This is a genomic window from Candidatus Symbiopectobacterium endolongispinus (genome assembly GCF_018777385.1).
Classification (GTDB): domain Bacteria; phylum Pseudomonadota; class Gammaproteobacteria; order Enterobacterales; family Enterobacteriaceae; genus Symbiopectobacterium; species Symbiopectobacterium endolongispinus.
The window spans coordinates 576,716-634,386 of record NZ_JAFJYB010000004.1; the positions used below are offsets into that span (position 1 = coordinate 576,716).

General features: G+C 53.8%; 34 protein-coding genes and 16 pseudogenes. 41 read left to right on the forward strand and 9 right to left on the reverse strand.

Features of this window, described 5'->3' with window-relative positions:
- Positions 1 to 24: 24 nt before the first annotated feature.
- Together JZM30_RS18510 and JZM30_RS18515 are read right to left on the reverse strand one after the other, a co-directional pair.
- A complete protein-coding gene (locus tag JZM30_RS18510) occupies positions 25 to 1,266 on the reverse strand; it encodes a multifunctional CCA addition/repair protein (RefSeq protein WP_252320482.1) in 1,242 nt (413 codons plus the stop codon).
- 205 nt (positions 1,267 to 1,471) lie between these two features.
- A pseudogene (locus JZM30_RS18515) lies at positions 1,472 to 2,079 on the reverse strand (TIGR04211 family SH3 domain-containing protein).
- Positions 2,080 to 2,331: 252 nt separating this feature from the next.
- On the opposite strand from JZM30_RS18515, the pseudogene JZM30_RS18520 reads away from it, so the two are divergent.
- From JZM30_RS18520 to JZM30_RS18540, 6 genes and pseudogenes are all read left to right on the forward strand, one after another.
- Positions 2,332 to 3,479 (forward strand): annotated as a pseudogene (locus tag JZM30_RS18520) (CYTH domain-containing protein).
- A gap of 44 nt (positions 3,480 to 3,523) precedes the next feature.
- Positions 3,524 to 3,730, forward strand: a complete 207-nt coding sequence (locus JZM30_RS24845; RefSeq protein WP_438801521.1) for a hypothetical protein — start codon at positions 3,524 to 3,526, stop codon at positions 3,728 to 3,730.
- Positions 3,731 to 3,781: 51 nt separating this feature from the next.
- Complete coding sequence (glnE, locus tag JZM30_RS18525) at positions 3,782 to 6,391, forward strand: bifunctional [glutamate--ammonia ligase]-adenylyl-L-tyrosine phosphorylase/[glutamate--ammonia-ligase] adenylyltransferase (RefSeq protein ID WP_438801523.1); 2,610 nt, start codon at positions 3,782 to 3,784, stop codon at positions 6,389 to 6,391.
- A gap of 85 nt (positions 6,392 to 6,476) precedes the next feature.
- The gene (gene hldE, locus JZM30_RS18530; RefSeq protein ID WP_252320484.1) at positions 6,477 to 7,910 is read left to right on the forward strand and encodes a bifunctional D-glycero-beta-D-manno-heptose-7-phosphate kinase/D-glycero-beta-D-manno-heptose 1-phosphate adenylyltransferase HldE; all 1,434 of its coding nucleotides are present in this window, start codon (positions 6,477 to 6,479) and stop codon (positions 7,908 to 7,910) included.
- Between the two features lie 25 nt (positions 7,911 to 7,935).
- Positions 7,936 to 9,966, forward strand: coding sequence for an NAD-dependent DNA ligase LigA (ligA, locus tag JZM30_RS18535; RefSeq protein WP_252320486.1), 2,031 nt, complete (start codon positions 7,936 to 7,938; stop codon positions 9,964 to 9,966).
- Positions 9,967 to 9,969: 3 nt separating this feature from the next.
- Positions 9,970 to 10,185 carry a DUF3820 family protein gene (locus tag JZM30_RS18540; RefSeq protein WP_196907779.1) on the forward strand — a complete coding sequence of 72 codons (216 nt, stop codon included), beginning with the start codon at positions 9,970 to 9,972 and terminating at the stop codon, positions 10,183 to 10,185.
- A 42-nt stretch (positions 10,186 to 10,227) separates the two neighbouring features.
- Here the strand turns inward: JZM30_RS18540 and JZM30_RS18545 are convergent, their stop codons facing one another.
- The 3 genes and pseudogenes from JZM30_RS18545 to garD all read right to left on the reverse strand — a co-directional run bounded on the left by JZM30_RS18545 (position 10,228) and on the right by garD (position 14,293).
- Positions 10,228 to 10,575 (reverse strand): FlxA-like family protein, encoded by a 348-nt coding sequence (locus tag JZM30_RS18545; protein ID WP_252320488.1) that lies wholly within the window; start codon positions 10,573 to 10,575, stop codon positions 10,228 to 10,230.
- A gap of 246 nt (positions 10,576 to 10,821) precedes the next feature.
- Positions 10,822 to 12,357: a methyl-accepting chemotaxis protein gene (locus tag JZM30_RS18550; RefSeq protein WP_252320489.1), complete on the reverse strand. Its 1,536-nt coding sequence runs from the start codon at positions 12,355 to 12,357 to the stop codon at positions 10,822 to 10,824.
- Between the two features lie 377 nt (positions 12,358 to 12,734).
- Positions 12,735 to 14,293 (reverse strand): annotated as a pseudogene (gene garD, locus JZM30_RS18555) (galactarate dehydratase).
- A gap of 635 nt (positions 14,294 to 14,928) precedes the next feature.
- Here garD and JZM30_RS18560 point away from each other — a divergent pair.
- From JZM30_RS18560 to JZM30_RS18590, 7 genes and pseudogenes are all read left to right on the forward strand, one after another.
- The gene (locus JZM30_RS18560) at positions 14,929 to 16,218 is read left to right on the forward strand and encodes an MFS transporter (RefSeq protein WP_252320639.1); all 1,290 of its coding nucleotides are present in this window, start codon (positions 14,929 to 14,931) and stop codon (positions 16,216 to 16,218) included.
- Positions 16,219 to 16,724: 506 nt separating this feature from the next.
- A pseudogene (locus JZM30_RS18565) lies at positions 16,725 to 18,066 on the forward strand (enolase C-terminal domain-like protein).
- A 91-nt stretch (positions 18,067 to 18,157) separates the two neighbouring features.
- On the forward strand, positions 18,158 to 19,498 hold the full coding sequence (gudD, locus tag JZM30_RS18570) for a glucarate dehydratase (protein ID WP_252320491.1): 1,341 nt from the start codon (positions 18,158 to 18,160) through the stop codon (positions 19,496 to 19,498).
- Between the two features lie 55 nt (positions 19,499 to 19,553).
- A pseudogene (gene garL, locus JZM30_RS18575) lies at positions 19,554 to 20,334 on the forward strand (2-dehydro-3-deoxyglucarate aldolase).
- A 56-nt stretch (positions 20,335 to 20,390) separates the two neighbouring features.
- Positions 20,391 to 21,263: pseudogene (garR, locus tag JZM30_RS18580) on the forward strand (2-hydroxy-3-oxopropionate reductase).
- Positions 21,264 to 21,370: 107 nt separating this feature from the next.
- Positions 21,371 to 22,363 carry a glycerate kinase gene (locus tag JZM30_RS18585; protein ID WP_252320493.1) on the forward strand — a complete coding sequence of 331 codons (993 nt, stop codon included), beginning with the start codon at positions 21,371 to 21,373 and terminating at the stop codon, positions 22,361 to 22,363.
- 231 nt (positions 22,364 to 22,594) lie between these two features.
- Positions 22,595 to 23,215 (forward strand): RBBP9/YdeN family alpha/beta hydrolase, encoded by a 621-nt coding sequence (locus tag JZM30_RS18590; RefSeq protein WP_252320641.1) that lies wholly within the window; start codon positions 22,595 to 22,597, stop codon positions 23,213 to 23,215.
- A 57-nt stretch (positions 23,216 to 23,272) separates the two neighbouring features.
- Here the strand turns inward: JZM30_RS18590 and barA are convergent.
- Positions 23,273 to 26,023 (reverse strand): annotated as a pseudogene (gene barA / locus JZM30_RS18595) (two-component sensor histidine kinase BarA).
- 60 nt (positions 26,024 to 26,083) lie between these two features.
- Between barA and rlmD the strand changes: the two are divergent.
- The 7 genes and pseudogenes from rlmD to bglB all read left to right on the forward strand — a co-directional run bounded on the left by rlmD (position 26,084) and on the right by bglB (position 37,142).
- On the forward strand, positions 26,084 to 27,358 hold the full coding sequence (rlmD, locus tag JZM30_RS18600) for a 23S rRNA (uracil(1939)-C(5))-methyltransferase RlmD (RefSeq protein ID WP_252320495.1): 1,275 nt from the start codon (positions 26,084 to 26,086) through the stop codon (positions 27,356 to 27,358).
- Positions 27,359 to 27,367: 9 nt separating this feature from the next.
- On the forward strand, positions 27,368 to 29,599 hold the full coding sequence (gene relA, locus JZM30_RS18605) for a GTP diphosphokinase (RefSeq protein WP_252320498.1): 2,232 nt from the start codon (positions 27,368 to 27,370) through the stop codon (positions 29,597 to 29,599).
- A 227-nt stretch (positions 29,600 to 29,826) separates the two neighbouring features.
- Positions 29,827 to 30,624, forward strand: a complete 798-nt coding sequence (gene mazG, locus JZM30_RS18610) for a nucleoside triphosphate pyrophosphohydrolase (protein ID WP_252320500.1) — start codon at positions 29,827 to 29,829, stop codon at positions 30,622 to 30,624.
- A 350-nt stretch (positions 30,625 to 30,974) separates the two neighbouring features.
- Entirely contained in the window at positions 30,975 to 32,612 is a 1,638-nt protein-coding gene (gene pyrG / locus JZM30_RS18615; RefSeq protein ID WP_252320502.1) for a glutamine hydrolyzing CTP synthase, read from the forward strand.
- A 116-nt stretch (positions 32,613 to 32,728) separates the two neighbouring features.
- Positions 32,729 to 34,030 carry a phosphopyruvate hydratase gene (gene eno, locus JZM30_RS18620; protein WP_252320504.1) on the forward strand — a complete coding sequence of 434 codons (1,302 nt, stop codon included), beginning with the start codon at positions 32,729 to 32,731 and terminating at the stop codon, positions 34,028 to 34,030.
- Between the two features lie 369 nt (positions 34,031 to 34,399).
- A pseudogene (locus tag JZM30_RS18625) lies at positions 34,400 to 35,962 on the forward strand (MFS transporter).
- Between the two features lie 39 nt (positions 35,963 to 36,001).
- A pseudogene (gene bglB / locus JZM30_RS18630) lies at positions 36,002 to 37,142 on the forward strand (beta-galactosidase BglB).
- 56 nt (positions 37,143 to 37,198) lie between these two features.
- Here bglB and JZM30_RS18635 read toward each other — a convergent pair.
- Positions 37,199 to 38,095, reverse strand: a pseudogene (locus JZM30_RS18635) (MBL fold metallo-hydrolase); the annotation flags it as partial.
- A gap of 301 nt (positions 38,096 to 38,396) precedes the next feature.
- On the opposite strand from JZM30_RS18635, the gene queE reads away from it, so the two are divergent.
- A complete protein-coding gene (gene queE / locus JZM30_RS18640; RefSeq protein ID WP_252320506.1) occupies positions 38,397 to 39,068 on the forward strand; it encodes a 7-carboxy-7-deazaguanine synthase QueE in 672 nt (223 codons plus the stop codon).
- Positions 39,069 to 39,084: 16 nt separating this feature from the next.
- On the opposite strand, the gene queD is transcribed toward queE, so the two are convergent.
- Positions 39,085 to 39,495, reverse strand: a complete 411-nt coding sequence (queD, locus tag JZM30_RS18645) for a 6-carboxytetrahydropterin synthase QueD (protein ID WP_252320508.1) — start codon at positions 39,493 to 39,495, stop codon at positions 39,085 to 39,087.
- Positions 39,496 to 39,753: 258 nt separating this feature from the next.
- Here queD and JZM30_RS18650 point away from each other — a divergent pair.
- The 3 genes and pseudogenes from JZM30_RS18650 (at position 39,754) to cysH (ending at position 43,961) form a co-directional block, all read left to right on the forward strand.
- Positions 39,754 to 41,474: pseudogene (locus tag JZM30_RS18650) on the forward strand (sulfite reductase flavoprotein subunit alpha).
- Positions 41,475 to 41,506: 32 nt separating this feature from the next.
- Positions 41,507 to 43,214 (forward strand): annotated as a pseudogene (gene cysI, locus JZM30_RS18655) (assimilatory sulfite reductase (NADPH) hemoprotein subunit).
- A gap of 12 nt (positions 43,215 to 43,226) precedes the next feature.
- A complete protein-coding gene (cysH, locus tag JZM30_RS18660) occupies positions 43,227 to 43,961 on the forward strand; it encodes a phosphoadenosine phosphosulfate reductase (protein ID WP_252320643.1) in 735 nt (244 codons plus the stop codon).
- Between the two features lie 207 nt (positions 43,962 to 44,168).
- On the opposite strand, the gene JZM30_RS18665 is transcribed toward cysH, so the two are convergent.
- Entirely contained in the window at positions 44,169 to 44,903 is a 735-nt protein-coding gene (locus tag JZM30_RS18665; RefSeq protein WP_252320510.1) for an XRE family transcriptional regulator, read from the reverse strand.
- Positions 44,904 to 45,159: 256 nt separating this feature from the next.
- Here JZM30_RS18665 and JZM30_RS18670 point away from each other — a divergent pair, with 256 nt between their 5' ends.
- From JZM30_RS18670 to JZM30_RS18750, 17 genes and pseudogenes are all read left to right on the forward strand, one after another.
- On the forward strand, positions 45,160 to 45,603 hold the full coding sequence (locus JZM30_RS18670) for an antiterminator Q family protein (RefSeq protein WP_252320645.1): 444 nt from the start codon (positions 45,160 to 45,162) through the stop codon (positions 45,601 to 45,603).
- A gap of 289 nt (positions 45,604 to 45,892) precedes the next feature.
- Positions 45,893 to 46,297 carry a hypothetical protein gene (locus JZM30_RS18675; RefSeq protein WP_252320512.1) on the forward strand — a complete coding sequence of 135 codons (405 nt, stop codon included), beginning with the start codon at positions 45,893 to 45,895 and terminating at the stop codon, positions 46,295 to 46,297.
- Between the two features lie 452 nt (positions 46,298 to 46,749).
- Positions 46,750 to 46,968 carry a class II holin family protein gene (locus tag JZM30_RS18680; protein ID WP_252320514.1) on the forward strand — a complete coding sequence of 73 codons (219 nt, stop codon included), beginning with the start codon at positions 46,750 to 46,752 and terminating at the stop codon, positions 46,966 to 46,968.
- Entirely contained in the window at positions 46,961 to 47,515 is a 555-nt protein-coding gene (locus JZM30_RS18685) for a lysozyme (RefSeq protein WP_252320516.1), read from the forward strand. The genes JZM30_RS18680 and JZM30_RS18685 overlap by 8 nt, the downstream gene beginning before the upstream one ends.
- A gap of 4 nt (positions 47,516 to 47,519) precedes the next feature.
- Positions 47,520 to 48,047 carry a hypothetical protein gene (locus tag JZM30_RS18690; RefSeq protein ID WP_252320518.1) on the forward strand — a complete coding sequence of 176 codons (528 nt, stop codon included), beginning with the start codon at positions 47,520 to 47,522 and terminating at the stop codon, positions 48,045 to 48,047.
- A gap of 66 nt (positions 48,048 to 48,113) precedes the next feature.
- Positions 48,114 to 48,515 carry a phage tail terminator protein gene (gene gpU, locus JZM30_RS18695; RefSeq protein ID WP_252320520.1) on the forward strand — a complete coding sequence of 134 codons (402 nt, stop codon included), beginning with the start codon at positions 48,114 to 48,116 and terminating at the stop codon, positions 48,513 to 48,515.
- Between the two features lie 7 nt (positions 48,516 to 48,522).
- Positions 48,523 to 48,920, forward strand: a pseudogene (locus JZM30_RS18700) (phage tail tube protein); the annotation flags it as partial.
- A 101-nt stretch (positions 48,921 to 49,021) separates the two neighbouring features.
- The gene (locus JZM30_RS18705; RefSeq protein ID WP_252320521.1) at positions 49,022 to 49,258 is read left to right on the forward strand and encodes a phage minor tail protein domain-containing protein; all 237 of its coding nucleotides are present in this window, start codon (positions 49,022 to 49,024) and stop codon (positions 49,256 to 49,258) included.
- Positions 49,209 to 49,406 (forward strand): phage minor tail protein domain-containing protein, encoded by a 198-nt coding sequence (locus JZM30_RS18710; protein WP_252320523.1) that lies wholly within the window; start codon positions 49,209 to 49,211, stop codon positions 49,404 to 49,406. Before JZM30_RS18705 ends, JZM30_RS18710 begins: the two co-directional genes overlap by 50 nt.
- A 20-nt stretch (positions 49,407 to 49,426) precedes the next feature.
- Positions 49,427 to 49,732 carry a phage tail assembly protein T gene (locus JZM30_RS18715; RefSeq protein ID WP_252320525.1) on the forward strand — a complete coding sequence of 102 codons (306 nt, stop codon included), beginning with the start codon at positions 49,427 to 49,429 and terminating at the stop codon, positions 49,730 to 49,732.
- On the forward strand, positions 49,713 to 51,065 hold the full coding sequence (locus JZM30_RS18720; protein WP_252320527.1) for a phage tail tape measure C-terminal domain-containing protein: 1,353 nt from the start codon (positions 49,713 to 49,715) through the stop codon (positions 51,063 to 51,065). The genes JZM30_RS18715 and JZM30_RS18720 overlap by 20 nt, the downstream gene beginning before the upstream one ends.
- A complete protein-coding gene (locus JZM30_RS18725) occupies positions 51,065 to 51,247 on the forward strand; it encodes a phage tail protein (RefSeq protein WP_252320529.1) in 183 nt (60 codons plus the stop codon). Before JZM30_RS18720 ends, JZM30_RS18725 begins: the two co-directional genes overlap by 1 nt.
- 238 nt (positions 51,248 to 51,485) lie before the next feature.
- Positions 51,486 to 52,222, forward strand: a pseudogene (locus JZM30_RS18730) (phage minor tail protein L).
- A gap of 22 nt (positions 52,223 to 52,244) precedes the next feature.
- Positions 52,245 to 52,973: pseudogene (locus JZM30_RS18735) on the forward strand (C40 family peptidase).
- Entirely contained in the window at positions 52,957 to 53,472 is a 516-nt protein-coding gene (locus JZM30_RS18740; protein ID WP_252320531.1) for a tail assembly protein, read from the forward strand. Before JZM30_RS18735 ends, JZM30_RS18740 begins: the two are co-directional and overlap by 17 nt.
- 408 nt (positions 53,473 to 53,880) lie before the next feature.
- Positions 53,881 to 56,577, forward strand: a pseudogene (locus tag JZM30_RS18745) (TipJ family phage tail tip protein); the annotation flags it as partial.
- Between the two features lie 129 nt (positions 56,578 to 56,706).
- A complete protein-coding gene (locus JZM30_RS18750; RefSeq protein WP_252320647.1) occupies positions 56,707 to 57,471 on the forward strand; it encodes a phage tail tip fiber protein in 765 nt (254 codons plus the stop codon).
- Positions 57,472 to 57,671: the final 200 nt, after the last annotated feature.

Here is a 57,671-nt window from a genome sequence, read left to right on the forward strand (position 1 = left end):
GGTCTGTAGCACGAAATAAGCCACTTACGGGGTCGAAGCGGGAATTTTCTGCACTTTCCACGCGGTAAGCGCTGCAATACGTCGCCGGTGCAGCTCATCACGCACGCCGATACCCTGAAAACCGTCGGCCACGACTGAGCCACTGGTAACGGCGCAGGCAACGGTGAAGGCCTCGCGCAGGTAGTCGCTTTGCGGATAGGGGGATTCTTCAAAACCGGTGCGGCCACGGGCATCCGCTTCACTGGTGAGCACCAACTTCTCCAGCCGTTCCGGCTTGCGCCATACGTCCAGCGCATCAAACAGCTTCATCAGCATTTTGGGCTGCAATACCGTTACGGTGTGCGCCAGGTCATGATATTCCGCTACCAGCTTAGCCAGGTCGCGCAGCGCATTAGGTACACGTAAGCGCTGGCACAGTTGCTCCACCAGTTTCACGCCCGCCGGGCCGTGTCCGTGGTGACGTGGCCAGAGCGCGGGCGGCGTCAGCGCTTTTCCCACATCGTGGCACAGCGTGGCAAAGCGTACATCGATCTCGGGGGTGAGGCGAGCGGCAATCATCAGGGTCATCAGGGTATGAACGCCACTGTCGATTTCCGGGTGCCATTGTGCCGGGGCCGGTACGCCATACAGATTGTCGATTTCGGGAAACAACACTGCCAGCGCAGCGCAGTCGCGCAGCACCTGAAAATAGACCTGAGGCGAGCGGGTTGCCAGCGCCTTTTCTGTCTCTTTCCACACCCGTTCGGGCGTAAGAAAAGCCAACTCGCCCTCGCGCGTCATAAATTGCATCATCGCCAGCGTTTCCTCCGCGATGTGAAAACCGAGATGGGCAAAACGCGCGGCAAAGCGCGCCACGCGTAGTACGCGTAGCGGATCTTCCTGAAAAGCCGGAGAGACATGGCGCAGCAGACGCTGCTGCAGATCGTAACGGCCGTGATAGGGATCAACCAACTCACCCTCTGCGGTTTGGGCGATGGCGTTGATGGTCAGATCGCGCCGCAGCAGATCCGCTTCCAGCGTAACATCGGGTGCGGCATGGCAAATAAAGCCGGTATAGCCGTTACCCGATTTGCGTTCAGTACGCGCCAGCGCATACTCTTCTTTGCTTTCCTGGTGCAAAAAGACGGGAAAATCCCGCCCGACCTGCTGGTAGCCAAGCGCCAACATCTGTCCCGGTGTGGCACCCACCACCACCCAGTCACGTTCTGACACTGGGAGATCGAGTAAGGCGTCCCGCACTGCGCCGCCAACCAGATAACTCTTCAATACAAACTCCTGGCTTTACTCATCCGATCATTCCCGTGTAAGCGGGAATCTCTTACAGGCCAAACGCATTCCTTCTGCAAGAGGTTCCCGGTCTGCGCCGAGGATGATGGGAGCACTACGTTAACATAAGGTTAATAGTTACATACCCATCGGCCTGCCGCAATCTATGCCGCAAGCCAATGTGATTTGTGATGTGGCTTACGTCTCAGCGCATCCAGCGATCGTTTTTCTTTCTGCTGGGGATCAGGTGCGGTAGCAGCAAACCGATGCCCGCTACGCCACCGCCGTACAGGAACCGTTGGAAATGATTTCCCGTTGCTTGTCATCCAGTTGCACATTGGCTGCATCGACCTTCTTTTGCGCGACAATCAGCTGATTTTTTAAATCCTGATTTTCGTTACGCAGAGCGGTGATGATATTGTCGCTGGCAGACACTTTTTGCTGCATATCGGCAGTACGCTGGTTCCATTCCTGATCTATATTGCCTAACCGCGCGGTGATGTCGGAAACCTGCTTTTCCAGTTCCGGCACGCGCAGGTGCAGGCTGGGCGTTTGACTCAGTTGATTGAGTGGCAGCCAACTGGTGCGATCTTTGCTATCGCGAATTTGGGCATAGCCGGCATTTTCATTCACGCTGAGCACGGTGACTTCCTCACCGGCATTGAGCGTGCCAATGATGCGGTACTGGGTGCCAGGGCCGGTATGAATGTAGGTCGACAGCTCATCGGAGATGTAGCGTTTATCTTCTGCGTGACTCGCCCAACTCAGTGTGAGGCTGACAAAGGTGAAACAAACTAGGCCTAATTTCTTCATAATTTCATCACGTTGTGCGAATGGTTGGGTGATAGTAGAGGCATAAGTCTGACGAGGCAATGGGTAAACCGAAAATGAGAACACTCCTATTACCCACGCTGCATTACCTGTCATTGCTGCCCGGTAGGTTTTTTCTGCCGCAGATGTTAGGGGTAAGGTGGTATAATATAGCAAGTATCCGTATTTTCCGTCGCTGATGAATGGTTGTCAGCATCCGACCCGCAGGGTCATGTTTTTTAGATTGAAATGATGATGAGTGAAGAGATCGAACTGAAGTTTATTGTGTATCCGGACATGGCGGCTACGCCGCCGCGCAAACTGACGGCCTGGCAAACTGACTACAGCTACAGCGAGCATCTGGAAGGGCGACTGCTTAGCAACACCTATTATGAAACGGCGGATAACACGCTGCGTCAGTTCGGTATGGGGCTGCGTGTGCGCGGTGAAAACGGCCAGCACGAAATGACGCTGAAAACCGCGGGTACGGTGATCGGCGGGCTGCATCAGCATCCTGAATACAATGTGCCGCTGGTGAATTGAGTGAGCCTATTTTGGAATTGGAGATGGAATTGAAAGCCGGGCAAACCGATGATTTGCTGGCGCTGTCGCAAGAGCTGGCGGAGTGGGGTGGAATGCGCCAGGGCAGCCTGAGCAAAGCGGCCCGCGGTTATCATCTGGCTCAAGGTGCTGTGCCGCGCGAATGTCGGGCGCTACGTATGCTGACGCTGCCTGCAAAGAGCACCATCGATCAGGCGATTGGTGCTGCGCTAGAGCATGCGCTGGCCCACTGGCAATATCATGAAGAGCTGTGGGCTCGCGGTGAACGCAAGGCGCGCGTGCAATTGCTGGAAGCCAGTGCGTTGATGCGTGAAATGCTGGTGCTGGTGGGGGGCGCGGTACCGCGCAAAGTGACCACGCTGTTCCGCGCGGCGCTCACCCATCTGGAAGAGCTGGTCGCACGTGAAACGGATGCCGAGAAGGTGTGTTATGACGCCAACTATCTGAACAGTAAGTTAGTGCTCACCTCATGGTTAGTTAACAACAGCTGGCGTGAACATATGGATAACAAAAGCCGTATGCGCCTAATGGGCTCGTATAAACGCTTTTGTGACGTGATGCTGGATCGCGCCATGGCGGAATTGCGCTCCGTATTTAGTCACCCGCTGGATGCGGAGCACTACCAGCAGCAGTTGGCGCGTTTGCAACGCAACATCAATGCGTTCCTGCTGCTCTCCAGCGCCTATACGGAAACCACCGTAGAATCCTTTATCGCGCAGTGGCGTGCGGTAGAGCACGGTATCAAGCATCTTCCCGCTTCGGGCGTGGACAGCGTGCTGGAAAATACCCGCCGTCAGGCGGTGGAACAAACGCCGTACTGGTTAAGCAGCGCCAGCGTGTAACGTATTATTATTTCCCGGAGTGCCCGGATTATCAGGGAGTTGCCATGTCTAATTCGCCATTCTCCTCTGCGTTGCCGCCGCTGCTGGCGGAGCAGGCGCAGCGTGTGTTATCCCGCCTGCAAGAGAGCATGACGCTCCATGGGTCCATCGCGCCAGAGGATCTGGCGGTGCTGGCATCCAGTGACTTTGTCAGCGAGGCGCTGGCACGCTATCCCGATTGGTGGGAGGCATTGTATCAGCAACCGCCGTAGCCGGAGGAGTGGCAGCATTACGGGCAATGGTTGGCACAAGCGCTGGAGGCGGTGAGCGATGAGGTGACGCTGATGCGCGTGCTGCGTGAGTTTCGTCGCCGGATGCTGGTACGTATTGCCTGGTCGCAATCACTCGCCACCAGTACCACGCCGCAAACGCTGCGCCAACTGAGCGAATTGGCTGAAACATTGATTGTGGCGGCGCGCGGCTGGCTCTATGACGCCTGCTGCCGCGAGTGGGGCACGCCCTGTAATGCGCAAGGGGAGCCGCAGCCGCTGCTGATATTGGGCATGGGCAAGCTGGGGGGAGGTGAACTAAACTTCTCCTCTGATATCGACCTGATATTTGTCTATCCGGAAAACGGTCAAACGCGCGGGGAACGGCGCGAATTGGATAATGCGCAATTCTTTACCCGGCTGGGGCAGCGCCTGATCAAAGCGCTGGATCAGATGACAATGGACGGTTTTGTCTACCGTGTCGATATGCGTTTACGCCCGTTTGGCGACAGCGGTCCGTTGGTGCTCAGCTTTGCTGCGATGGAGGAGTATTATCAGGAGCAGGGGCGCGATTGGGAACGCTACGCGATGGTGAAAGCGCGTTTGATGGGCGGCATGGAAGATGCCTACAGTCAGGAACTGCGCGCGCTGCTGCGTCCGTTTGTGTTCCGCCGCTATATCGATTTCAGTGTGATCCAATCGCTGCGTAACATGAAGAGCATGATTGCCCGCGAAGTACGGCGGCGCGATCTGCGTAACAACATCAAGCTGGGCGCGGGTGGTATTCGCGAAATTGAGTTTATCGCCCAGGTTTTCCAACTGATTCGCGGTGGACGTGAACCGGGGTTGCAAGGCCGGGAACTGCTGCCGACGTTGCAGCACACCGGTAGTCTGGGCCTGCTCTCGCCGCAGCAGGTGGACGAACTGAGCAATGCCTATCTGTTTTTACGGCGGCTGGAAAACCTGTTGCAAGCGATTGCTGATGAGCAGACGCAAACTTTGCCGCAAGAAGCGCTGAATCAGCAGCGTCTGGCGTGGGGCATGGGATTTGATGGCTGGGAAACGTTAAATGATGCCTTACAAAACCATATGCTGGCGGTGCGCCGGGTGTTTAATGACCTGATTGGCGATGATGCACAGGACGGGCAGGATGCGCCGGAGTGCAGCGGTTACAATAGCGTATGGCTGGAGGCGCCCGATGAGGTGGATATGGGGGCGTTAATGCCTCACATCAGCGAAGGGGCACGTAACGAACTACTGCGCGCCATTACCGATTTTCGTCATGATTTGGTTAAACGTACCATTGGCCCACGCGGGCGTGACGTGCTCGATCATCTTATGCCGCTGCTGCTGGCCGAAGTGTGTGCTCACCAGCAGGCTGAGCTTATTTTGCCGCGCCTGACACCGTTGTTGCTCGGTATCGTGACGCGCACCACCTATCTGGAACTGCTGCTGGAGTCGCGCCCTGCGTTGATTCAATTGGTCCGTCTGTGTGCTACCTCACCGATGGTGGCAAGCCAGCTGGCGCGTTATCCGCTGCTGCTGGATGAACTGCTCGATCCGGCGACGCTCTATCACCCGCTGGCGCCGGAAGCCTATCACGATGAATTGCGCCAATACCTGATGCGCGTGCCTGAGGAAGACGAAGAGCAGCAACTGGAAGCCGTACGGCAGTTCAAACAGGCTCAGCATTTGCGCATTGCCGCTGGCGACATCGCGGGCGTGCTGCCAGTGATGAAAGTGAGCGATCACTTAACCTATCTGGCAGAAGCCATCATTGCTGCCGTGGTGCAGCAAGCCTGGACGCAGATGGTGGCGCGTTATGGGCAACCGACACACCTGCACCAGCGCGAAGGGCGCGGTTTTGCGGTTATTGGTTATGGCAAGTTGGGCGGTTGGGAATTGGGCTACAGCTCCGATCTCGATCTGGTGTTCCTGCTGGACTGCCCGGATGAGGTGGTAACCGACGGTGAGCGCAGTATTGATGGCCGCCAGTTCTATCTCCGTCTAGCGCAGCGTGTGATGCACCTGTTCAGCACGCGTACCTCCTCGGGCATTCTGTACGACGTCGATGCTCGCCTGCGCCCGTCTGGGGCGGCGGGAATGCTGGTCAGCACCGTCGGGGCTTTCGGCGATTATCAACAGCATGAAGCCTGGACCTGGGAGCATCAGGCGCTGGTGCGCGCGCGTATGGTCTATGGTGAGCGTGGCGTACAGGCGCAGTTTGAGGCGATACGGCGTCAGATTTTATGTCAGGAACGCGAGCCGGAGACGCTGCGTGCGGAAGTGCGCGAAATGAGTGAGAAGATGCGTCAGCATTTGGCCAATAAAGACCCCGCGCTGTTTGATCTGAAAACCGATGAGGGTGGTATCACCGATATTGAATTTATCGTGCAGTATCTGGTACTGCGTTATGCGGCACAGGAGCCACGCCTGACTCGCTGGTCTGATAACGTGCGCATTCTGGAACTGATGGCCCAGTGCGGCGTGATGGACGAGGAAGAAGCGCGGGATTTGAAGTTGGCGTACATTACCCTGCGCGATGCGTTGCATCATCTGGCGTTGCAGGAACAGTCGGCGCGTGTAAGCGCTGAAAGCTTTTTGAGCGAGCGTCAACAGGTGAAAACCAGCTGGGAGAAATGGCTGGGTGCCTGGGTGCAGTAGGCAACGAATGTTGTTTCGAAGGACTGCGGGGGCTGTGCTATTATCGCGGCCAACTGTATGACAAAAAACATCTTGGAGTAGGTGCATGAAAGTTTCATTACCTGATTTTCGTCAGGCTGGCGTGCTGGTGGTAGGGGATGTGATGCTGGATCGCTACTGGTACGGTCTTACCAGCCGTATTTCGCCAGAAGCGCCTGTACCGGTAGTCAAAGTCGATACCATTGAAGAACGTCCCGGCGGTGCGGCCAACGTGGCCATGAACATTGCGGCGCTGGGTGCCAGCTCCCGTCTGGTCGGGCTGACGGGCATCGATGATGCCGCACGCGCGCTGAGCGCCAAACTGAGCGATGTGAACGTCAAGTGCGATTTTGTTTACGTCCCGACGCACCCTACTATTACCAAACTGCGCGTGCTGTCGCGCAACCAGCAGTTGATTCGCCTGGATTTCGAAGAAGACTTTGACGGTGTTGATCCGCAGCCGATGTTGGAACGCATTGCGCAGGCGCTGCCAAAAATCGGCGCGCTGGTACTGTCAGACTACGCGAAGGGCGCTCTGGCTCATGTGCGGGCGATGATCCAAACCGCCAATGCGGCGGGCGTGCCAGTCCTGATTGACCCGAAAGGGACCGATTTCGCTCGCTATCGCGGTGCCACCTTGCTGACCCCGAACCTCTCCGAGTTCGAAGCGGTTGCCGGACGCAGCAAAACCGAAGAAGAACTGGTAGCGCGCGGCGAGAAAATGATTGCCGATTTTGACCTTTCCGCACTGCTGATCACCCGTTCTGAACAGGGTATGACGCTGCTTCAGCCGGGCAAAGCGCCGCTGAATCTGCCGACACAGGCGAAGGAAGTCTACGATGTGACCGGTGCGGGCGATACCGTGATTGGCGTATTGGCAGCGGCGCTGGCGGCGGGAAATTCACTGGAAGATGCCTGTTTCCTGGCGAACGCCGCAGCGGGTGTGGTAGTGGGTAAGCTGGGAACCTCTACCGTCACGCCTATCGAGCTGGAAAATGCCATTCGTGGTCGCGCTGACAGCGGTTTTGGTGCGATGGATGAAGCGCAACTGAAAGCGGCTGTCGCGCAGGCGCGCCTGCGCGGTGAAAAAATTGTCATGGCCAACGGCGTATTCGATATTCTGCATGCTGGTCACGTCTCTTATCTGGCGAACGCACGCAAGCTGGGCGATCGCTTGATTGTGGCGGTGAACAGCGATGACTCCACCAGCCGCTTGAAAGGCCCCACGCGTCCGGTCAATGCCTTGGCGCAACGTATGGCAGTGTTAAGTGCCCTCGGCGCGGTGGACTGGGTGGTGCCGTTTGAAGAAGATACCCCGCAGCGCCTGATTGCTGGCATTTTGCCGGATATTCTGGTCAAAGGCGGTGACTACAAGCCGGAAGATATCGCAGGCAGTAAAGAGGTGTGGGCCAACGGCGGTGACGTCCAGGTGCTGAACTTTGAAGATGGCTGTTCTACCACTAACATTATTAATGCCATCAAAGCCAATACGTCGCGATAAACCAAAATAGTACGGGTAACCTCTAGTGACAGTTGAACATCTGACATCGCGTGTGGCCGAGCTGCACGCGCAATTGCGCCACCACGAATATAAATATCACGTTGAAGATGCGCCGGAAATTCCTGACGTGGAATATGACCGCCTGATGAATGAGCTCAAGGCGATCGAAGCGGAACATCCTGAACTGATTACGCCAGATTCGCCAACGCAGCGCGTTGGCGCGGCCCCCCTGTCGGCGTTCGAATCCGTGCGTCATGAGGTGCCGATGCTGTCGTTGGATAACGTATTCGATGATGAAAGCTATCTGGCGTTTTACAAACGCGTGCAGGATCGCTTGAAAAGCGGCGAGGAACTGACCTTCTGTTGTGAGCTGAAGCTCGATGGTTTGGCGGTAAGCCTGTTGTATGAAAACGGCCTGCTGGTGCAGGCCGCCACGCGCGGCGATGGCACGACAGGGGAAAACATTACCGCCAATATCCGTACCATCGGTGCCATTCCGCTGCGGTTGCACGGTGATAACATCCCTGCGCGCGTGGAAGTGCGTGGCGAAGTGTTTATGAAACACCGTGGCTTTGAAAAGATGAATGATGAAGCGCGGCGTACCGGTGCCAAGATTTTTGCCAATCCGCGCAATGCGGCGGCTGGGTCGTTGCGTCAGCTCGATCCGCGCATTACGGCTAAACGTCCCCTAACGTTCTTCTGCTATGGCGTTGGCCTGTTGGAAGGCGGAACCTTGCCTGCCAGCCATCTGGCACGCCTGAATCAATTTAAAGCCTGGGGACTGCCGGTTAGCGATCGTATTCGTTTGTGCACTGGTAGCGCAGACGTGCTGGCATTTTATCGTCAGGTGGAGCAAGAGCGCGCCACGCTCGGCTTCGATATTGACGGCGTGGTGGTCAAAGTTGACGACCTGGCATTGCAAGAGCGGCTCTGGTTTGTAGCGCGCGCGCCGCGCTGGGCGGTGGCCTTTAAATTCCCGGCGCAGGAGCAACTGACTTGGCTACACGGCGTTGATTTTCAGGTAGGGCGCACTGGTGCCATTACGCCGGTGGCACGCCTTGAACCGGTTGCCGTTGCCGGGGTTATGGTGAGTAATGCCACCTTGCATAACCGCGATGAGATTGAACGTCTCGGCATACAGATCGGCGATCGCGTTATCGTGCGTCGTGCAGGCGATGTTATTCCGCAGATCGTTGGGGTAGCGGAAGCAGAACGCCCTGCGGATGCGCGTGCTATCGACTTTCCTGAGCAATGTCCGGTGTGCGGCTCCGAGGTGGAGCGCGTTGACGGTGAGGCGGTGACGCGCTGCACTGGCGGGTTGATCTGCGGTGCACAGCGTAAGGAAGCGTTAAAGCACTTTGTCTCCCGTCGTGCGCTGGATGTGGAAGGTATGGGGGACAAGGTTATCGATCAATTGGTGGAAAAAGAGTACGTCAAAACTCCCGCCGACCTGTTCAAGCTTACCGCTGGCATCCTGACTGGACTGGATCGTATGGGGCCGAAATCGGCACAGAATCTGGTCAATGCGCTGGAAAAAGCTAAATCCACCACCTTTGCCCGTTTCCTGTTTGCGTTGGGTATCCGTGACGTAGGGGAAGCGACCGCAAGCAACCTGGCACAGCATTTTGCCACCCTGGATAACCTGCTAGCGGCGGATGAAGAAGCGCTGCTGGAAGTGGCGGATGTGGGGCCTATTGTGGCGAAGCATGTGCGCCATTTCCTGCAAGAAGCGCACAATCAGCAAGTGATTCGCGAGCTTATCAATCCTGAGGGCATCAATATCCATTGGCCTGACATCGAAAGGGTGGATGTTGAGACGCTCGATAACCAGTTTGCCGGCAAGACCATTGTGCTGACGGGGTCGTTGAGCCAGCTATCCCGTGATGAAGCCAAGGATCGCCTGACGGCGCTGGGCGCGAAAGTGAGCGGCAGCGTGTCCAAGAAAACCGATATGGTGATTGCCGGGGAAGCCGCGGGCTCCAAGCTGGCCAAAGTACAAGAGTTGAATATCCCGGTGATTGATGAAGCTGAGATGATCCGCCTGCTAGGAGCCTAACCGATGGAAAAAGAGGATTTGATCGCTATCGCCACTCAGCAGATGCCATTTGGCAAGTATCAGGGCCGTGTACTGATCGATTTGCCTGAGGAGTATTTGCTGTGGTTTGCCCGCAAGGATGCGTTTCCCAAAGGGCGACTGGGCGATTTGATGCAGCTGACGCTGACCATCAAGATTGAAGGGCTGCAAGGGTTGGTGACGCCGCTCAAGCAGCGTTAAAAGCAGCACCGCGTTTGCGGTGCTGCGCGTGTGGCTGAACGGCTACACGTAGATGTTGATTTTATTCTGTTCGGTCGGCTTGTTAACGCCTTTCTCTTGAGCCGTAGACGTGGATGCCGCCAGCTGCTGTTTACTCTCCGATGACTCATTCTGCAACCGGGCGATTTGGGCCTGAAGCGCTTGAATCTGCGCCTGAATCAACTGCTGCTGCTCCTGAATACTGGCCTTTTCTTCATCCGTGCTGGCTTTCTCGAGAGAGTAAGCGAGCGATTTGGCCTGCTGCGTTAGCGTTTTAATCTGCTGATTAAGACGAGCAATTTGCTGCTCATTGCTGGTCCCTGAGCTCGCGCTGCTGCCAGAGGCAGACGTCACTGCGCTGATGCTGGTCATTTTTTCTCCTTGTCATTACGGCACTGGTTGTGCTTGTAGAGTATCGACGCTTATTCCCTCTAGCTTGACAGGGATTTTGTAGGAATACAGAATGATAGGATCAGGTTTTTTACAGTAAATGTAACAATATGTGTTATTTGCTAGTGCCGAGAGAAACACAGGGAGGGGCTATCGGCATTGCGCGGGACGCACGGCGAGGGAATTATCCTTATTCCCAGCCGTATCGTGCGTTGAAAGGAGGATTAATCAACTGCCATACACATTGATGGCGCTGGTGAGTCGTTGAGCCTGGCGGTTCAAACTTTTTGCCGTATCGGTTGATTGCACTACCATTTCGGTATTGCTTTGGGTCATGATTTCTATTTGGGCAATGGATTGGTTAATCAACCCCAACGCCCGCGTCTGCTCTTGCGTGGCGTTGTTGATCTCTTTGATCATGGTAGAGATTTGCAGCACTTCGCTGACAATATCCGCAATGTGTTTGCCCGCGTTTCCCACCATTTTACCGCCTGACTCCACGCTTGCGACGTTCGCATCGATCAGCGTTTTGATCTCTTTGGCGGCTGAGGCAGAGTGTTGGGCCAGGTTGCGTACTTCGGCAGCGACTACGGCAAAACCGCGGCCTTGCACACCCGCTCTGGCAGCTTCTACTGCGGCGTTGAGTGCCAGAATATTGGTTTGAAACGCAATGCTGTCGATCACGCCGATAATATCGACGATTTTATCGCTCGCCTTGGAGATGGATTCCATCATACCGATGGTTTCCCCCATGATATCCCCGCCTTTTTGCGCCGTCTGGCTGGCAGCTTCCGCCATACTGGTGGCTTGGATTGCCGTTTCAGCACTTTGCTGTACCGCAACGGTAATTTCTTCGATTGCGGCGGCGGTTTGTTGCAGGTTGGCTGAGGTCTCCTCGGTATGGGCATTGAGTGACGTATTGTTTTCCGTCAGACGTTGACTCACGTCGGTCATGCCTTGCACCTGAGTGCCAACGTCATCTACCAGCGAGTGAAGGTTGAGGCCAAACTGATTAATGGAGCGCATTAACAGGCCTATCTCATCCACGCGGTTAAAGTGAACGTGTGACGTTTTACGTCCGGACACCACGCTCTGTGCGTGTTTCTGCATGGTTTTCAGTGGGCGACTGATTTGGCTTTGCAGAAAAGCATCCAACAACAGAAACAGGATGACCGCAGCCAGCGCGGACCAGACCGGATCGAGGCCGAAATAGGTGAGCAGAATGGGAGCCAGCGCCGCGATAAACAGCGGGCAACGGATACGCCAGCGTACGGAGATTTTTTGCAGCACAGAAAGCAGTGCAAATAACCCGGTGTGGATCACCAATCCTTTGTAGAAAGCGCGGCTGCCTGCTTGCTTTTGTTGTACGGCTTCGTATAGGGGTTCGACAAATTTGATCTCTTCCGCGCTCGGCGTGTTGCGCACGGAAATATAGCCACTCAATTGATTGTTATGATAAACCGGCGTGACGTTGGCGCGAACCCAGTAGTGGTCGCCGTTTTTACATCGGTTTTTTACCAGCCCTGTCCAGCTATCGCCTTGTTGCAGGGTGTACCACATGTCTGCAAACGCTTCGACGGGCATATCTGGGTGGCGCACCACATTGTGGGGCTGTGTGATAAGTTCATCTTCTGTATAGCCGCTGACGCGAATGAAAGCGGAGTTGGCGTAGGTAATGTAACTTTGAGTATCGGTGGTGGACATTAAAGTTGTGTCCACGTCCAACAGATACCCCTGTTGCGTAACAGGGGTATTGACCCTCATTTTAACCCCCTGATTCGAATTTGAACACGCAGACATCAGAGCGTGTAAATTTATGATGTTGCTGAGGATGCCGTCAATTCCTTCGTTTTTAAATAGCACTTTTAAAATATAAAACCTAGTGAATATAATGAGTTAAAACATCCAGTTATAATAATTTCATGTGAAACTACAGGATGGAATGAAACGCTCAATTGTTACTGTGGTTTGCAAATTTGTTCAAATTTGTAAATAAAATGAAGGGCGTTATTCGTGGGAAAAATCTTATAATCCCTACAAAGGGTTACGGGATAAACAGAAAATATTAATCAATAATAGAATAAAAAATAAACGCCAGGCAACGATAAGTTGCCTGGCGAAATATAAAAAAGGTTTATTTATCAAGTTACAGGCGCAGGGTTGAATACCTCCAGTGCGTTATGTAGGCCCCATTGATCCGACCAGGTTTTCTTCCTTCCGCTGGCAATATCAAGGATAAAATGGAACAGCTCCCAGCCTACTTGTTCGATGGTGGCATCGCCGGTAGCAATTGTGCCTGCATTGATGTCCATCAAATCATGCCATCGTTCCACTAATGCGGTGCGGGTCGCCATTTTGATCACGGGCACGGCTAACAGGCCATAAGGTGTGCCGCGACCGGTGGTGAAGACCTGCACGGTAATGCCTGAGGCTAACTGCTGGGCGCCACACACAAAATCGCTGGCAGGCGTTGCCGCATAAATCAACCCGCGTTTGGTCGGACGCTGCCCTGGAGAGAGCACTTCGGAAATGGCGCTTTGACCTGATTTGGCAATCGAGCCGAGCGCCTTTTCTACCACGTTCGCCAGCCCACCATTTTTATTGCCCGGAGACGGATTGGCGCTGCGATCGGTTTTTCCGGTATCCAGGTAGTTGTCATACCAGGCCATCTCTTCAAGCAGACGGCGACCCACTTCTTCGGTCGCGGCGCGCGGTGTGAAAAGGTGAATGGCATCGCGTACTTCGGTGACTTCCGAGAACATCACGGTAGCGCCGCAGCGCACTAGTAAATCTGAGGCATAACCCACTGCCGGGTTGGCCGTCACGCCGGAGAAGGCATCGCTGCCCCGCACTGCATCCCTACCACTAACTCAGAAGCCGGGCAGGTTTCGCGATGCCGCAGGTTAAGGCGTTGCGGGTGGCGATCTGCCATCGTGAGAATGTCATCGACCATCGACTGGAACCCCACATGGTGCTCATCTTGCAAACGCACAATGCTGGTGTCGTCCAGCGAGATAGCGTGCACATCGGGAGTGCCTTCCAGCAGACGTTCCGGTTGCAATTTTTCACAACCCAGACCGACAACCAGCACTTCTCCGCCAAAATTGGGGTTCAGCGCCAGATTGTGAATGGTGCGAATGGGAACCACGGCAGCAGGCGCGTTAATGGCAACGCCACAGCCGTAGAGATGGTTCAACGCCACTACGCCATCGACATTCGGATAACGGGGCAGCAGGTCGCGTTCGATCAGTTTCACCACGTAGTCAACCACGCCTGCGACACAGTGCACGCTGGTGGTGATACCGAGCAGGTTTTTACTGCCCACGCTGCCGTCTGGATTGCGATAGCCCTCGAAGGTATAGCCTTCCAGCGGCGGTAGCGGCGCGGGCACTTTGGTCGCCAGCGGCAGGGTTTCTAGCGGTGGTGCGTCCGGTAATTCAACCAGGGATTCATCAATCCAACTGCCACGGGCAATCGGTCTTACTGCATAACCAATAATTTCGCCGTAACGAATAATGGCCTCTGCGGTATTAATGTCACTCAGCGCAACTTTATGCCCTTGAGGTACATGTTCAATTAATTCAAGTCCGTCTGAAAAACGGGTGCCAGCACGTAATCCATTATTATTGACGACAATAGCAACATTATCGGATTCGTGGACTTTAATATAAAGCGGTTTTTCCAGTACGGAATCTGTCACTTTTTTTCTGACATGATGTAAGCCTTTATTCTCGGTCTGTAAAATAACGTTCGTTACTATCGCTGTCGGCTAATTCTTCATTGCTCGTGGACGAGTATAAAGCCCAGACTCTGTGGGTGCATTATGCAAGTGACCTATTTTTTGCCGTTAATCCCATTTTTTCTGTGGCGTTAAGACAAGAAGAGGTGAGTGCTATCACACATCGCCCGGCGTGGGGTATTGCGGGTGCGTGAGGGGGTTATCAGCGATGTGACGCATCGCGCGAATCGCCTATTTTCGTGAAATACCTCCCAGTCGATAGGGCAACTGCACCAACATATTTAAAAATCGATTTTCAATGTTGTGCCTTTCGCTAGTGAGCCGGCAATTGACGGAATTTATAATCTTCTGGCGAGTGAATGATTCGGTTAACTATTTCAAAGTGACAACACTGAAGCGTTCGCAATATAAAGCTTAAAGGCTAAACAATTAGTGATTTACCACACTTTCATTCTGATAACCCTACGGCATTCTGTTTCCAGGAATGTGTTATTGAGAATGAATGAACTAACCGTGATCGACAGCAGGAGTTCATCATGAATACAGTAAGCTCAGCAGCTGGCGCTATACAAAAGAGAACAAACGCCCGCTACTGAATTGTCGTGATGTTATTTATAGTCACGTCATTTAACTATGGCGACCGTGCCACCATCTTGATTGCTGGCTCCGCCATGTCAAAGGAAATTGGCCTGGACGCCGTGGGGATGGGGTATATTTTCTCTGCATTCTCTTGGGCCTATGTGATCGGCCAGATCCCGGGCGGTTGGCTGCTTGACCGTTTTGGTTCCAAACGCGTTTACTTCTGGAGTATCTTCACCTGGTCACTGTTCACCTTGCTGCAAGGCTTTGTTGACTTGTTCCAGGTCTCGGCCATCGTAGTGTCCTTATTTGCACTGTGCTTTATGGTTGGTCTGTGCGAATCGCCCTCTTTCCCCGGTAACAGTCGTATTGTTGCTGCCTGGTTCCCGGCGCAAGAGCGTGGCACTGCCGTGGCGATCTTTAACTCTGCGCAGTACTTTGCGACCGTGATCTTCGCCCCCATTATGGGCTGGCTGGTGCATGCGGTGGGCTGGGCGCACGTGTTCTGGTTCATGGGTGGTTTCGGTATTCTGATAAGCTTCCTGTGGCTAAAAGTGATCCACGATCCGAAAGATCACCCCAGCATGAATCAGGCCGAACTGGATTACATCGAAGCCGGTGGTGCACTGATCAATATGGATGCAGTGGCGAATAAAGCCAAAGTGCCTGGTAAAGATAAGTGGTTCCAGATCAAACAATTACTAACATCGCGTATGATGATGGGGGTCTATCTCGGCCAATACTGCATCAACGCATTGACCTACTTCTTCATCACCCGGTTCCCGGTGTATCTGGTACAGGCCAGGGGCATGTCCATTCTCAAAGCCGGTTTTGTTGCCTCGGTACCGGCCATTTGTGGTTTCGTCGGCGGGGTGTTGGGCGGTGTGATCTCCGACTACCTGATGCGTCGTACTCAAAATCTGACGCTGGCGCGCAAAACGCCTATCGTACTGGGGATGTTGCTCTTTATGTCGATGGTTATCTGTAACTACGTGTCGACGGAGTGGGTGGTTATCGCAGTGATGGCGCTGGCGTTCTTTGGTAAAGGCATCGGCGCGCTGGGTTGGGCGGTGATGCCGGATACGGCACCGAAAGAGATCAGCGGTTTGAGCGGCGGTTTGTTTAATATGTTTGGTAATATTTCCGGTATCGTTACCCAAATTGCCATTGGTTATATTATTGGTATGACGGGTTCCTTTAACGGCGGCCTGATTTATGTGGGTATCCACGCGGCAGTGGCTATTATCAGCTACCTGTTTATTGTGCAGGATATCAAACGTATCGAATTGAAACCTTTCAAAGGCTAATTGCATCAACAGGTCAGGCGGATAACGCCTGACCTGTGTCTGTTCAGGCACCATGCCCGCTCCCAGTATCATTATAACGCCCCGTATGCCCGGCAGAGTCACGTTCCTTTCCATTTTTCTCTTGTCATCCACCTTATTTTTACCTGCTTATTTGTTTCCTTTGGTTTCACTGTTTTTTGTTTTAGAAAAAATGAAATAATAACCATGGCGGTCATAAAAATATTTTCAAGTATTATTTTTGGAGTACATTAAACATTGGCCGCGTGCCATTTTTCACTTCCGCTTCACATAAACGCTAATCTCGTGAATAACTTCGCAATGCGTTGTGCCGAGTTACCATTTAATCATTATCCTGAGACAAAATGTTGTGCACTCGCCCAATGAGCCAATGCATGTCAGTCATTATAATTTGATGCAGTAGAGCAACGATGATGCGTGGAGATACGTTGCCCTGTAGTGAGAATCTGTCTCTTCCGCGCTGACACTGACCTCGGCTGGAACACACGATGATAAATAATACCCAGAGTACCCCGGTCATTACCGACATGAAGGTTATCCCGGTTGCCGGTTATGACAGCATGCTGTTGAACATTGGCGGCGCACACGGTGCCTACTTCACGCGTAACCTGGTGGTTTTGACCGACAGCGCTGGCCATACCGGCGTCGGTGAAGCGCCCGGCGGTGAGGTGATTTATCGCACGCTGGTCGATGCGATCCCCCGTGTGAAAGGTGAACAGATTGCGCGTATGAATCGTCTTGTGCATGACGTGCACACCGGTAACCAATCCTCCGATTTTGACGCCTTCGGCAAAGGGGCCTGGACGTTTGAACTGCGGGTCAACGCCGTGACGGCGCTGGAAGCCGCGCTGTTGGATTTACAAGGCCAGTTCCTGGGCGTGCCCGTTGCCGAGCTGCTTGGGCCAGGCAAACAGCGTTATGAAGTCACGGTGTTAGGCTATCTGTTCTACATCGGCGATCGCACCAAAACGGATCTGCCTTATCTGCCGGGGGGAAACCGGCAAGCACGAGTGGTATCACCTGCGCCATCAGGCTGCAATGAACAGCGACGCCATTGTGCGCTTGGCTGAAGCCTCCGCCGATCGTTACGGTTTCAAAGATTTTAAACTGAAAGGTGGGGTGCTGCCGGGCGAACAAGAGATTGAGTCGGTGAAAGCGTTGAAAAAACGTTTCCCGGATGCCAGTATCACTGTCGATCCCAACGGTGCCTGGCTGCTGGATGAGGCTATCTGTTTGTGCAAAGGCATGAACGGCATTCTGACCTATGCCTAAGATCCTTGTGGGGCGGAACAAGGCTTCTCTGGTCGTGAGGTAATGGCCGAGTTCCGCCGCGCTACTGGCCTGCCAGTGGCAACCAATATGATAGCCACCAACTGGCGTGAAATGAGCCATGCCGTGATGTTGCAAGCCGTGGATATTCCGCTGGCGGACCCGCATTTCTGGACCATGCACGGCGCTGTGCGCGTCGCGCAACTGTGTAACGACTGGGGCCTGACCTGTGGTTGCCACTCCAATAACCATTTTGATGTGTCACTGGCTATGTTTACTCACGTTGGCGCAGCGGCTCCGGGCAATCCTGCCGCGATTGATACCCACTGGATTTGGCAGGAAGGGCAGCATCTGACCAAAGAGCCGCTACAGATCGTCAACGGCAAGATTGCTGTACCCGATCGTCCTGGGCTGGGCGTTGAGCTAGACATGGCGCAAGTGATGAAGGCCCATGAGTTACACAAAAAACTGCCCAGCGGCGCGCGTAATGACGCCGCGGCCATGCAGTACCTGATCCCCGGCTGGACATTCGATCGCAAGCGTCCAGTTTTCGGTCGTTAATAAACGGGCCTGCGCAACGGGCAGGTAAACGCTTTAGTAAAGCAAGCTTCATAACGACAGCTACCGAAAGACAGACTAAAAGGATAACAACATGACCCTACAACAATCCACACCGGTTATTACCCACATGCAAGTCATTCCCGTTGCGGGACACGACAGCATGCTGCTGAACCTGAGCGGGGCGCATGCGCCTTACTTCACGCTTAATATATTGATTATGAAAGATAACTCAGGTAATACCGGTGTGGGCGAAATTCCCGGTGGCGAAAAAATTCGTCAAACGCTGGAAGATGCATCGGTTTTGGTGATCGGTAAAACGCTGGGCGAATATAAGAATGTCATGAATGCCGTGCGTAACCAGTTTGCCGATCGCGATGCTTCCGGACGCGGGCTGCAAACCTTCGATCTGCGTACCACCATCCACGTAGTAACAGGGTTCGAAGCCGCCATGCTGGACCTGCTGGGCCAGTTCCTTAACGTGCCGGTTGCTGCCCTGCTGGGTGATGGTCAACAGCGTGATGCCGTGGAAATGCTCGGTTATCTGTTCTACATCGGCGATCGTACCAAAACAGACCTGCCGTATCAGAGCCAGCCGGATGAGAAATGCGACTGGTATCGCCTGCGTCATGAAGAAGCGCTGACGCCTGAGTCGATAGTACGTTTGGCCGAAGCCGCCTATGAAAAATACGGTTTCAACGATTTCAAACTGAAAGGCGGCGTGCTGGCCGGTAGTGAAGAGGCGGAAGCGGTCACCGCGTTGTCCAAACGTTTCCCGCAGGCGCGCATCACCCTCGATCCCAACGGTGCCTGGTCACTGGAAGAGGCCATTCGCCTTGGTAAGCAACTGCGCGGTGTGCTGGCGTATGCGGAAGATCCGTGCGGTGCAGAGCAGGGCTTCTCTGGCCGCGAAGTGATGGCTGAGTTCCGCCGTGCGACCGGCTTGCCGACGGCCACCAACATGATTGCCACTGACTGGCGTCAAATGAGTCACACCATCTCTCTGCAATCGGTCGATATCCCGCTGGCGGATCCGCACTTCTGGACCATGCAGGGCTCGGTACGCGTGGCGCAGATGTGCCATGAGTGGGGCTTGACCTGGGGCTCGCATTCTAACAACCATTTCGACGTGTCGCTCGCCATGTTCACCCACGTCGGTGCTGCTGCGCCGGGCAAAATTGCCGCGCTCGATACGCACTGGATTTGGCAGGAAGGCAACCAGCGCATCACCAAAGAGCCGCTGAAAATCGTCGGTGGTATGGTTGAAGTGCCGAAGAAACCGGGTCTGGGCATTGAGCTTGATATGGATCAGGTGATGAAAGCGCACGAGCTGTACAAAAACATGGGGCTGGGCGCACGTGATGATGCGGTTGGCATGCAGTATCTCATTCCTGGCTGGACGTTCGATAACAAACGCCCTTGCCTGGTTCGTTAATTCACGCTGTACGCCGCCTCATCCGGGGCGGCGCGATAAAGAGTAAGGATAAAACATGAAGACGCCATTGTTGCCAAATCGGTTTCGCCAGGAGTTGACTGAGGGAAAAACTTTGATCAGTTGCTGGTGTGCGTTGGCTAACCCCATTTCTACCGAATTGTTGGGACTGGCCGGGTTTGACTGGTTGGTGCTGGACGGAGAGCATGCGCCGAATGACATCAGTACCTTTATTCCTCAGCTGATGGCGCTCAAAGGCAGTCACAGCGCGCCGGTGGTGTGCCCGCCCTGCAATGAACCCGTCATCATCAAACGTCTGCTGGATATCGGTTTCTATAACTTCCTGATTCCCGTTTGTAGAAACTGAAGAAGAAGCGGTGCGTGCGGTGGCGTCTACACGTTATCCCCCTGCTGGTATTCGTGGTGTTTCTGTTGATCATCGCAGAAATGCGTTCGGTACCGACCCCAACTATTTCGCCACCATCAACGACAACATCACAGTGTTGGTGCAGATCGAAACTCAGGAAGGTGTCGACAACCTGGATGCCATTGCAGCGGTTAACGGTGTGGGCGGTATTTTCGTCGGACCGGGCGATCTCTCTGCGGCATTGGGCTATCTGGGGCAACCGAATCACCCGGAAGTGCAGAAAGTCATCCGCCATATTTTTGAGCGTGCGGCAGCGCACGGCAAACCGAGTGGCATTTTGGCACCAGTTGAAGCAGATGCGCGTCGTTACCTGGAGTGGGGTGCCAGCTTTGTTGCTGTTGGCAGCGATCTGGGCGTGTTCCGCGGTGCCACAGCGGCGCTGTGTGACAAATTCAAAAAGTCATTTGAATAAATCCGGGCCAGTCAGGCCATTACCGCATTTAACGATCGGACTACGTGGTTAAAGTAATGAAAATTGGTTTTATTGGACTGGGTATTATGGGTAAACCGATGAGTAAAAACCTGATCAAAGCAGGTTACTCATTGGTGGTTTCCGACAGAAACAGCGCTGTGGTGGCAGAAGTGGTCGCCGCGGGTGCTACCGCCGCCGACACCGCCAAAGCGGTTGCCGATCATCATCACCATGCTGCCCATTAACCACACGTGAAAGAGGTGGTGCTGGGTGAAAACGGCGTTATCGACGGTGCTCGCGAAGGCAGCATCGTGATTGATATGAGCTCCATTGCGCCGCTGGCCAGCCGTGAAATTGCTGCCGCACTGGCAGAAAAAGGCATCGCGATGCTGGATGCGCCGGTGAGCGGCGGTGAGCCGAAAGTCATCGACGGCACCCTTTCCTTGATGGTGGGCGGTGACAAGGCGGTATTCGATCGCTGCTACGACGTAATGAAAGCGATGGCTGGTTCGGTGGTGCACACCGGTGACATCGGTGCGGGCAACGTGACCAAACTGGCTAACCAAGTGATCGTGGCGTTGAATATCGCCGCCATGTCTGAAGCGCTGGTACTGGCGACTAAAGCAGGCGTAAACCCGGATCTGGTGTATCAGGCAATCCGCGGTGGGTTGGCGGGCAGCACGGTGCAGGATGCCAAAGTCCCGATGGTGATGGATCGCAACTTCAAGTCGGGCTTCCGTATCGATCTGCACATCAAGGATCTGGCGAATGCGCTGGATACCTCACACGGCGTTAGCGCGCAGTTGCCGTTAACGGCGGCGGTGATGGAAATGATGCAGGCGCTGAAAGCGGACGAACCGGGAACGGCAGATCACTGTGCATTAGCACGGTACTACGAAAAGCTGGCCAAAGTTGAAGTGACGCGCTAAGGCAACAGGTCGGTACGACGACTATTCGATACCGACCTGACATACTGACCCGTAACGACTCCGCGGCCTGTTGATACTGGTGGATCGTTTATGAAATCGGATCGTTTATGAAAATAGTTATCGCACCGGATTCTTATAAAGAAAGCCTGTCAGCACAGGAAGTTGCTACACAGATTGAAGCCGGTTTTCGGGGAGTTTTTCCTGACGCCAGCTACGTCAAGCTGCCCGTGGCGGCCAGCGGCTTGGAGCGGGTGCCTTCCGCGCAGCGTAATCCGCTGCTGACCACCAGTTATGGTACGGGCGAGTTGATTCGCAGCGCGCTGGATTATGGGGTAAAACACTGCATTATCGGTATTGGCGGCAGCGCCACCAATGACGGCGGCGCGGGCATGGCGCAGGCGTTAGGGGCAAAACTGCTGGATGCGCAGGGTGAGTCGATCGGTTTTGGCGGTGGCGCGCTGGATACGCTTAAACGTGTTGACGTCAGCGAACTGGATCAACGCATTAAAAGCTGCCGTTTTGAAGTGGCGTGCGATGTGACGAACCCGCTGACCGGTAAGCTGGGGGCTTCTGCGGTGTTCGGACCGCAAAAAGGAGCGACGCCGGCGATGATTGTACAGTTAGACAATGCGCTCAAGCAGTACGCCGAGGTGATCCGTCACAGCTTGGATATCGATGTGGATCAGGTGCCGGGCTCTGGGGCGGCCGGTGGCATGGGCGCTGCGTTATTGGCCTTCTGTGGTGCGGAACTGCGTCAGGGTATTGAGATTGTCACCGAAGCGCTGGGACTGGATGAACTGGTGCGGGACGCGTCGCTGGTGATCACTGGTGAAGGACGCATCGATAGCCAGACGGTGCACGGTAAAGTGCCGATTGGCGTGGCGCGCGTGGCGAAGCGTTACAACAAACCGGTGGTCGGGATTGCGGGCAGCCTGACAGCGGATGTGGGCGTGGTGCACGAACACGGCTTGGATGCGGTATTCAGCGTGCTTTACAACATCTGTTCTCTGGAGGAAGCGTTGGACAACGCGGCAGCCAACGTGCGCATGACGGCACGTAACGTCGCGGCAACCATCAAGCTGGCGCAAACGCTCCAATAATGCTCTCTTTGCCGATTTTTTCTGGCGGCTCCTTTCTTCGTCGTCCCCGTGCTGGTGCCTGGGGCGACGCGTCATCAAAGATCCAAAATCCATTCATTTTGCTATCACTGACGCTAACCCCTTCTGTGTTATTGGACTCGAAGCACTAAGATTCAAGTCTATCGCCAATATCTGACTTTTCAGCCCATTCAGTGAGGGTATATGAACAAATTCGTCGCGCTACTCCTTTCGATGGCAGCCGCTTTGTCGGGCTGTACCTCTCTCGTAAACACACAGCAGTCAAACAGGAATATCTACATTGTTCACGGATACGACGCTTCACCGTCAGAGCATTGGTTCGCGTGGCTGAAAAGCGAGATGGAGAAAACGGGAGCCAGGGTGTCGATCATTGATTTACCCACCCCTGACGATCCCCAACCGCAGGCGTGGCAACGGGCCCTCGAGACACAGGTGACATCGCTAGATAGCAACACCTATTTTGTCGCGCACAGCCTTGGCAGCATTACGCTGTTGAGGTTCCTTGAAAAACACCCGGGCAACGCGCCTATCGGCGGCTATATTCTGGTTTCCGGTTTCAATGAGCGTCTGCCGACGCTTCCGCAGCTCGACCGCTTCATAAAACCGGATATTGATTATCGCAAACTGGTGCAGAGGGCAAGCAGCCGCGTTGTCATCGCTGCGCCTGATGATAGCGTGGTTCCTTACCGATTCAGTCAGGCGTTGGCGAAATCCCTCGATGCCCGGTTCATTACGGTTGAGCAGGGTAACCACTTTCTGGCAAGTGATGGATTTACCGAATTCCCTCTGGTGCTGGCTGAGCTACAGAAGGCCATAGCCGCATCAGGGCGGTGAGCCGCTGGCGTCAGCCGAGCAGCAGAATCAGGATACGCTCGGCACAATGCCTGTGGGCTACGACAAATGCGCCTGCGCAGCCCGCCGTACATTGGCGATTTCGTCGAGCAATTTCAACCACTCCGGCTCCAGTTCAAGCACGTCCGTTCCCTTATGCAGTGCGGTTTCCAGCGTGTAACACAGTTGCTTCAAGCGTGGCACGCCGCTGTAGCCGCAACTGCCGTGCAGTTTATGAATCAGCGGCAGTGTGTCTGCCACCGGGTGGCCCGCCAACAGCGTTTCGATGTGTTGCTGTACGTCGGGCAGGGAATCCAGCAGCATTTGCAGCAGATCACGCGCCAGATCGGGTTTATTCGCTGCCTGACGCGTTGCCAGCGACCAGTCGAGCGAGAGCTGGCTGTCATAATGTTCAGCCAGCAATTGCGCCATGCTGCCGTTCTCGCTCTCAATCGGTATACCCGGTTGTTGGGTATAACGCGCCAATACCGACGCCAGCATCTGCTCATCAATCTGTTTAGCCAGATAACCATCCATCCCCGCTTGCAGCAATGATTTGCGCTCGTCACTCAGCGAATGGGCGCTGACCGCAATAATCGGCGTAGTAGCGTGGCGGGAAAGCTGGCGGATGTGCTCGCTGGCGCGAATGCCATCCATGCCTGGCATTTGGATATCCATAAGGATGACGTAGATATTCTGCATTGCCGCCTGCGCGATAGCCTCTTCACCGCTGTCGCACAACAAGGTGTTTTCCACCTGCTCTTCCAGCAGAGTGCCGATCAGTTTCAGGTTAGCCGGATTGTCATCCACCGCCATCACACACAGCGGCAAGCGCTGTGTGGGCAGCGTTGCTGGTTGCGTTACTGGCAGCAACGATAGCTGCTGGATCAACAGGCGTACCGAGGAAAGGGGTTTACTCAGACAGGCGTGGATACCGAAGGATTTCAACTGTTCAGCATCCATTTGTGCCAGACTGGGCAAGGCCAAAATAACACAAGCTGCTTTGCGGCTCATGTCGCGCAACTGTGAGGTGTAATCCAGCAAGTTATTACGATGCCGGACGGGAACGCCGAGCAGCAAAATATCGAAATGTTGCGGCGGTAACTGTTCAAGGGTCGCGCTAAAGTGCACCTGCAACGGCGTTTGCCCCAGAATATCTAACCCGGCTTGCGCGGCGAAGGCGTTGGCTTCCACATAGGCAATGCTGTGTCCTTGCAGTACGGAGAGATTGTTCTCTGCCATGCTGCTGTGCGGATCGCAGGTTAGCGTAATGTGGAACCAAAAGGTGGAGCCTTGGTTTACCGCGCTTTGGAAGCGAATATCGCCGCCCATCTCTTTCACCAGTCGCTGGGTGATAACCAGCCCGAGACCGGTGCCGCCGTGGCGGCGGGAAATGCTGGTATCTGCCTGCCGAAATGCCTGAAACAACTGTGCCTGCTGTCCCTCGGCGATGCCAATACCGGTATCTCGGATCTGAATTTCCAACTCCAGCTGTTTATGGCTTTGACGGTGGCGTTCAATGCGGATATCGATATTGCCATTTTCGGTGAATTTGATGGCATTGCCCAGCAGATTGGTGATCACCTGTTGCAGACGCATCGGATCGCCGATAAAACGTTCGGGTACGCCGGGCTGAATGTTGAGCGTCAGCTCTAATCCCTTCTCATGGGCAGTGTGCGCCAACAGCGTGATTACATCATCCAGCGTGTTATGCAGTGATAATGGGATGTTTTCCAACACCAGCTTGCCCGCTTCGAGCTTGGAGAAATCCAGCACGTCATTGATGATGGTCAGCAGGTTGTTGGCGGAACGCTCGATAGTGCGCAAATAGTCGGTCTGGGTGGCGGTTAACGTAGTTTTCAGCGTTTGACGGGTGAAACCGATCACGCCGTTAAGCGGGGTACGCAGCTCGTGCGACATGTTGGCTAAAAACTCGGACTTGATAAGCGCGGCCTCTTGCGCCCGCTTTTTCGCCAAATCCAGCTCGACGTTCTGGATCTCCATCTGTTCCAGCGTCTCTCTCAGATCGTAAGTGGCCTGATCGATGTTTTGCTGCATCTCCTCGTGGTAGGCCGTCAGGGACATCGCCATGGCGTTGATGCCATTTTTCAGCATATCCAACTCGCCCAGCATGCACCCTTCTGCACGGCTGTCCAATTGACTGCGACGGATACGATCGACGGTATCCACCATATTGCGTATCGGCATGGTGACATCGCGCACCAGACGGTAGGCGAACAGACCGGCAATCGCCATGCACAGCAGCATCAACAGCGTGGCGATAAACGTCTCCTGATACTGTTGCAGCATGATGGAGTCGGTATCCAGCTCCAGCAACACATACCCCACTGTCGCGCCGGGGCGCTCGACCTTGCCCGCATGACGGGTGAATTCCGGGCCGATGGTGATAGGCATATGCAGTAACAGCTTGTCATCAACCTGGTGAGAATGTAGCCCTGACGGCATCGACTGCTGTTTTACCGCATCAATCAGTTGGGTGATATGGCGCGAATCGGTGCTGAATAACACCTTATGTTGTGCGTTAGTGATGATAATGGCGCGTACAATGTCGGAATGACGCCGATGCAGCATATTGATTAGCGGCTGAATCATCTCCTGCTGGTTGGCTACCAGCGAATAGGCAGCAACGGCGGAAAGCGGCTAAATAATACTGGCCCCCGCGCTGGCAAGCTGGTCCTGCAACTGATTGCTGCGGTAAATAACGAAGAAGGTACTGAGCAGCAACCCGATAATCAATGTCGGAGCCAGAATCAGTATCATCATGCGGGCACGCAGACTGTATTTGGTCATGAGGTTCCAATGTGGGAGAATTAGGCCCAGACGTTTAGCTTAAAGACACAATAGCAAACTATGGCGCAATTCTACTCTCCAAACCGGCGTGTGACGACCCGGCAAACCATTAACGTGACCGTGGCCGATCTCGATCCCTTCGGACATGGTGTAGCGCGTCATCAAGGCAAAACCGTTTTTGTGCCCAGCGTGCTGCCGGAAGAGCAGGCGGAAGTCCGACTGACCGAAGATAAACGTCAGTATGCGCGTGCTGAACTTAAACGGCTGCTGACGCGCAGTGCGCAACGTGTGGAACCGCGCTGTCCGCACTTTGGCGTGTGCGGTGGCTGCCAGCAGCAGCATGCCGATGTCGCGTTGCAACAGCGCAGCAAATCGGCCGCGCTGCAAAAGCTGATAACGCGAGAAACCGGACAAACGCTGACGGATATTAGACTGATTGCGGGGCCGGCCTATGGTTACCGTCGGCGTGCGCGTCTTGCGTTATACTTTTTGACGGGAGACAAACCTGCGTCAGCGGGCGGAAAAGCGTCAGCCCGCGCCAAATCAGTGCCTCAACCCGCGTCGGGTTTGCGCATGGGATACCGCCAGGGGCAATCGCACGATGTGGTGGATATCGCGACCTGCCCGGTGTTGGCACCGGAACTGGATGCACTGTTAGCCCCACTGCGTCACTGCCTCAGCCAGTTGCAAGGGGTGAAACGGCTCGGCCATGTGGAACTGGTGCTGGCGGATAACGGCCCGCTGCTGGTATTGCGCCATCTTGATGCCATGAGCGCGGCGGATACCGATGCTTTACGCGCGTTTTCCGCAGCCCAGCAGGTGGCTATCTATCTGGCACCGGAGGCCGATATCGTCATCCCTCTGACGGGCGACACGCCGGTTTATCGTGTGAACGACATGACGCTCGCCTTCAGCCCGCGCGACTTTATTCAGGTCAATGACGCGGTGAATCAGCAGATGGTGGAGAAAGGACGAGAGAATGCGCGCCGTAACGGCTTGTCTAACGTCACATTTTCTCACCAAAATCTCGACGAGGATGTTGCGCAACAGTCCTGGAGCGCCCAGGGATTTGATAAGATACTGCTAGACCCGGCACGCGCCGGGGCGGCGGAAGTGATGCCGCAAATTGTTAAACTTGCACCACAGCGTGTGGTCTATGTTTCGTGTAACCCCACCACGTTGGCGCGGGACAGTAAAGTGTTGTTGGCTGCAGGTTACACGTTGGCGCAGGTCGCCATGTTGGATATGTTTCCTCACACCGGCCACCTTGAATCGATGGCACTGTTTTTGCAGCGTTCTGGTAAGGCGGCACGCTCTGGCAAAGCGGCATTGTAGGGAGAGTTTATGGTTGCGGTAAGAAGTGCGCATTTGAATACGGACGGCGAGTTTGTGCCAGATGCCTGGATTGCATCGTTGGGCATCAATAATCAGCAGTCGTGTGAACGCTTAGCCGAGACCTGGCGCTATTGTGAACAGCACACGCAGGGGCACCCCGATGCGATGTTGCTGCTGTGGCGCGGTATTGAAATGGTGGGGATCCTCTCCACCCTCAGCATGGACAACGACAGCATGCGCGCGGCGATGCTGTTCCCGTTGGCTGACTCCGGCGTGGTGGATGAAGACACGCTGCGTGACGCTTTTGGAAAGAATATCGTCGATTTGGTGCACGGCGTGCGCGATATGGATGCGATTCGTCAACTGAAAGCGACGCAACACGATTCCGTTGCCTCCGAGCAGGTAGACAATATCCGCCGTATGCTGCTGGCGATGGTGGAAGATTTCCGCTGCGTGGTGATCAAACTGGAGGAGCGCATTGCGCACCTGCGTGAAGTGAAAGATGCTCCGGAAGAAGAGCGCGTGCTGGCGGCCAAGGAATGTACCAACATCTACGCGCCTTTGGCGAACCGCCTCGGTATCGGCCAGCTCAAGTGGGAGCTGGAAGATTTCTGTTTCCGTTATCTGCATCCGGATGAATACAAAAAAATCGCCAAACTGTTGCACGAACGGCGTATTGACCGTGAACAGTACATTGACGATTTTGTCAAAACCCTGCGCACCGCGATGGCGGGCGAGGGCGTCAAGGCTGAAGTCTATGGCCGACCCAAGCATATCTACAGCATCTGGCGAAAGATGCAGAAAAAATCCCTGTCGTTTGATGAACTGTTTGATGTGCGCGCCGTGCGTATTGTGGTTGAACGCTTGCAGGATTGCTATGCGGCGCTCGGTATCGTTCACACCCACTACCGTCTCCTGCCCGACGAGTTCGACGATTACGTGGCAAACCCGAAGCCTAACGGCTACCAGTCCATCCATACGGTGGTATTGGGGCCGAGGGGCAAAACCCTTGAAATCCAGATTCGCACCAAACAGATGCATGAAGATGCAGAATTGGGTGTTGCTGCGCACTGGAAATACAAGGAGGGCGCGGTTGCGAGGAGACGCTCCGGTTACGAAGGGCGCATTGCCTGGCTGCGCAAGCTGCTCACCTGGCAAGAAGAGATGGCCGATTCAGACGAAATGCTGGCCGAAATACGCAGCCAGGTGTTCGACGATCGTGTCTACGTGTTTACGCCAAAAGGCGACGTGGTCGATCTGCCAATCGGCTCTACGCCGCTGGATTTTGCCTACCACATTCATAGCGATATTGGGCATCGCTGCATCGGGGCCAAAATCGGCGGGCGCATTGTGCCCTTTACCTACCAGTTGCAGATGGGCGATCAGATTGAAATCATCACCCAGAAGCAGCCGAACCCGAGCCGCGATTGGTTGAACCCGAACCTGGGTTATATCACCACTAGCCGTGGCCGTTCCGAGATCCATAACTGGTTCCGCAAGCAAGATCGTGACAAGAATATCCTGGCAGGGCGCCAGATTCTGGATAACGAGCTGGAACATTTGGGGATCAGCCTCAAAGCAGCAGAGAAGCTGCTGCTGCCGCGCTATAACATCAACTCGCTTGATGAGCTGCTGGCCGGTATTGGCGGCGGGGATATTCGCCTTAACCAGATGGTGAACTTCCTTCAGGCGCAGCTCAATCAGCCCAGCGCCGAGGAACAGGATCGCGAAGCGCTGCGTCAACTTACCCAGCAGAAAGCGCCACCGCAGAACAGCCGCAAAGACAGCGGCCGTATTGTGGTAGAAGGGGTTGGCAATCTGATGCATCATATCGCGCGGTGCTGCCAGCCGATCCTGGGCGATGAGATCATCGGTTTCATTACGCGCGGACGCGGTATCTCTATCCACCGTGCTGGCTGTGAGCAGTTGGACGATCTGCGCAGCCATGCGCCTGAGCGGATTGTCGATGCCGTCTGGGGGGAAAGCTACTCCAGCGGCTATTCGCTGACGGTGCGCGTAACCGCCAACGATCGTAGTGGGTTACTGCGCGATATCACCACCATTCTGGCGAACGAAAAGGTGAACGTGTTGGGCGTGTCCAGCCGCAGTGATACCAAACAGCAGATCGCGGTGATCGACATGGAGATCGAGATCTACAACCTTCAGGTATTGGGACGGGTGCTGGCGAAGCTCGACCAACTGCCGGATGTCATTGACGCGCGTCGCCAGCAAGGAGCGTAATTTTTTACGTAGGTCCTCACTTTGTCATCCCCGCGCAGGCGGGGATCTATCACGGAATATACCCAAAATAATTCGCGTTGCAGGAAGGCGGCCAGTGAGGGAATCCTCAGGTAAGTGATTCTGGTCAGCGAAAGCAGTCAACGCACCTGCAACGTGAGGTATGACGGGTATAAACGCGTTTCTCCAGTAAGGGGGCCACGCGATTTTTATTGATTCAGGAATCAGGCATGACAGCAGCGGCTATTGAACGTCTTCTTTCCATTATGAATACATTGCGCGATCCGGAAAACGGTTGCCCGTGGGATCGCAAACAAACCTTTGACACGATCGCGCCCTACACGCTGGAAGAGACCTACGAAGTGCTGGATGCTATTGCGCGTCAGGATTTCGACGATCTGCGCAGCGAATTGGGCGATCTGTTGTTTCAGGTGGTGTTTTACGCCCAGATGGCGCAAGAGCAGGGGTTGTTTGATTTTTCTGCGGTATGCGACGCGATAAGCGACAAGCTGGAGCGGCGACATCCGCATATTTTTGGCTATGCGACGCTCACCGACAGTGACGCGGTGCTTGCCAACTGGGAGCAAACCAAAGCCCAGGAGCGCGCTGAAAAAGCCCGATACTCGGCGTTGGACGATATTCCTGACGCGTTGCCCGCCTTGATGAAAGCGCACAAAATCCAGCAGCGTTGCGCGTCAGTCGGTTTCGACTGGAGCAGTCTGGGGCCAGTGGTCGACAAAGTGTATGAAGAGATTGATGAAGTGATGCATGAAGCCCGGCAGGCAGTAGTCGATGAAGAAAAGCTGGCCGAAGAAGTGGGCGATTTATTGTTTGCTACGGTCAATCTCTCACGCCATCTTGGTCAAAAAGCCGAAAATGCGCTTCAGGCGGCAAACCGCAAATTCAGCCGCCGTTTCCGTCAGGTAGAACAAATTGTTATCGCCTCGGGAAAAACAGTTGAACAGGCGACGCTTGAGGAAATGGACGCGGCTTGGGAACAGGTAAAACGTCAAGAAAAGGCCAGTTAAGATATTTTTATCGTATTACTGCATTTTTCTTATGGCTTTGTTATTTATCTTTATGATTTTTAATCCGATGTTTCATGCTATTTGTGCGTGATACATCGGTTTAGCCACGACGTTATGATCGCCACAATGATGAAAAGCAACATTTGTAGCCTTCATCAGGTTCAGGTATACTACTTTCCCGTCTTGGTACTCCATTCGTTATACCCGTCATACTTCAAGTTGCAGGTACGTTGGCTGCGCTAGCTCACCCTAGTCACTTACTTGAGTAGGCTCCTAGGGATTCGTTTGCTTGCCGCCTTCCTGCAACTCGAATTATTTTGGGTATATAAACCTAAACTCTCAGGTTCAGCATGACAACTAATTATATTTTTGTGACCGGCGGGGTCGTATCCTCTCTGGGTAAAGGCATTGCCGCAGCCTCTCTGGCGGCTATTCTCGAAGCCCGTGGCCTCAACGTTACCATCATGAAACTGGACCCGTACATCAACGTGGATCCTGGCACGATGAGCCCGACGCAGCACGGTGAAGTGTTTGTCACCGAAGACGGCGCGGAAACCGATCTTGACTTGGGCCACTACGAACGCTTTATCCGTACCAAAATGACGCGCCGCAACAACTTCACCACCGGCCGTATCTACTCTGATGTGCTGCGCAAAGAGCGCCGTGGCGACTATCTGGGTGCAACCATTCAGGTGATTCCGCACATCACCAATGCCATTAAAGAACGCATCATTGAAGGCGGTGAAGGCCATGACGTGGTGCTGGTGGAAATCGGCGGCACCGTCGGCGATATCGAATCTCTGCCGTTCCTTGAAGCGATTCGGCAGATGGCGGTGGAAGTGGGCCGCGAGCATACCCTGTTCATGCACCTGACGCTGGTACCGTACCTGGCGGCAGCAGGCGAAGTGAAAACCAAGCCGACTCAGCACTCGGTAAAAGAGCTGCTTTCTATCGGTATTCAGCCGGACGTGCTGATTTGCCGTTCCGATCGCACCGTGCCCGCCAACGAGCGTGCAAAGATTGCTTTATTCTGTAATGTGCCGGAAAAAGCAGTAATCTCCTTAAAAGATATTGATTCGATTTATAAAATCCCGGCGCTCTTGAAATCGCAGGGATTGGACGATTATATTTGTAAACGATTCAGCTTGAGTTGCGCCGAAGCAGACCTGTCCGAATGGGAACAGGTTGTCTATCAGGAAGCCAATCCGGGTGGTGAAGTCACCATTGGCATGGTCGGCAAATATGTCGCACTGCCGGATGCCTACAAGTCGGTGATCGAAGCCCTGAAGCACGGCGGGCTGAAAAATCGCCTGACCGTCAACATCAAGCTGATCGATTCGCAGGATGTAGAAACCCGCGGCGTCGAAGTTCTCAAAGATCTTGATGCTATCTTGATACCAGGGGGGTTCGGCTACCGCGGTGTTGAGGGTAAAATCATGGCGGCGCGTTACTCCCGTGAGAATAGTATCCCTTATCTGGGCATTTGCCTGGGAATGCAGGTCGCTTTGATGGAATTTGCCCGTAACGTTGTGGGTATGGAAGCGGCAAACTCTACGGAATTTGTGCCAGACTGTAAGTACCCGGTTGTTGCGCTGATCACCGAATGGCGTGATGAAGACGGTAACCTTGAGGTGCGCAGTGAAGAGAGCGACCTGGGTGGCACCATGCGCATGGGCGGTCAACCGTGCCACCTGGCGGAAGGCGGTCTGGTGCGCGAGATGTACGGTGAGGCAACCATTATTGAACGTCACCGTCACCGCTATGAAGTGAACAACATGCTGTTGAAACAAATTGAAGCGGCGGGATTGCGTGTTGCTGGTCTTTCCGCCGACCGCAAGCTGGTGGAGATTGTTGAACTCCCTGAGCATCCGTGGTTCGTGGCCTGTCAGTTCCATCCGGAATTTACGTCGACGTCACGAGATGGGCATCCCCTGTTTGCCGGTTTTGTTAAAGCCGCTGGCGCGTATCAAAAGCGTCAGGTGAAGTAAGGGTTTTTCAGCAACGCGCGGTCCAGTACCGCGCGTTGTTCGTCTAAGGTTTTAGTTTAAGGCTCGGTTTTATATACAGAATCGGTTTTAGTTTAACTTGTACTGAGGAAAATCTAATGTCTAAAATCGTTAAAGTCATTGGCCGTGAAATCATCGACTCACGCGGAAACCCGACCGTTGAAGCGGAAGTGCACCTGGAAGGTGGTTTCGTTGGTCTGGCTGCTGCTCCGTCAGGCGCTTCCACAGGCTCTCGCGAAGCGCTGGAACTGCGTGATGGCGACAAATCCCGTTTCCTGGGCAAAGGCATAACCAAAGCCGTTGCCGCTGTGAACGGACCGCTGGCGCAGGCCATTCTGGGCAAAGGTGCCAAAGATCAGGCTGCCATCGACCAGGTAATGATCGACCTGGACGGTACTGACAACAAATCCAACTTTGGTGCTAACGCCATTCTGGCGGTGTCTCTGGCTAACTCCAAAGCAGCAGCAGCGTCCAAAGGTCAACCGCTGTACGAACACATCGCTGAACTGAACGGCACCCCAGGCAAATTCTCCATGCCTCTGCCTATGATGAACATCATCAACGGTGGCGAACACGCTGACAACAACGTTGATATTCAAGAGTTCATGATTCAGCCGGTTGGCGCGAAAACGGTGAAAGAAACGATCCGTATCGGTTCTGAAGTGTTCCATCACCTGGCGAAAGTGCTGAAAGGCAAAGGCCTGAACACCGCTGTTGGCGACGAAGGCGGCTACGCGCCGAACCTGGGCTCCAACGCAGAAGCACTGGCTGTTATCGCTGAAGCGGTAAAAAATGCCGGTTACGTGCTGGGCAAAGACGTTACGCTGGCTATGGACTGTGCCGCTTCTGAGTTCTACAACAAAGAAACCGGCAACTACGAACTGAAAGGCGAAGGCAAAACCTTCACTTCTCAAGAGTTCACTCACTATCTGGAAGGCCTGACCAAAGAGTACCCGATCGTTTCTATCGAAGACGGTCTGGACGAATCTGATTGGGACGGTTTTGCTTACCAGACCAAAGTACTGGGCGACAAAATCCAGCTGGTTGGTGACGACCTGTTCGTAACCAACACCAAGATCCTGAAAGAAGGCATCGAAAAAGGCATCGCTAACTCCATCCTGATCAAATTTAACCAGATCGGTTCTCTGTCCGAAACTCTGGCTGCTATCAAGATGGCTAAAGATGCGGGCTACACTGCCGTTATCTCTCACCGTTCTGGCGAAACCGAAGACGCTACCATCGCCGATCTGGCGGTAGGTACTGCGGCTGGTCAGATCAAAACTGGTTCCATGAGCCGTTCTGATCGCGTTGCCAAGTACAACCAACTGATCCGTATCGAAGAAGCACTGGCTGGCCGTGCTGCATTCAACGGTCTGAAAGAAGTGAAAGGCCAGGCGTAATTGCCTGTCTGCTGCCGGGACTTATCGCCCGGCTATCTAAGCCCGGAAACGCGTAAGCGTCTCCGGGTTTTATTATTTTTGTTCTCTGTGATTATCCCCTTCACTTCAGTATCCCTATCTGCTCCTGTGCTTACCACCCTGTGATCGCCATAAACGAACCGCTGGTTTTATTGGTTTAAAATGACTTTTTATAAAAAACCTTGAGGTCGATCGTTACGTTCTTCCCTGGGATGCCAATCCCGCTCGGGGCGTGGCAACGGTGCAAAGGTTTTCCCAACGTCCCGGCAGTAGTTTAGCTATCACGGTAGTAAAGGGTTTGTACCCTGCCGCATTACCTTCATAAAGACAATGACACAGGAAGGATGGCAAATGAAAACGCGTAAAATTGGACTGGCCAACTATTTGGCTTACGGCTCAGGTGATTTTCCCGGTGCGGGAACCACGGCGCTAACGGCGGCATGGTTGCTCTATTTTTACACCACGTTTTGTGGCTTGACGCCCATTGAAGCCACGTTTATTTTCGCGATGGCCAGAGCACTGGATGCCGTTGTCAGCCCGCTGATGGGGTTCTTGACGGACAACTTTGGCTCAACCCGATTGGGTAAACGCTTTGGCCGCCGTAAGTTCTTTATTTTGCTCGGTATTCCCTATGTGTTTAGCTACAGCTTTATGTAAGTGGGCGACATGGGGTACTGGTACTATCTGTTGACCTATTTGGTGTTTGATGTGGTCTACACCATGATTCTGGTACCGTATGAAACGCTGGTACCGGAAATGACCGATGATTTTAAACAGAAAACCAAATTCTCCGGTGCACGTATCGCGCTGGCGCAGCTTTCTGCCATTCTGGCGGCGTTCCTGCCAGGCATTCTGCTCAGTCACTTTGACAAAGACAACGCCATTTCCTTCTTCTACTCAAGCCTGGTGTTCTCGGTGATTTGCGCCACAGTGCTGACGCTGGTCTATTTCTTTACCTGGGAACGGCCGCGCGAAGAGATGTCAGCGGCGTCACTACAGGCAGAAAAGGAACGCCAGTCACTGACGCTGGGACAAAGCCTGAAGCTACTGAGCGTCGAACTCTCTTCCACGCTGCGCATTCGTATTTTCCGTCAACATCTCGGGATGTACCTCGGCGGCTACATTGCACAGGACGTGTTTAACGCGGTGTTCACCTACTACGTCGTCTTTGTACTGATGCAAAGCCCTACGGTGGCCTCCAATCTGATGGGTACCATGGCTATCCTGCAGTTACTGGCGGTGATTGGCATGATCCCGCTGTGCATTCGCTTCGGACCGGCTCCCTCTTACCGCTTAGTGGTTTGCCTGTTCGGTCTGGCGGCGATGTCTTACGGCTTGCTCTATTACAGCGGCCTGCACGATATGTTCTCTTTGCTGTTGCTGATCTCTGCGTTGGCGGGGCTGGGGCGTGGTGGTATCAACTACGTACCATGGAATACTTACATCTACATTGCCGATGTGGATGAAGTGATCACCGCACAACGTCGTGAAGGGATCTTTGCCGGGATCATGACGCTGACTCGCAAGGCTTCTCAGGCCGGCGCGGTGATGTTGGTCGGCGTGGTGTTGCAACTGTCTGGGTTTGTTTCATGGCAGAGCGTACAGGCACCGGGCGTAAGTCATACCATCCTGATGGTGCTCAGTGTCGGCACAGTCTGCGTGCCGGCGTTAGGTTTTTTGGTCTCATTACGGTTTAAACTGAACCTGCAAACACACCAGACACTGCGTGAAGAGACGCTAAAAATGCGTGAAACTGGACGTCCGGTGCCGGAACGCATCACGCCAAAGGCACGTCAGGTGGTGGAAATGCTCTCTGGCATGTCTTATGAATCGCTGTGGGGCAACAACAATATCGGTTACCTGAATCGCCATAAACAACCGGCGCATTCAGCAACCCAGGTGACTCAGCATTAACCGCATGAACGCATTAACGATAAGAGTGGATGATAATCTATGACCGTATTCAGTGTTAAACATAGCCCGCTGCTGCGTCAGCCTGAGCACTTTATCTCTCGCGACGATCTGAAGGCGCTGATCTGCCGCATTACCGATAATCTGGTCAATATCAAGGATGAAACCGGTGAGTTTCTGCTGCGGTTGGATGATGGTCGTGTCATCGATACCAAGGGCTGGGCCGGGTGGGAATGGACGCACGGTATTGGCCTTTACGGCATTTACCAATATTATCAACAGACGGGTGATGACCAGATGCGAGCCATCATTGATGATTGGTTCGAGGCACGTCTGGCGGAAGGTACGCCTACCAAAAACGTCAACACGGTCTGCCAGTTCCTGACGCTGGCCTATCGCTATGAAGAGACGCGTGATGCCCGTTGGGTGCCTTATTTGGAGCGCTGGGCGGAGTGGGTGATGTATGACATGCCGCGCACCCAGAAAAACGGTTTGCAGCATATCGTCTACAACAGCGAAAACACCGATCAACTGTGGGACGACACCATGATGATGAGTGTGCTGCCGCTGGCAAAAATTGGCAAACTACTCAACCGCCCCGAGTTTATCGAAGAGGCAACCTACCAGTTCTTACTGCACGTGCAGTATCTGATGGATCGACGCAGCGGCCTGTGGTTCCACGGCTTGGACGTTTGATGGCAAGCACAATTTTGCCGAAGTGCGTTGGGCGCGCGGCAATAGCTGGCTGACGGTAGCCATTCCTGAGTTTATCGAACTGCTGGAATTGCCTGAAGGAAATGCAACGCGCCGCTTCCTGTTGCAGGTGCTGGAAAGCCAGATTGAAGCGCTGGCGCAGTATCAGGATGACAGTGGTCTGTGGCATACGCTGCTGGATGACGCAAACTCTTACGTGGAAAGCTCCGCTACCGCAGGGTTTGCCTATGGTATTCTGAAAGCGGTGCGCAAACGCTATGTGGATAAGCGCTATGCCGAGATGGCGGAAAAAGCGATTCGCGGCGTGATTGCCAATATAAATCCGCAAGGCGAGCTGGTCAATGTGTCGTTTGGTACGGCGATGGGCCGCGATCTGGACTACTACCGCCAGATCCCGCTGACCTCCATGCCTTACGGTCAGGCGATGGCAATCCTGTGCCTGTCTGAGTATCTGCGCGTCTATCTGTAAGCGATAAACCGAAGATTGCCCCGCGAAAGCACTACGTTGCTTCGCGGGGTTTGGCGTTATTTCAGTCCGTTCAGGCTGTAATTCACCGGGATCCAGCGATAACCGTTGGTGGTGCCGTTGCGTTCCACGCGGGTATTTACATGGCCGATGCCCGGGAACGGCAGGTGCGCGCCCGCCACCAGATAGCCTTCACTGTCTGCCTGAGCAAACAGGGCTTAGCGGGTTTTGGTCGCCTGATCCATATCTGAATCGAAGCTGATGGTGGTTTCCGGTATCGGCATTTGCACTGCTTCGGCGTGCACGATATCGCCCCATGCCAGCAATTTATTGCCGTCACTGACGATGCTATAGGCGGTATGCCCCGGCGTATGGCCTGGCGCAAACACTGGCGTAATGCCAGGCAGCAGTGGGGCATCCCCGCTGAAGGTTTTCACTTTATTTGCTGCCGCCAGGATCTTAAAGACGTCCTGAACCCGTTGGAAAGCGGGCTTGCGTTCAGGGGCGGCTTGCGCCAGATGCTGCGGATCTAACCAGAAATCATACTCTTTTTGCGAAACGTAAACGGTCGCATTCGGGTAGGAGAGCTTGCCGTTTTGCACCAGACCGCCAAAATGGTCGCCGTGCAGGTGGGTCATCAGGATAGTATCGACCTGTTCTGGACGATAGCCCGACGCCAATAGGTTTTTCTGTACTTTTCCGACGTTGCTGTTGGCCTGCGTGCCGTTACCGGTATCAATCAACACCAGATTTTTACCTGTGTTGATCAGAAACGCATTGATGGAAGTTTCAACCGTGGGGGATAAGGATTTCTCTGCCAGCAACTGGCGAATGGTGTTGGGATCGGTGTGCGTGAGCAGTTTGTCCATCGGCATAGCGTTGGTGCCATCTGAAAGCGCGGTAATTTCATATTGCCCCAACAACTGCCGATAGTGGCCGGGTTGGGTTTTGACTTGCGTCGTGGCTTCAGCCACTGCGACATCGGGGAGGCATCGCTATCAGGCGCGCCGCTTTCAAAGGTTTCATCGTATCGTTCCTTGTCGTAAACACCGTGAAAAAGAAATGGGCAATCCCCTTGATTATTAACCGAACTGCAACATTCCTCAAATGTTATCACCCCCTATCGTAACGTTATAATGCAACGGCTATCTGGCGCGGTCACGCGATGTGGGGTTTGGCGCAACACAGGCAATCTGTGATAATGACGGTTTACCAGCCTGCCCGTGCTGGCACCCGATAGTTAAGTGATAGGATGTTATGCTGTACCCAATAAATGAGATGTTTCAAACCCTGCAAGGTGAAGGTTTTTTTACCGGTGTTCCGGCGATTTTTGTACGTTTGCAAGGGTGTCCGGTGGGTTGCAGTTGGTGCGATACCAAACACACCTGGGATAAGTTTGCTGAGCGTGAAACCACACTGGAGAATATTCTGGTAAAGACGCAGGAGAGCGATGCTTGGGCACCGGCCAGCCCGGAAGCGATTCTGGCGCGCATCCAGCAAGAGGGGTATAGCACCCGGCATATCGTTATCACGGGGGGAGAGCCTTGTGTCCATGATTTGACGCCGCTGACCGACTATCTCGAGCAAAACGGCTATCGCTGCCAGATAGAAACCAACGGCACCCATGATGTGCGCTGTTCGCCGCAAACCTGGGTCACGGTCTCACCCAAAGTGAATATGCGCGGCGGCATGGTGGTGCTCGACCTGGCATTAGTGCGCGCTGATGAAATCAAGCATCCTGTGGCGAGAGAGAAAGACATTGAGGCGCTGGATGCTCTGCTGGCGCGTTTACACGATGACAAAGCACGGATTATCGCCCTACAGCCAATCAGCCAGAAAGACGCGGCGACCAAGCTCTGTATCGAAATCTGTATCGCGCGTAATTGGCGTCTGTCGATGCAGACGCACAAGTATCTGAATATCGCCTGATGGCAGGCCGAACCTTTTATTCCCCCCGATAAACGCAGCCCGCCGTGCAGGTTTCTTTCACCGTCACGGCGCTCAGCAGAGGCAGTGTGGGTTTTAACTGCTGCCAGATCCAGTGCGCCAGCACCTCGCTGGTGGGGTTTTCCAAGCCGGGGATTTCATTGAGGTAGTGGTGATCCAACTGCTGCCAAACCGGATTGAATACTGCTTTCAAGTCTGCGAAATCCATCACCCAGCCGGTATGCGGGTCGACTTCACCGGTGATTTCCAGTCTCACCATAAAGGAATGTCCGTGCAAACGGCCACATTTGTGCCCTTCCGGCACGTGCGGTAGGTGGTGGGCGGCTTCAAACTGAAAATCTTTAAATAGGGTAGTGACCGTAACAACGTTCCTGAAGGGATAACCGAGCGTAAACAAAAGCCGTCGCATACTACCGGAAAGTCGTCCTTGAAGCACGTTTGGTTGAAGAATAATCTGATTGATAGGGTGTTCATCTAATCAGGAGACCTATAACGCTTTAAGCGTTAAGGATTATCAGAAAAACCATTTAGGCATTTTGGTTATTAAATATTGCCGTCGCGTCTTTAATTGTTGCGCGCTGGATAGGTAACCTTATATTCCATACAACTTTAGATTGCATAAATATCGCTATATGGCGGGACGACTTACAAGGACACTGAAATCACGATGACCACTCCGGTTTCGTTGCTGCCGCTTAGTGCTGGGCAGCTTGCGCGTTTGCAGAGCGCCACGGGGGATTTCTCTCCAGCGCAGCTGGCCTGGCTGTCAGGCTATTTTTGGGGCGTTGCGCAGGGCAATGGGGCTCAGAGCGGTGCCGTGTCTGCCGTATCGCTCCCGGCCAGTGTCGCTGCGCCTGCCTAAAGCATTACCCTTATCTCCGCATCGCAAACGGGCAATGCCAGCCGCGTGGCGGAACAACTGCGTGACGATTTGCTGGCTGCCAAGCTTGCGGTCACGCTGGTGAATGCAGGCGATTATAAATTTAAGCAAATTGCGCAGGAAACGCTGTTGCTGGTGGTGACCTCCACGCAAGGGGAGGGGGAACCGCCGGAAGAGGCCGTGGCGCTGCATAAATTCCTGTTATCCAAAAAAGCTCCTGCGCTAAAAAACCACGTCGTTTGCGGTGTTCGGATTGGGGGATACCTCTTACGAATTCTTCTGTAAAGCCGGCAAAGATGTTGATGGTCGATTGGCAGAGCTGTGTACAGAGCGCCTGCTAGATCGCGTGGACGCCGATGTTGACTATCAGGCGGCCGCTGAGCAGTGGCGTCGGCAGATTGTTGATATCATTCAGGCGCGTATACCGGCACAAGGTGCTGCGGTGGTTCAGGCGAGCGCCAGCGGAACGTGGGATGAAATTTCTAGCAGTCCGTACAGTAAAACCGCGCCTTACACGGCGAGTTTCGCCGTGAATCAGAAAATCACGGGGCGTGCGTCCGATAAGGATGTGCGCCATATCGAGATCGATCTGGGGGGATTCCGGGCTGCGCTATCAGCCGGGTGATGCGCTTGGCGTGTGGTATCAAAACGATCCGGCGCTGGTACAAGAGTTACTGGAATTGCTGTGGTTGAAAGGGGATGAGCTTGTGACCGTGGCGGGAGAGACATTGCCTTTGTCACAGGCGCTGCAACGCCATTTCGAACTGACGCAAAACACGGCGCCGCTGGTGGATATGGTGCGTCAGGCACCGACGGAATTGACGCCGGAGCAACTGATTGGCTGGCTGCGACCGTTGACGCCTCGCCTCTATTCCATTGCCTCTTCCCAGGCTGAAGCCGAAAGTGAAGTGCATATCACCGTTGGTGTTGTGCGCTACGACTATGAGGGACGTGCGCGAACGGGCGGTGCATCAGGTTATCTGGCGGATCGTTTGAATGAAGACGATGAGATTCAGGTCTTTATTGAACATAACGATCACTTCCGCCTGCCTGCCGATCCCTCGACGTCCGTCATCATGATCGGACCTGGCACCGGCATTGCTCCGTTTCGTGCCTTTATGCAACAGCGCGAAGCGGACGGTGCTGAAGGCAAAAACTGGCTGTTTTTCGGCAACCCGCACTTTACCGAAGATTTTCTCTATCAGGTGGAATGGCAGCGCTACGTGAAAGACGGGCTGCTGACGCATATCGATCTGGACTGGTCGCGCGATCAAGCACACAAGATCTATGTGCAGGACAAACTGCGCGAGAAGGGCGAACAAGTGTGGCGCTGGATCCAGGACGGCGCACATCTCTACGTGTGTGGCGATGCCAACCGTATGGCGAAAGATGTGGAGCAGGCGCTGCTGGACATCATCGTTACCCACGGCGGTCTGGATGTCGAACAGGACGATGAGTTTTTAAGTGAACTGCGCCTTGAGCGCCGTTATCAGCGCGATGTGTACTAGCGAAATCTTTATCAATGAGCGAAAAATTACCAATCGATGAACGTTATCCCGGCCCGTTAGTGGTAGAAGGGAAACTCGCTGATGCGGAGCGCCTGAAGCGGGAAAGTAACTACCTGCGCGGTACCATTGCTGAAGATTTGCAGGAAGGGCTGACGGGCGGTTTTAACGGCGATAACTTTTTGCTGATCCGTTTTCACGGCATGTGTCAGCAGGATGACCGTGATATTCGCGCTGAGCGTGCCGAGCAAAAGCTGGAACCGCGTCATGCCATGATGCTGCGCTGCCGTTTGCCCGGTGGCGTGATGACGCCGGAACAGTGGTTGGGGATTGATAAATTTGCTGCCGAGAGCACGCTCTATGGCAGCATTCTTATCACCAACCGCCAAACCTTTCAGTTTCACGGTATTCTGAAGCCGAACTTGAAACCGGCGCACCAGTTGCTGAACCATCTTGGGCTGGATGCGTTGGCGACTGCCAACGATGTGAACCGTAACTACTTCTAACCCGGTGGAATCCGAGCTGCATCAGCAGGCCTATGACTGGGCGAAGAAGATCTCCGAGCATCTGTTGCCACGTACCCGTGCCTACGCCGAGATCTGGCAGGATCAAGAGAAAGTCGCTACCACCGATGAAGAACCGATCCTCGGGGCGACCTATTTGCCGCGCAAGTTCAAAACCACGGTAGTGATCCCGCCGCAAAACGATGTCGATCTGCACGCCAACGATCTTAATTTTATCGCTATTGCCGATAATGGCCGTCTGGTCGGTTTCAACGTGTTGGTAGGTGGCGGCCTTTCTATCGCCCACGGCTATAAGGCAACCTATCCGCGCACTGCCAGTGAGCTGGGTTATATTCCTATTGAGCATACGCTGGCCGTGGCCGAAGCGGTAGTGACCACGCAACGTGACTGGGGTAATCGCACCAACCGCAAAAATGCCAAAACCAAATATACGCTGGAGCGTGTCGGCGTTGACACCTTCAAACGTGAAGTGGAAAAGCGCGCGGGCGTGACCTTTGAATCGGTGCGCCCGTATAAATTTACTGGCCGTGGCGATCGCATTGGCTGGGTGAAAGGCATCGATAGCAAATGGCACCTGACGCTGTTTATCGAAAATGGCCGTATTCTCGATTATCCAGGGCGCCCGTTGAAAACAGGGTTGGCTGAAATTGCCAAAATCCATAAAGGGGATTTCCGCCTCACGGCTAACCAAAACCTGATTGTGGCGGGCGTGAGTACGCGCAATAAAGCGAAGATTGAAGCGCTGGCGCGCGAGCACGGGTTGATTGACGATAGCGTCAGCGAGCAGCGTAAAAACTAGATGGCCTGCGTATCCTTCCCAACCTGTCCGCTGGCGATGGCGGAGGCCGAGCGTTTTCTGCCGGAATTTGTCACCGAGGTGGAAGGCATTATGCAGCGCCGCGGCGTTGGCGACGAGCATATCGTACTGCGGGTAACCGGCTGTCCGAACGTCTGTGGCCGCGCCATGCTAGCGGAAATTGGTCTGGTGGGGAAAGCCGTTGGGCGCTACAACCTGCATCTGGGCGGTAACCGCGAAGGCACGCGCATTCCGCGTATGTATCGCGAAAATATCACGCAGGCGGAGATCCTGGGCGAACTGGATAGTCTGATTGGCCGCTGGGCGCTGGAGCGCCAGCAGGGAGAAGGGTTTGGTGACTTTGCGATTCGTAGCGGCATTATCAAGCCGGTGCTCGATCCGGCGCGCGATTTTTACGATTAACCGGGAGGCATGATGTCGGTATTCTCTCTTGAAGCGCTCAATGCGCTACCCAAACCGGAGCAGGCGCAAGTGCTGGCAGAAACCAACGCCCAGTTGGAAACGCTCTCCGCCGAGGCGCGCGTAGCCTGGGCTCTGGAGCACTTGCCGGGAGAGTACGTTCTCTCTTCCAGTTTCGGTATTCAGGCGGCGGTAAGCCTGCATTTGGTCACGCAACTGCGCCCTGATATTCCGGTTATCCTCACCGATACCGACTACCTGTTCCCGGAGACCTACCAGTTTATCGATACACTGACCGAGCAGTTGAAACTCAATCTGAAGGTGTATCGCGCCGAGCACTCCCCGGCCTGGCAGGAAGCACGCTATGGCAAGCTGTGGGAACAGGGCGTTGAAGGCATTGAGCAGTACAACCAGCTAAATAAAGTAGAACCGATGAATCGCGGGCTGAGTGAGCTACAAGCACAAACCTGGTTTGCCGGGTTGCGGCGCGAGCAGTCTGGCAGCCGTGGACATCTGCTGGTGCTGGCTATCCAACGCGGCGTATTCAAGGTGTTGCCGATTATCGATTGGGATAACAAGCAGGTGTATCAATACCTCAAGCAGAACGGTTTGTCCTACCATCCGCTGTGGGATCAAGGATACCTGTCCGTAGGGGATACGCATACCACGCGTAAATGGGAACCGGGAATAAGCGAAGAAGAAACGCGATTCTTTGGTTTGAAACGGGAGTGTGGGTTGCACGAGGGGTGAGTGTCACCTCCATCCTTCCAGCCCACTTCCGTCATTCACGCACACCTCCGTCATTCCCGCAAAGGCGGGAATCTCCTACAGGCGAAACAGGTTTCGTCTAACAGAGATCCCCGGCTTTCGCCGAGGATGACGAGGGGGACAATGACTTTTCAGCAGTCTGCGACCGTTGGTAAACAGCCTTTTTTGTGCACAGTGCTGGCACAGTAATCAGTAGTCCAGCACCGCCCACCAGAATACGCGCCCGATAATATTGACTTCGCTGAGGGATTTCTCTTCCACGGGATGCTCAGCACTGTTGTAACTGCGGATGCTTACCGTGTTTGGCCCAACTTGGTACAGCAACTTAATGCGGTTCCAACCGTTTTGGCTGATGGCGTAGATCTTGCCATCAATAATACGCTTATCGTTGGTGTTGACGGCGACGGTTGTTCCATCGGGAATAAACGGTTCCATGCTGTCGCCCTTGGCCGGGAAACAGAGTACGCCAGAACCATCCGAATTGGCACCGACGCGGCGTAGGGTCGATTTGGAAAATCGCAGCTTAAACCCGTTATGATCTTTATCCATGATGCGCCCAGTCCCGCGGGCGAATTCAATATCTTTCAGAAACGGCACTTCCACTTCATCATCCCACAAGGGGGTGTGGCTGTCCCACACATCAACCGTTCCCCACTGGGATTCCGGCGGAACGTTGGAGCGCGAGTCGTAAGGTGCTGCCGCAGGCGAACGCATCGGTTCATCACCATTTGCCAGCCATTCCGGACGGACTCCCAACGCATCGGCGATATCAATGATACGCGAGGTTCCTTTCGCCTGACCGGAGGTTAAGCGCCAGATGGTTGGCTGAGCCATGTTAACGGCACGTGCCAGTTGCCCCTGAGTCATTCCCGTCAGCGACATCGCATGGTTGAGCCGTTCTGCCAAAGTGTTCATCGTTTTCATGCCAGTAACTTTATAGCATTAGTTATTGCTTTTCAAGTGAAACGGCAATACCTTTTGCTATTATCGATAGTTAAAGGTATTATCACACTAACAACACCGGCTGCGCGTGAGTAACGGACGTTAGTTCTTAATTAAATCAATAGCTTTTCGGTGGCAGTCTATGGCTGCCGCTCTTTTGTTACTCCGGGGGACGGTGCGGCAAGAACCCAATGGTCTTGTCAGATAACGGCATAGAAACAACAAAGGTGGCGAGATGATTCGTGATATCCAAAAGGTGCTCGAGCGCTATGGCGCATGGGCTTCTCATACTGAACACGGGCTGTATTACTCATCGGTGGCGGCGGGCTTCCGTGGGCTGCTGCCATCCAGCCGGCGCTCGCGCCCGTCGTGTTGCGATGACGATGGGTTGATTGTTAATGGGGCGATGGCGTGTTTGAAAAAACGCGACCCGTATCTGCATGTGCTATTGGAGTGGCATTATGTGCTTGGCCTGCCGGTGAGGGCGATTGGTACCAAACTGGGCATTTCACATACGCTGGTGTTAAAGCAGCTACAAATGGCAGAAGGATTTATCGATGGCTGCCTGAGCATGATGGATATCAAACTGGATATCGATCTTGAATGCCAAAAAGAGCTGGTTTATACGCCGAAAATAAAAAGGTGGTGGAATTCCAAAAGGCGATATAGTCTGAAAAAATGATTATTTCATCTTATTCCTAATGCGAAGTTTATTTCCTATGACAAGCGTTTTTTTGTGAATGGTTAATTGTCTTAATTAACGGATAGTCTGAAGGATGTGCGTATATATTTTGATTTTTCGCAAGGAAAGGTGTATTTGTGCGTGTAGTATCGTTCACAGTAGAACGCATGACAGAGGAGTGCATTGCCTTCGTAATCACCGACCGAAACAGTAAATCAGGAATATTCCAGATTAGTCTTATCGTAAAAAATTGAAAGTCATGTCGCCACTTCGTCCTTTAACGAGGTCTATGATGAAGACGCTGCTGTTATTCATGTTGGTTCCTGTGTTGCTTTCTGGGTGTTCGACGCGGTGGGTGAAAATTCGTGATAATCCGACTGACCATGTTACTTCAAGGACCCTGTGCCGGGTTAGCGCTGAACAGCGATTTCCGGTTCGCAATGAAGTGATCAATCGCACCAACTACCGCACTGTCACTGAGCCTTGTGATTATAAACGGTGGTGCGGTGGGCAAAAGTACAGAACTTATGACGTTGAGAAATTACAAAGCTATGTCACGGATGTTAACGACGGCAGCCGTAACAGTTCCTATCACGACTGTATGTTGGATAATGGCTGGCAGCAACAGACCAAATCAAATTGGGAATGGGATAGAACACCCATTACGCTGCAATATACCGGGCCGGCGAAATAATTACCGGGCGTGAACGTATTATCGCGTGTAAACAGAATGGCGATATCATTTTTTATCGTGTTCTCTTAGAAAGCGGTTGTGGAATTCCAAAAAGACATTTACTCTACAAAAAATGCTTATTTGGCTCGGTGTCATAAAGGCTATCTGTTGATTAAAATAAACATTAAAAATGTTGTGGAATTCCAAATGACAAGGTAGCCTGTTAAAAATCGTTAATTTACAGTAACCCCAAAAAGGCTTCGCTTGTGCGAGGCCTTTTTGGGGTTACGAATATATGATGTTAATAGCGATCTGACTTATTTTACTTTTTTTAAAATTTATTTTGCATGCCGATGTAACGCCTCTATCGTTCTTTGACATCACGGCTATTGAGATGCCGACACGTTATTAATAACGACTTTCCGCTTTTTGTTCTTATCACTGTAGGCACCCCGTACGACGGCGGTGAGGTTATGCGTATGTATAAATTGACGACGGGCATCTCCTATGGCGCTTCGGGCGCTACCGGCAGTTACTGGATGCTTCAGTTACTTGATACCGTTTCTCCAAACCAGTGGACAGCTATTGGTGTGATGGGGAGTTTGCTGTTTGGTCTGCTGACTTTTCTGGTGAATTTGTTTTTCAAAATCAGGGAAGACCGGCGCAGAGAAAAGGGAATGCATAATGAGTAGACGCAAGATAGTCGCTGCGGTGTTGTGTTCTGTCAGCGTGATCATTGCCATGGTGCTGAATAATAGCGATAGCTATTACTCCCAACAGGGCAATGCTTTGCGCTTCAGCCAGGCCGCGATGGAAGTGATGGGGAATGCTGAGGGGTGCCGACGGGATTTTTACCTGTGCCCGGCCCGCATCAGCACTCAGGGCATTTGCCATACGCGGCGTGTTACAGGGGCTGTCTCGCTGGCCGATGAACAGCAGGTTGCCCGTTGGTTCGCAGAAGATCAGTTGGATGCGCAAAACTGCCTTGAGCGGAATGTTGAGCGCAAATTGGGCGCGCGCTTGCCACAGAACGTTTTTGACGGTGTTGGTAGCTTTGTGTTCAACGTTGGTTGTGCGAATTCCCTGACGTCCACGCTGTACCGCTACCTGACGGCAGGCTCTTATCTTGCCGCCTGTCATCAACTTAGCCGTTGGGTCTATGTCGGGCAGGAGGTGCTTCCGGGGCTGGTGGCGCGTCGCGCCAAAGAGCAGGCGCTGTGCCTGGCTGTGCAGAAGTAGCCCGATGATGAAAATCAACCTATTGCTGACGGGGTGTGCACTCGCGGCTGCCTTTGGTGCCGGTTGGTCTCTGCAAGGGATTCGTTGGGAGGTTGATATTGCCGCTCGTGACAAGCAATCCAATGAGCTGCGCCGGGCGCAGCAACAATCGATTATCGCGCAGCAGTCGTTTACTTTTCAGCGCTTGAATCAGATAGCCGCCGATGCCTATCAGCGCAGTCTCTCTATCAAGGCCGACTCGGATGAAAAACAGATTATTTACCGCACGATCGTCAAGCGCGATCCGGTGGGGCGTCAGTGCGTGCCTGATGCTGTGTCTGGGCGGTTGCTCGACGACGCGCACCGTCTACGTGCCCGCGTCATGCACAGCGTTGCCCCAGACGCTAACGCAGCCCGTCGTGGTGCCGCTACCGCCGGTTGCCGATTGACCTACGCCCAGGCCGTTTACTGGATTGAGCCACTGTTGGCGGCACTGGAACAGGCTAACAGCCAGCTTGATGCAATACGTACTGCACAGGCCGACAGAAAGTAACTCGCTGTCCCCCAGTCGTCAGCTCGTTAACCCTACCGACAATCAACTACGGATGACATGCCAATCATGATGAAGCATATGCAGCTACGTGCTGCGGTTTTGGCTGCGCTGCGCGCCGCTATCGCCGAACACACCACTTTTATTGACGGGAGCCCCGTCGCCTTAACGCCAGACAGCTTGCCCGCCATCGCGGTCTACATAAGTGATGCACAACCGGTGGAAAACGCACTGGATGAGGCGCTGTGGCAAGCCAGCCTACACGTTGAGCTTTTCGAAAAGGCGGAGAGCCCGGATTCGACGCTGGATGAAAAGATGGTGCAGAAAATTTCCCCGACGCTGATGTCAGTGTCAGTGCTTAAGGAGAGTACGCAAACCTTCTCAACGCAGCGGTATGACTATCGACGCGATGAAGAAGGGAGCATTTGGAGGTCTGCGTACCTCGAATTTTCAATAACTTATTATCAGTGAGGCAATTATGTCTACAACAGAAGCCATTAAAGGTGCAGGAACAACGCTTTGGGTTTTTACCGGCACCGGTGACCCTTATGCAAACCCAACGGGCGACAGCGGTTGGACCCGTTTGGCGCAGGTCAAAGAGTTGACGCCGGGTGGAGCGATACGGCACAGGGCATCAAATCAGCGGGGGACACCAGTTTCACTCTGGCGTGGAAAGCAGGCGATCTGGGGCAACAGGAACTGGTGGATTGGTTTACCTCTGGCGCCGTGCGCGGCTACAAAATCAAGTATGCCAACGGCGTGGTTGATGTGTTTAAGGGCTGGGTCAGTGCGTTAGGGAAATCGATTCCCGTTAAGGAAGTGATCACCCGCACCGCGAAGGTCACCAATACCGGCAAACCGGTGCTAGCGGAAGATGCGCCGGCGGCGGTAACGCCTTAAGGCAGCGTGCGTCGCTGCTTTTTTTATGCCCCGCGTACGCGTGGCTTATTCGGTAAACATCATATCAAGGAGAACACATGTACCTGAAAACCGAGCCTTTTGGCCACAATCAGGTGGTGCTGTCTGAGCTGTCATGGTTGCAGCGCATCGAGTATCTCGAAGCCATTGTTGAACACATGAGCGCTGTGGAGAACATTCCTGACGCTATTCCCGAGGCCAAGAAAATGGCCTTTTGGCAGCCTGACCATCAAGCTGCACGCCTGGTTGGTATCCCGCTCGCTGTGGCAACGGGATCGGGAACGCGCCTTGGATGACATTTTCAATCGGGTGCTCAACGACTGGCCACCGCGCTTGATCAATGAGGCTGCGCTGCTGGTTCAGCAACTCAGCGGTATCGCACCCGAAAGTGCCGGTGAGGAATCCGCTGGTGGCAGCACGTCCAGCACGCCGGTAAAGTCTTAGCCGCACAGGTGCGTTTTGCGATGCGTCTGGCTCGGGAGTTCCGGCGTCATGACTGGCGCACGATGCTGTCTGAACTCTCTTCCAGTGAGTTATCGGAATGGTTTGCGTTCTATCAGGAGCACTACTTTTCCGATGTACTACTGGATGCGGAGTGTTGCGCCTTGCGTGCCACCATGCTGGCGTTGACGGGTCATCGAGACATCCCGTTACAGCAACTCAGCCTGTTACAGCCAACGGTTGAGCCTGAAACGATGAGTGACGATGAACTGATGACAATAGGCGAAGGATTATTTGGAGGGGTTCGTTATGGCCCAGACAATCGATGAACAGGCATTAAATTTTAACGCTGTGTTGTTAAACAGTAGCGTGCTGCGCGTGCAGCAGGATTTGCTGTCGCTGGGAAGTGTCGTTATCCTGGCGACGAAGAGTTTTTCTCAATTGGTCGCCCAGCAGAGCGCCGCGTTGAAAGCGAGTGATGTGCGAGCCCAGCCGGGCACCTGGTCGGCACAACGCGTGATGGTGCAAGGGAGCGCTGATTTTAACGATACCAGCGGTTTTATGCTGGCAGGACTGAATGGTATTGGCACCGACCAATCGAAAGATAAAACGGAGGTGAAAACCTGGCGGGACGGCCTGATTGAGTCATGGAGCGAATACGCCAAAGTGGCTTCAGATACCTATACCCAGGTGAAAACCGGCAGTGAGGCGGTGTTCAAAACGCTGGATGCGGGATTAACGCGCTTTGTAAAAACCGGCAAACTTAATCTCTCAAATTTTGCCGAATCCATGTTGAGCATGTTAGCGAACGTGGCGCTAAGGGCATCAATGGTCGAAGGGGTTAACGCCATTCTTGGTTTTTTCGATATTTCGACAACCACCAAGGATAAAGATAAGGATAAAGACCCGGGTAAAAATAAGCAGAACGCATCTTCAAATCCGGCAACCACGGTGGTGCAGCGCAATGATGACCAGAAAAGCAATAATAGCCCGGAAGCCGGGGCGTCGAATAACAATATTGGCAAAACCTGGGTAGATGGTCTGAGCGAGTCCTGGGGGAAATATTCCGAGAGCGCGCTGGACTCTTATTCAATTATTCAGGCTGGAGGAGAAGCGGCATTCCAACAGTTGGATAATAGCGTGATGAATTTTGTGCGGACCGGAAAACTCAATTTCTCCTCTTTCGCCGAATCGGTGTTGGGCATGCTGGCGGAAATCGCAGTGAAGTCGGCGCTGGTGCAGGGGGTAAATGCGTTAATGGGGGAGTTTGGTCTCACCGCCAACGCCAAAGGTGGTGTGTATACCTCATCAAGCCTGTCGGCCTATTCGGGGCAGGTGGTCGATCGCCCCACGCTGTTTACCTTCGCCAAAGGGGCCGGACTGATGGGCGAGGCCGGACCGGAAGCCATTATGCCGCTGACACGTAACGCCAACGGTGTACTTGGGGTACGAGCCGTGGGCGGCGTGAGTGGCAATACGGCACCGCAGGTCAGTATCAATATCGCCAGAGATGGTCGCATCTCTCAGACCTCATCGGCCGGATTGGAACAATTTGGCAGTGAGATAGGTAGCTTTGTCGATCAACGATTTAAATCGCTGCTGACCCGGGAAATGGGGCAGGGACGCATGTTAAGCACGGCAATGAAAGGGCGGAGAAGCTAATGGCAATTGAAACATTTCACTGGCCGCAGCAAATCGGCAATCAGCCAGAGGTGCAATACAGCGAAACGGTACGCAAAGTGCAGTTTGGCGATGGCTATACGCAACTGTCCGGCACGGGGTTAAACGGGGAAACCATCACTTTTCCCTACGCGTTTCGCGGCACGCTCGACACCGCTGTCTAGATTCGCGATTTCTTGCGGTGTCATCGTAAGAAATCATTCCAATGGCCCCCCCCCCCCCCCCCCGCATGAAAAGCCGGGGCTCTATCGGGTGGTAGAGGACTCGATAAAGTTTGCTCCGGCCGGTAACGTTCAGGGGGTGATCACCGCGACCTTCGTCCAGTGGTATGGCGTGTAATTAGCGCTTCTTTCATCACCCTTCCCCAGCCTGAGCGCTGGTTTTTTTGTCTCTGGAGACCCGATGTCTATCAATCTCGACGCCCAACAGTTGGCGCCTGGCGATCGCGTGCGCTTGTATGAAGTGGATTGCACCGCATTCGATGGCCCGGAACTCTATTTTCATAACCATCCTATCTCGCATAGCGCCGACGAGCTTGCCGCAGCTGCGGGGGATGAAGGTAAGCTCCCAGCCAAATCCCTCTGGGGTGGCAGGGTAAAGAGTACAAGGCATGGCCGACGCATATTGAGGGGCTGGAAATGACCAGCGATGGCAGCGCCCACACGCCCACGTTGGCAGTGGGTAATATCGACGGCACTATCACTGCGCTGTGTCTGGTCTACCAAAATCTGGCGCAGGCCACGGTGCGCATTCACACCACCTTTGCCCACTATCTTGATGCGCGCAATTTCCCTGATGGCAACAACAGCGCTGACCCGACGCAAGAGCGGCTGGAAGTCTGGTACATCGACAGCAAGGCCAACGAGGACAGCGAATCGGTCACGTTCAATCTCTCTTCTCCTGCGGATTTGCAGGGGATCATGATCCCCACCCGGCAGATTCACAGCCTGTGTACCTGGTGTTCACGCGGGCAGTATCGCGGTGCATCCTGCGGCTACACCGGGTCGCGCTATTTCGATATTGACGGCAACCCGGTTGATGATCCGTCAAAGGATGAATGTTCCGGGCTGCTTTCCACCGGCTGTAAACCGCGTTTTGGCGACGCGGCAGAATTGCCGTTCGGCGGCTTTACGGGTTAGGTACTAATTAAGAGGTAATAATGTGAAACTGGGGAATTTGATCGTCAGCGCGATCCTCGCCCATGCTGAGCAAGAATATCCGCGCTAAGCGTGCGGCGTGATCGTGCACAATCAACAGCGGCAACGCTATGTGCCTTGTCGCAATCTGGCACAGGCGCCGCAGGATCATTTTATCATGGGCCCCGAGGACTATGCGCAGGCGGAAGACAGCGGCACGCTGGTGGCGATCGTGCACAGCCACCCCGATGATACCACCACGCCCAGCGCCGTCGATCTTGCCCAGTGCGATCAATCGCAACTGCCCTGGGTGATCGTCAGTTGGCCGGAAGGCGATGTTCGCACCCTGATGCCACAGCAGGGTATTAAGTCGCTGTTGGCGCGTCCTTTTGTGCACGGCATTTGGGATTGCTACGTCATTGTGCGCGACTGGTATCAACTTGAGCGCAATATTCAACTGCCGAATTTTGCGCGCACCGACGATTGGTGGAACCGTGGCAAAAACCTGTATATGACGCACTACCGCGACGCGGGGTTTATGCCGGTGACGGATGATATTGCGTCGGGTGACGTGATCATAATGCAAGTGCGCGCCAGCGAGCCGAATCATGCTGGCGTCTACGTTGGCAACGGTGAAATGCTGCACCATATGTACGGTCAGCTCAGCCAGAAAGTGCCCTACGGCGGCTACTGGCTGGACAGAACCATTATCCGACTGCGTTATACCGGAGGGAATCATGACGTTAGCCATTGAGTATCAGCCGTTAAAAACCATTCGGCTTTACGGCGTATTGGGCGCAACCTTTGGTCGTGTACATCTCTTGGCGGTGGAAACCAGGCAAGAGGCCATTAAAGCGCTGAGGGTGATTATTCCCGGTTTTGAAAAGTTTTTGCTGAGCAGCAAGTCGCGCGGTTTGGCGTATGCCGTATTTGACGGTAAACGCAATCTTGCTCATGAAGAATTGGACTTTATCGTTGCGGATGATATTCGCATTGCTCCGGTCATTATTGGCAGCAAACAGGCGGGGTTGTTCCAAACGATTCTCGGCGCAGTTTTGGTTGCGGTGGGCTATTTTACCTTTGGTACGACATCCACTATCGGTGTGGGTATGATGATGGGCGGCGCTTCTATGGCACTTGGCGGGCCGGTTAACTCCATTGCACAGGGCAATCCGGTCCCGATTCTTTATGGCCGCCGTCGTGTTGGCGGCGCGATTATTTCTGCCGGAGTTTACGCGGAAGACCAGCAATAATTATTGCCTTCATCAACGTTTTACCGATGCTGTCGTGCTTTATTTACCGTAGTATGCACACTGCCAAGGTAAAAAAATGAAAGCATCCTTATTATTGCCATTGCAATTATGGTTTCTGCCCATTCTGTTTTTCGCCGTATTGTTATTACCGGAAGGTGCTATCGCCAAATCGCAGCCCGTTAATAACTAGCAAATAAAACAAGCCATCATCGATGAGTATACCTACAATTAAGCACGTAACGGCAGCAGCTGTGGAAAACGCAGCGCGTGGAGTCGAGCCGGGGGCTATTCACCGATCTGTTATAAGAATGAAGTGACGCAAGAGATGATAGATACCTGGAAGAAATGACACAAATCCTGATGCCGATAAACCCGCCTTGAGCGGGTTTTCTTTTTAATGGAGTACCCATGACAGCGATCAAAGGCAGCAAAGGCGGCAGCGCGAACGCGCGTGTTCCCGTTGAGTCGCCGGATTCCATTCAATCCACCTCCTACGCCAAAATACTGTTGGCGCTGGGGGAAGGGGAATTTGCCGGGAATCTGGATGGTTCGCGTATTTTTCTTGACGGCACACCCCTCAATGACAGCAACGGCAACGCCAATTTTTCCGGTGTGTCGTGGGCGTTTCGTCCTGGTACGCCCGACCAAAGCTATATTCCCGGTTTTCCCGGCGTTGAAAACGAGATTACGGTAAGCGCCGAGCTGACCAGTAAAACACCGTGGGTACGGTCGCTGACCAACATTCACCTCTCAGCGGTGCGCATACGCTTCTCCTGGGCAGCGCTGCAATAGCAGCATGATAATGGTGACGTAGGCGGTTATCGCATCGAATATACCATTGATATTGCAACGGACGGCGGCAGCTACCGTGAAGTGCTGAAAACGGCGATTGACGGTAAAACCACCACACAAGATGAACGTAGCCATCGTATCGATCTGCCCACGGCATCCACCGGTTGGCAGATCCGTGTGCGCCACATCACGCCCAATTCCACCAGCAATCGTATTGCCGATAAGATGGCGATTGGAGCCATTACCGAGGTGATCGACGCCAAGCTGCGTTATCCGGAAACGGCGCTGTTGCTGATGCAGTTTGACGCGCAGCAGTTTCAAAATATTCCGGTTATCTCTTGCGAGCCGGACGGGCGAATTATTCGCGTCCCCACCAACTATGATGCACAAACGCGGCGCTACTCGGGCAGTTGGGATGGCACCTTCAAGTGGGCATTCTCCAACAACCCGGCTTGGGTGTACTACGACATTCAGCTTTCCGAACGCTTTGGTCTGGGCGAGCGCATTAAAGCCACCCATTTAGTGCTGTCGAAATGGACGCTGTACCAGATTGCCCAGTACTGCGATCAGCTTGTGCCGGACGGCCATGGCGGCAGCGGCACAGAACCACGCTTCTTGTGCGATGTGTACATCCAATCGCAAGAAGAGGCGTGGACAGTGCTCAACGATCTGGCGGCGATATTTCGCGGCTCCTCATTCTGGGCCAACAACTAGATGAACGTACTGGCCGACATGCCGCGCGAGATGGATTACGTGGTCACCCGTGCCAATGTGCGCGACGGGCGCTTTACCTACAGTAACGCCAGCAGCAAGACGCACTACAGCACGGCGATGGTGGCCTGGTCCGATCCCGATGACGCCTATCAGGACGCGGTGGAAGCCGTTGCGGATAACAAACTGGTGCGGCGCTATGGCATTAAACAGGCGGATGTGACCGCGATTGGTTGTACGCGCCAGACCGAGGCTGTCCGGCGCGGTAAATGGATTTTGCACACCAACGATGCCGATCGCACCGTCTCCTACACCATGGGTCTGGACGGAGATATTCCAGTCCCCGGTGCTATTGTCGGTATCGCTGATGCCTTGCTGGCCTGGCGTCCACTAGGCGGGCGTATTAGCGCGGTTGACGGACGTAACATCACGCTTGACCGCGTCTCTTCCGCAGCCATCGGTGAACGCCTGATTCTCAACCTGCCGAGTGGCAAAGCCGAAGGTCGCACCATTGAGGCGGTGAATGACAAGGTGGTTACCGTCACCACGACGTATAGCGAAACGCCCGTGCCTGAGTCGGTGTGGGCCGTCGATGCTAATGATTTGGCGCTGCAATTAATTGTATCGCGTTATTGGTGTGAAAGAAGGTGAGGATAGCGCCCCCTTTTACATCACGGCTATCGAATTCGACCCGGATAAATTCGCCAAAATCGATACCGGCGCGCGCATTGAATCTCGCCCCATCAGTCTGGTCCGCCTTCGGTACAGCCTGCGACGAATAACGTGGTGATCAGTAGCGATAACCGAATTGAGCAAGGTATCAATATCACCACTCTGCGCATTACCTGGGACAAGGCGGACAGTGCCATTACCTATGAAGTGCAATGGCGGCGTGATAACGGCAATTGGATCAGTGCGGCGCGCACCTCGGCACAGGGCGTTGACGTGCCGGGTATTTATACCGGACGCTACCAAGCGCGCGTGCGCGCCATCAATGCCACGGAGATCTCCAGCCTGTGGGCTAACGCGCAGGAAACCACGCTAGCAGGCAAAGCGGGTAATCCGCCGGCACTGGCTAGTTTTACCACCACCTCGCTGGTGTTTGGCGTGCAGCTTGATTGGCAATTTCCCGCCGGTACCGACGATACCCTGAAAACCGAGATTCAGTATTCTCCGAACAGCGACGGCCAGAATGCGTTGCTGCTGACCGATGTGGCCTACCCCACGCGTGCTTATCAGCAAATGGGACTCAGCGTGGGGCAGGCGTTCTTTTACCGCGCCCGCATCGTTGATAAGTCTGGCAATCAGGGGCCGTGGACGAGGTGGATTTATGGGGAATCAAGTACGGATGTTAGTGATATTACCGATGTGATTGTGGGTGAAATCACTGAAACCGATGCCTGGAAATCTCTGGTCGGTGGGATTGATAATAATACCCAGCAAATCTCAGACAGCCTGCTGAACAGCATTGAACAAGCGAAAGCGATTATCCGTAACAGCCTGGCTAATGATGCTGAAACGCGACGCTGGCGTGCGCAGAACGGCGACAGGGCGGCAGAAATCACTGAAACGCGAGCTGCAATCGCAAATGAAGTTGAGGCCAGAACTATTGCGATGCTGGAAATGCAATCGAGTATTGGCACAACTAACAGCAATCTGACGCAGTTACAGCAGACGATGGCAACGCAAAACGAAACCACATCTGCGCAAATTTCTACCCTCAACAGCCAGATGACTGAAGCACAGTCGGGCATTTCAGCCAATACCACGGCAATCGGTGGACTCAACACCTCTGTGACGCAGCAGGGAAACACCATCACGTCGCAAGGTCAGTCGATCACGCAGATCACCGCGTCAGTGTGGGCAGCGCAGAAAACCGCTGATACTGCGCAATCAACGGCTAATGGTGCGGTGCAGAGTGTGAATGCAGTGACCGCAACGGTTACGCAGCAGGGTAATGCCATTACAGCCCAGGGAACGCAAATCAGCCAGTTAACCGCAACGGTAAATGGTGTCTCGACTGAAATTAGTGATATCAGCGGTGTTGTTAATGCTACAGATGCGCAGCTGTCGGCCTATCGCACACTGCGCATTAAGGTTGATGCCAATGGGCGTCAATATGTGGCAGGTATGACGCAAAATATTGAGGATACGGATCAGGGAATTCAATCGAATACGATTTTTTTGCAAGACCGATTTTCAATAATGAATGCTGCTGCGGGAAAGCCTCAATTAATATTCACCACGCAAGGGAATCAGGTAATTATTGATTCTGCGGTTATTGGTTCTGCAGCGATAACACGAGCAAAACTATCTGACAGTTTACAGTCAGATAACTATATTTCCGGACAGCGAGGACTTTATCTCAATTTCTCCACAGGACAGATCGAGAACAATGGGGAGACTGCTGGTGAAGGAAGAATGATGCAATCAAACAATAAAATAGAGGTTTTCGACGAAAATAATGTTCGTCTGGTTCTTATTGGTAAGTATTAGCCTACTTGGTTGCTAATCTGAATGTGCATAAATAATGGACGCAACGTGCGAGGTAAATAACAGAATCTATATATTTCCAAATGCAGGATTTGTCAAGCTCAAAGTTGGAAAATCAGATACGAACGCTTTAGGCGAATGGACGTGAGAGAGAGTAAGCAGACAGCAAATGGTGCGTTTCGTTAGCTCGGGCTGGCTTAACC

Coding starts and splice junctions, on each gene's coding strand:
- rlmD (WP_252320495.1), top strand. CDS start 26,084: ATGGCGCAATTCTACTCTCCAAACCGGCGTGTGACGACCCGGCAAACC.
- JZM30_RS18545 (WP_252320488.1), bottom strand. CDS start 10,575: ATGACCAGCATCAGCGCAGTGACGTCTGCCTCTGGCAGCAGCGCGAGC.
- queD (WP_252320508.1), bottom strand. CDS start 39,495: ATGCGACGGCTTTTGTTTACGCTCGGTTATCCCTTCAGGAACGTTGTT.
- JZM30_RS18550 (WP_252320489.1), bottom strand. CDS start 12,357: ATGAGGGTCAATACCCCTGTTACGCAACAGGGGTATCTGTTGGACGTG.
- hldE (WP_252320484.1), top strand. CDS start 6,477: ATGAAAGTTTCATTACCTGATTTTCGTCAGGCTGGCGTGCTGGTGGTA.
- JZM30_RS18725 (WP_252320529.1), top strand. CDS start 51,065: ATGGCAATTGAAACATTTCACTGGCCGCAGCAAATCGGCAATCAGCCA.
- JZM30_RS18705 (WP_252320521.1), top strand. CDS start 49,022: ATGTACCTGAAAACCGAGCCTTTTGGCCACAATCAGGTGGTGCTGTCT.
- cysH (WP_252320643.1), top strand. CDS start 43,227: ATGTCGGTATTCTCTCTTGAAGCGCTCAATGCGCTACCCAAACCGGAG.
- JZM30_RS18590 (WP_252320641.1), top strand. CDS start 22,595: ATGGCAGCCGCTTTGTCGGGCTGTACCTCTCTCGTAAACACACAGCAG.
- relA (WP_252320498.1), top strand. CDS start 27,368: ATGGTTGCGGTAAGAAGTGCGCATTTGAATACGGACGGCGAGTTTGTG.
- mazG (WP_252320500.1), top strand. CDS start 29,827: ATGACAGCAGCGGCTATTGAACGTCTTCTTTCCATTATGAATACATTG.
- JZM30_RS18715 (WP_252320525.1), top strand. CDS start 49,427: ATGCGTCTGGCTCGGGAGTTCCGGCGTCATGACTGGCGCACGATGCTG.
- JZM30_RS18675 (WP_252320512.1), top strand. CDS start 45,893: ATGATGAAGACGCTGCTGTTATTCATGTTGGTTCCTGTGTTGCTTTCT.
- JZM30_RS18680 (WP_252320514.1), top strand. CDS start 46,750: ATGCGTATGTATAAATTGACGACGGGCATCTCCTATGGCGCTTCGGGC.
- gudD (WP_252320491.1), top strand. CDS start 18,158: ATGACCCTACAACAATCCACACCGGTTATTACCCACATGCAAGTCATT.
- JZM30_RS18740 (WP_252320531.1), top strand. CDS start 52,957: ATGACGTTAGCCATTGAGTATCAGCCGTTAAAAACCATTCGGCTTTAC.
- JZM30_RS24845 (WP_438801521.1), top strand. CDS start 3,524: ATGTCTAATTCGCCATTCTCCTCTGCGTTGCCGCCGCTGCTGGCGGAG.
- JZM30_RS18585 (WP_252320493.1), top strand. CDS start 21,371: ATGAAAATAGTTATCGCACCGGATTCTTATAAAGAAAGCCTGTCAGCA.
- JZM30_RS18720 (WP_252320527.1), top strand. CDS start 49,713: ATGGCCCAGACAATCGATGAACAGGCATTAAATTTTAACGCTGTGTTG.
- JZM30_RS18540 (WP_196907779.1), top strand. CDS start 9,970: ATGGAAAAAGAGGATTTGATCGCTATCGCCACTCAGCAGATGCCATTT.
- JZM30_RS18685 (WP_252320516.1), top strand. CDS start 46,961: ATGAGTAGACGCAAGATAGTCGCTGCGGTGTTGTGTTCTGTCAGCGTG.
- pyrG (WP_252320502.1), top strand. CDS start 30,975: ATGACAACTAATTATATTTTTGTGACCGGCGGGGTCGTATCCTCTCTG.
- gpU (WP_252320520.1), top strand. CDS start 48,114: ATGATGAAGCATATGCAGCTACGTGCTGCGGTTTTGGCTGCGCTGCGC.
- JZM30_RS18750 (WP_252320647.1), top strand. CDS start 56,707: ATGACTGAAGCACAGTCGGGCATTTCAGCCAATACCACGGCAATCGGT.
- JZM30_RS18665 (WP_252320510.1), bottom strand. CDS start 44,903: ATGAAAACGATGAACACTTTGGCAGAACGGCTCAACCATGCGATGTCG.
- JZM30_RS18690 (WP_252320518.1), top strand. CDS start 47,520: ATGATGAAAATCAACCTATTGCTGACGGGGTGTGCACTCGCGGCTGCC.
- eno (WP_252320504.1), top strand. CDS start 32,729: ATGTCTAAAATCGTTAAAGTCATTGGCCGTGAAATCATCGACTCACGC.
- queE (WP_252320506.1), top strand. CDS start 38,397: ATGCTGTACCCAATAAATGAGATGTTTCAAACCCTGCAAGGTGAAGGT.